A 57,671-nucleotide genomic window follows, 5' to 3' on the forward strand; every position below is an offset into this window, starting at 1 on the left:
TCATGTTCCCAATGATTGCGACACTTGCCGAATTCCGCGAAGCTAAAGCCGTCTTGGCTGAAGTTAGACAGGAATTGCTTGATAATGGTGTTCAAGTTGCTGAAAAAATTGAAGTCGGAATTATGGTTGAAATTCCATCAACTGCAGTGATGGCTGATATATTTGCTAAGGAAGTCGATTTCTTCAGCATAGGCACTAATGACTTGATTCAGTATACGATGGCTGCTGACCGAATGAATGAGAGAGTATCTTATTTATACCAACCATATAATCCAGCTATTCTTCGCCTGGTTAAAATGGTTATAGATGCAGCTCATAAAGAAGGGAAATGGGCCGGAATGTGCGGTGAGATGGCTGGAGACGAAGTAGCTATTCCAATTTTAATCGGCATGGGTCTCGATGAATTTTCCATGAGTGCTACTTCCATTCTAAAATCACGTTCCTTGATTAGCCAACTTTCCCTTGAAGAGATGAAAAAACTGTCTCAGGATGTTTTGGTAATGGATACAAATGATAAAGTGAAAGAAACGGTACTTAAAGCAGTAAATATATAATCATAAAAGTCAGCACTTCATTCACAGAGAAATCCTCGGATGAAGTGCTGTAAAGTTTTACATTACTTTTTTTGAAAAAATGTTTATTGAAACAATTTGTGGGTATATAAAAGCAAGCACAGTTGTTTAGCTCGATTAGAGCAACTGACATTCTCATTTCCCCCTTTGATGCCGGTTGGGCTTTCCAACCGGCCATTTTTTTTGTGTTAAGAGAATTTCAAAAAAACCATTAAAAAATGATTATTCGGATTTTTCACTTTTCAAATGAAACGATATAATGAAATTATATTTAAATTTTTTATGAAAATGGGGGATTTAAGATGGACTTACATTTGCAAAAGAAAAATGCTTTGATTTTGGCATCAAGCCAAGGATTGGGGAAGGCGATAGCGGCAGAACTTGTTAAAGAAGGAGCCAATGTCATGCTTGCCAGCCGTGATGAAAAAAAACTTGCGGTTGTGCAAAGAGAATTATCGCAGCTTGGGGCAGGCAAAGTGGCTTATATGGTAACGGATATAACAAAACCTGAAGATATTAAATCCTTAGTTGAGCAAACTGCAGTAGAGTTTGGTGGTATCGATATCCTTATTAATAACGCTGGAGGTCCTCCAGGGGGTGCATTTTCTGATTTCAATGATGATGAATGGCAACAATCTTTCGAACTGAATTTACTGAGTTTTATTCGGACGATTCGAGAAAGCCTGCCACATCTAAAAAAACAAGGTGGTAAAATTGTTAATATTGCTTCTTCGTCTATTAAGGAGCCGATTCCAGGACTTGTATTATCGAATACATTCCGGACTGCAATTGTTGGATTATCAAAAACGTTAGCTACTGAGTTAGCTCCAGACCAGATATTAATCAATACGGTTGGTCCAGGTAGAATCGCAACAGACCGCATTCAGCATCTTGATCAATTTAATGCAGAGAAACAGGGGGTCACTACTGAAGAAATTACTGAAAAATCGATAAATAAAATCCCTCTTGGCCGTTATGGGGAACCTGAGGAATTTGCGAGATTCGTTACTTTCCTTGTCTCAGGGGCTAATACATACTTAACCGGCCAGTCCTATTTAGTTGATGGAGGCATGGTAAAGTCTATTTAAGTAAATAAAAAAAATAGAATTGAGGAGATTGGTCTTGACGAAAATGAACACAGTAATCGGATTTATTGGTATAGGAGTAATGGGCAAAAGCATGGCCGGAAATTTACTTAAGGCAGGATATGAGGTATATGTCTATACAAGGACGAAAGAAAAGGCAAGCGATCTAATCTCTCAGGGGGCAAAATGGGCAACAACACCTAAGGAAATCGCACAGCAAACTAACTTAATTATCTCCATGGTTGGATACCCAAGCGATGTCGAAGAAATATATCTTGGTGAACATGGGCTTATCGAGAATGGAAAAATGGGTACCTATTTAATAGATATGACAACCTCCACGCCTTCTTTGGCTGTAAGAATAGCTGAAGAAGCGAAGAAAAAAGGCATGGAGGCACTTGATGCCCCTGTTTCTGGAGGGGATATTGGTGCACGGGATGCGAAACTTACAATTATGGTCGGCGGAGACTTTAAGGCCTTCGAAGCTATTCAGCCAATTTTTGATATCATTGGCAGTAATGTTGTCTATCAAGGTCCAGCGGGATCGGGACAGCACACGAAAATGTGCAATCAAATCGCGATTGCATCTAATATGATCGGGGTTACTGAAGCAATCTCTTATGCCAAAAAGGCCGGTTTGGATCCAGATAGCGTTCTGCTGAGCATATCATCGGGGGCTGCCGGAAGCTGGTCACTGTCCAATCTTGTACCACGAATGGTCAGAGGTGATTTTGAACCTGGTTTTTATATCAAGCATTTTATTAAAGATATGAAAATTGCACTTGATGAAGCGGAAAGAATGGGAATGGATGCTCCTGGATTAACCTTGAGCAAATCCTTATATGAGGACCTTGCAGAAGCGGGCGAGGAAAATAGCGGTACTCAGGCTTTATATAAACACTATAATAAATAAAGTGCTACCTTCTCTTTCTTTTGAATAAGCTGTAAGCGAGAGCCTTTACAAAAAGGAGCGATCGTTTATGGGCGAATTCGATGACATTAATATGAAATTTCAAGAATTAGAAGATGGCCGATACATTGTCCGGATTGAAGGTTTTAAACGCGAAAAAACAATTAATCAAACAAAGCCCATTCGATGGGAGTTAAAATTAATGAATGAAAGTCCACTAATTCTGCCGGTGAAATTTAGCCATATTGAAACAAATGCCGGTTTCCAGATTCTGATGCGTGAGTTAAAAAGTTTAGGTCACTCGAAGCCGCGATCCGCAAAAGAATTTGAAGAAGTGATGGCAGATTTACTTGGATCGATTGTTGAGGTGAGCCTTACGACAACGAATAAAGAAGAAGGTTATCGAGAAATTCGGTTTTTACGGAGATTATATTAACCAATAAAAAGTTTTGTGGAGAATCATTGGTAGCATGAAAATCTTTAAGAATAGGAAAGTGGCCTTCAATAGTTTAATCAATTGAAGGCCACTTTTTTGTTCAATTATTCTTAAGTAAAAAAGCTTCGATACGGTCTAAAGCCATTTTCAAAGTTTCCATGGAATACGCATATGAAATCCTAAAGTACCCTTCACCTAGTGAAGAAAAAGCATCACCGGGGACTACAGCCACTTTTTCCTGTTTGACAAGTTTGAGGCAGAATTCAAGTGAAGAAGTGAAACCTTCAGGCAACTTCACAAAGAAGTAAAAGGCACCATTGGGTTTGACTATTTCTAAATTCATTGCTTGTAAGCGGTCGTATACGTATTCTCTTCTCAGGGCATACTCGGACTTCATGGGGAGGGCATCATCCTTGCCTGCTGTTAAAGCAGCCAAAGCAGCTCTTTGAGAAATGGAAGAGGCACAGGTCACATTATATTGATGGACCTTTAGAATATGCTGAGAGATAGCTACAGACGCAAACAGAAGGCCAATTCTCCAACCTGTCATCGAATGAGACTTGGATAAACCGTTTAAGACGATGGTTTGGTCCTTTAAGTAAGTGGCAATCGATACATGTTTTTGATCAAATACAAGCTCGCTGTATATTTCATCCGCCAAAATGAAGATATCTTTGCCCCGTACCAGCTCGGCGATGTCCTGTAATTCGTTAGCAGACAATGTGACTCCAGTTGGATTTGAAGGGTACGGCAGAACGATGCAACGTGTATTTTCAGTTATGTATTGTTCAAGGATATCTGCAGTCAAACGAAAGCCATTCTTGGTTGTATCCGCATAAATAGGGGCGGCTCCACACATTTTGATAATCGGTTCGTAGCCTGGATATACAGGACCAGGGAGTATCACTTCATTCCCAGGTGTGAGAATAGTTCGGAATGTAATGTCGATACCCTCGCTTGCACCTGAAGTTACTATGACTTCATTCGCTGGATCATAGGTAAGCTGGTATTTATCTTTTACATATTCAGATGCGGCTTCCCTTAATTCCAAATATCCGGCATTATGAGTATAAACAGTATAATCACTATCGATAGCTTGTTTGGCCGCTTCTTTAATATGCAGCGGGGTTGGAAAATCTGGCTGTCCTATCGTTAAGGAAATGGTTCCTTCGATATCAGCGACCATATTGTAAAATTTACGGATTCCTGATATTTGAACTTCTTTTACTAGAGGGTTTACTAAATGCTCCATCTATGAATATCCTCCCTTTTATACTTTATGAGATAATGTACTATGTTTGACGGATTCACTCTATTTTATCATTTAGTTTGGATGGGGGAGAAATACTTTTTGAGATTAATGAAATAAAGGTATAATGAGAATTAAGAAAATTTTGAGGGTTGATACATATGATAAGGACTTGCGCTATAACTTCAGATCAAGAAGTCAATTTTGATTTGCAGCTAGTAGAAATGAATAATCCGGATATTGAGTGGTATTGGGTAGATTTTTCAAATCCTACAGAAAAGGAAATTGAACTTTTATCGAGTCATTTTCACTTTCATCCGCTAGCTATCGAGGACTGTCTGGATGACTTTAACCAGCGTCCTAAAATGGATTTTTATGAGGAGTACCAATTTATTGTTATAGATGCTCTGAGGCAGCAGGACTTTAGGGCTGTCGAACTTGATATGTTTGTGGGCGAAAAATGGTTAATCACATTTCATAAGGAGGAACTGCTGGAACTTGAGACGGTATGGCAGGAAATCCATCAAAATAACATGATAAAGCAGGGTCCATTTTTCCTGATGCATAGACTGATTGATCGGATCGTCGATGAATTTTTTCTGCCTGTTTATAAAATGGAAAGCGAATTAGGTAGTATCGAGGATAATACGGAAAATGAAACCATTACAGACTTGATGGATCAGCTATTTGATTTACGTACGGATATGTCGAAACTTCGCCGAACTATTCTACCCATGCGTGATTTACTGTACAGGATGATTTCGTCCGAGCGGCTTAATTATTTAAAAGATCAGCATCTGTATTTTAATGATGTTTACGATCACCTACTTAAATTAACCGAGATGTTGGAATCATACCGGGATTTTTCATCTGATATTCGGGATAGCTATTTGTCTGTCAACTCTAATAATATGAATTCGACGATGATGACTTTGACTGTCATTACTACCATTTTCATGCCGTTGACTTTCATAGTAGGTGTGTATGGGATGAACTTTCAATATATGCCCGAATTAAATTGGCACTATGGCTATTTCCTGATCCTCGGAATGATGGGAGGGATTGCGCTGATGATGTTTTTATACTTTGTTAAAAAAGGTTGGTTGAATCCTAGGAAAAGATCTAGAAAGAGCTAATAACATTCAACTATTCAGCTTTTCTGAAATCTGTATTAATTTGATATTTTATTTTGATATAATTAAAAAGAATGAAATACCAAATTTATGAATATGAGGTGTTTGAATGGAAGTTGGGGTTGTTGAAAGCCAAGTGGAAAGAGGAGAGTATGCTGGATTCTGGTTGCGCTTTGGCGCGAATATTATTGATGGTATTATAATCGGGATCCCTACCGGAATCATATCGGTTTTTGTAAGTATTTTTTGGAGTGGAGCGATGATGGATTTACAGGAATCGACAATCGATCCTAACTACGAGGCATCATTGAGTGATATATTCGTTTTCATGGCCGGGGCCATTATCATTCTATTTTTATCTCTATTTATAAGCTTTCTTTACTATACTTTATTACATTCCTCGAAATGGCAAGGCAGTGTCGGAAAAATACTCCTGAATATTAAAGTGACGGATTTAAATGGAGAAAGAATTGGGTTTGGAAGAGCTACAGGGCGTTATTTTGCGACGATCATATCAGGGATGATCTTTTATATCGGTTATATCATGGCAGGGTTTACATCGAAAAAACAGGCACTTCACGATATGATTGCAGGAACAGTAGTAGTCAAAAAATGATCATGTGAAAAAGGGGACTCTGATATGAGTCCCCTCAGTTTGTAGACAAAAGGGGTTCGGAATTAAAACATTCCGAACCCCTTTTGAAATTTCCTTTGAATTTTGCTCAATATTAAGGAATTGGGTCTCTACGAGCCCACTATGTTAGGCCATTTTTGGACCTTGCCATGTCCAATTGGCCATCTTCTTTACATTCATGGCACCGAAAGTGAGCATCGCCTGCATCGACAATTTTTTAAGTCCCCTTAAAGTAGTCCAACGCATGCCATGCTTTTCTTTTGCATCTGCGAAAACACGCTCAATCATTTCTTTACGTTTCGCATAGATAGGTTTTACATCTGGATGATGACGCAGATGATCTGCTTCTTCCATATAATCTTGCCAAATATGATGTGTCACTACTTTTTGATGGTCTTTACTTTCGGTACACTTTGATAAAAATGGACATGTCACACAAATGTGTTTTGGTGATTTGTACTCGCGATAGCCCTCTTTATTCGTTGTTGAGTACTTTAAAATCTCGCCCGATGGGCAAAGGTAACAATCAAAATGTTCATCGTAAACATAGTCATGTTTGCGGAAGAATCCTTCTTTTGTTCGAGGACGTGTATACGGTAAAGCGTGTTATTTTATTACCAAATAAATAGCTTGTAATCGCCGGTGTTTTATAAGCTGCATCTGCGGCAACAGCTTCTGGTTTCCTGAATTTTTCAATTACTTGCCCAACAAGTGACTCTAAGATGTGACTATCATGCGTATTCCCAGGTGTTACAATTGTCCCCAGTACAAAACCGTTGCGGTCGGCAGCCGTATGAAATGAATAGTCAAACTGTTTTGTTCGTTCATCTTTGACATAGTAGCCACTCTCACGGTCAGTTGTACTTTGTTTAATTTCTTTGGTTTCTTCCTTATTATTAAGTTTATCTGGTGGAAAAGGTTTTTTATTATGGTTTTCACGGTCTTGATTTATTTCTTCTTGAAGTCGTCCTTGATACGCACGTGTTTCCTTCCGAACGATTTTCTTTTCAAATTTCCGCTTATTCGCACTGGCTTTCACATGTGTGGAATCGACAAATACGTGTTCTGCACTTATTAACTTTCTATCAGCAGCTGTCATTAAGATGCGATAGAAAATCTGTTCAAATAAGTCTGTATCTTTAAAGCGTCGCTCATAATTTTTCCCGAACGTTGAAAAATGAGGCACTTTATCATGAAAACCATAGCCTAAGAACCAACGGTAAGCCATATTTGTTTCAACTTCTTCAATCGTTTTACGCATTGAACGAATACCTAATGTATATTGAATGAATGTCAGTTTAACTAAAATAGCTGGATCAATACTTGGGCGTCCTACCTCTGAATACATATCTTTCACCAAGTCATATATGAATGAGAAGTCAATGGCGGCCTCCATATTACGAACCAAATGGTTCGCTGGACCAGTTGATCCAAAGTAATCATTTCAAGCTGATCTCGCTGAATAGAATCATGTTTAGAAAGCATCCTCATCACCTCAAGTTTTAATAGTTCCATTTTAAAACAAAAAATACTGTAGGCAAAAGAGGTTCTATCTAAATTTTATAACAAAGTTGATTGGAGCGGAAGGTGCGAGACTCCTGCGGGAAAAGCGCGTCTAGGGGAGACCCCGCAGGCGCAAGCCGAGGAGGCTCCCGGACCGCCCGCGGAAAGCGAGTGCCCTACGTTCCAATCAACGTTCAAATTGTACAAGCCATAAAAAAACTGTAGGCAAACTTGATTTTCATCGAGTTTGTCTACAGTCTGAGGGGACTCTGATATGAGTCCCCTTTTTTTGTTTAATCTCTTCTAGATTTTATTTTTCTTCCCATTGCACTAAACAAAAGAAGGATGTAGCCGAATTATTAGGTATGAGTGAATTCATTAATAATATCATCTTAGGCCTATTTGACCGAAATTTTTTTTCTTTTAGGTAACGGTATATTAGACATATATGAAGCGTAAGGGAAGGGCGAGATAAAGCAATGGAAGCAAATAAAGGGATTTTACTAGAAAGTGGAACGAATGAGCTAGAGATTGTTGAATTCGGCATCGGAAAGAATAAATTTGGCATTAATGTAATTAAGGTAAAGGAAATCATTAATCCTGTACATATCACACTTGTTCCTCATTCGCATCCAAATGTTGAAGGAATCATTGAGCTTCGAGGGGAGGTACTGCCGGTTGTAAATGTAGCGGATGCCCTAGGATTTCCCGCATCGGAAACACCAGAGCAAGATAAATTCATAGTCACTGAATTCAATCAGCAAAAAGTGGTGTTCCATGTCCATACGGTGACACAGATACACCGTATCTCTTGGACTCAAATCGAAAAGCCTTCGGATATGTATCAGGGATTGGAAAGTCAGATTATCGGGGTAATAAAATTAAACAGCGAAATGATTTTGTTACTTGATTTTGAAAAAGTAGTGGTTGAAATTAATCCGGATTCAGGAATCAGCGTCCAGCAGGTTAAAAAGCTAGGTAACCGGCAAAATTCAGAAAAGAGAATACTTATTGCAGAGGATTCTCCGTTACTGAGAAAACTACTGTTTGATACATTGACAGAAGCGGGGTTTAAACACCTAGTGTTTTATGAAAATGGGCTAGATGCTTTAAATTATTTAGAGAGTTTGATCGAATCGGGAAAGCAGGTTGTTGAAGAAGTGCAATTGGTGATTACCGATATTGAGATGCCTCAAATGGACGGTCATCATCTAACTAAAAGAATCAAGGAAAATAGCGAACTTACTGTATTACCAGTCATTATTTTCTCCTCATTGATTACGGAAAGCCTGCGCCATAAAGGGCAAGTCGTCAGGGCTGACGCACAAATCAGCAAACCTGAAATCGCTGCTCTAATAGATTTGATAGACAAATTTGCTTTATAGCATTGGGAAACGGGCCGAGGATGTATAACTCTCGGCCCGTTTTATTATCCAATTATTAACCCTTAATACTTGGAACCTTTTCCTAAAAAAGAGGAGGGGAATGGATTATGAAATGGCTGCTTGACCGGGGCCCGTCCGTAATGCCTTTTCTCAGTATTGGTTGAGTTCGGCTGCTTTTCACTTGCTTGTCCAACGTAAGATTGTAAGATTTGCTTTGCCTTGGATAATGACAAGGCGGCTTTAGGGTTCCGTATGGATGCTGCCCGGCTACCGAGGTGGGGTAGATTTTTCAAATCGTCCTTAGTAGGAGGTAGGTGAAAAACATATGATCCGCATTCGACAATTACGTCGGATTGTTGTGCGGCAAAGCGAGGGTTATCAGAGAAATGAAGTCCAATCTTCTTCGCTTTTCCTTCTTGCATTAGCTTGTTTAATGCAAGCCGTTTTAAATTATATAAATTTTTAGGCTCCAATGCAGCCTTCGCATGCTTATTTACAATAAACACGGCCTGGGCAAGGGAGTTAATCGAAAACTCATCCATTTCAGAATGTCCTTTCGTTTGGTTCATTATAGAAACTCCTTTTCTTCATAAGGTGAGAAGGAAAGAAACATGTTTCCTTCAATAATTTCCTGTTTTTATAGTAATAATAAATAGAGACGGCGTGCCTAAGAGCCTGATTATAATATGAAATAAATGCATTTACATCCTAGAGTATGACAATCCATTCCCAACACTTTACCATCTATGCATTTCATATTATACCACTTCAAAATATATAAGGAAGTAAAATTCGATTCACACTAATCATTCACTAAGAATGATGACTAGAGAAACATGTGTACAACTAGATGGAAAAGAAAAAAGAAGGCGTTTCATGACGCCTTCTGTGCAATCGTTAATGAGTATATATATTAATATTTTCAGACACTCCAGCCTGTGCTTGTGCCTGTGCGCCAAATTGTTGCGGATAGCCCTGAAAACCTTGATAAGCAGGATAAACAGGATAAGGAGGATAAGCGGGCGGATAGGGAGGGGGATATGGCGGGTAATATGGACGGTTGTTGAATAGCAAGGGACCTATTGCTAATCCTGCAACAAAAGCAACAGGAGCTAATAAAGGAAAGAAAGGAAAGAAACGTTCGTCATTCCAATGTTCAGGTCCGTATTCATTTCCGTATTCATTCGCGTATGCATTTCGGTATTCATTCTGTAGCATTATAGTTTGTGGATACGGGTAGTAAGGAAAATACTGTGTTTGCATAAATAGCCTCCTTTTCTCAAATTCTTTACATAGTATGGTTTTTTTTCAGAAAAGAGCCTGTATCATCTTAATCTGTTATAATGAATCTACTTGTGAGGAAAAATTTGAGGTGATTACAATGTTACGGTTTAAAAGTGTTTTGGCCGTAGGTTTTGGAGGAGCAGTTGGAGCGTTGCTACGTTATTTAATTATCGTAACAACTGCCCATTCCTTTTTCCCATTTGGGACCCTCTTAATTAATATAGTAGGAAGCTTTATACTTGGATTGATAAACGGCCATTGTGCCACAAAGAAAAATTCGCTTGTTTTTTTAGCCTTGGGCAGTGGGCTTTGTGGTGGATTCACCACGATGTCCACATTTTCACAGGAAATAGTGAATCTTTTGCAGATATCCTTGATTTATACAGGAATGTATCTGGGAGCCACGGTTTTATTTGGTTTAATTGCCGGTTTTCTCGGACTGAGCTTTTTTGAAAGACGAAGAGGTGAGACCGTTTGATTCAGGTTCTTTCAGTTTTTATCGGAGGTTTTTTTGGTGCTGCCTCGAGGTATGTATTACAGATTATTTTTAATAAGCTATTGCCAATAGGCTCGATCCCTATTAGTATTTTACTGATAAATCTTATAGGCTCTTTTGGTTTAGGAATCATCTTTCCAAATAAAGATGGCTGGACTTTATCGTTGCAAGCTTTTCTTACAATTGGTTTTTTAGGAGCATTTACGACATTTTCCACATTCAGTATGGAAACGCTCGAACTTATGAGAAAACACCGTTACATAGAAAGTCTGATCTATGTAACAGTGTCGGTTTTAGGGTGTATTGGTACTTTCCTTTGTGGCTATTTAATTATGATATAACCTTTTATTTTGTTTATATCATGTCTTTAGGTAAAAAAATCCTAGTTTTTCAATTATTCTTCTAATGCTATAATTCAAAAGGATACATTAAAAATAATTAAGAGTAACCAGTTGTTTTCTTCGCACAGGTTTAGTTAATAAGTCTGGCGACTTTCCCCTGTGTTCTTTTCATCTCACTATTCTGCCTGAAATTCATAAATTGTTAACTCAGGACGTGAAAGAAAACGATACGGAAGTCGAGTTGTGCCAAGCCCTCTATTAACATGCAACGTTAACGAATCAATTTCATACGTGCCTTCACGATACTTTTCTGCATATGGGGGAGTGACAAGGGCTCCTGCAAAAGGAATTTGTACTTGACCGCCATGACTGTGACCGCTTATTTGATATTTGATATTGTACTTACTTGACGTGTCAGCAAGGTCAGGAGCGTGCGAAAGCATAATGATGAACACTTCTTCTGGAATTCCTGAAAGGGCTTTTTCAAAATCTGGTTGTCCAAGCATCGCATCATCTACCCCGGCTATGTAAATTTCTTCAGCCGTTAGTAATGAAATCTTAGTAGAGGTATTTTGCAACATGGTAAAATGGGATTTTTTCATGATATCTCTGTATATCTCAGAGCCATACCCCCCATGATCATGGTTACCGTAGATGCAGAACTTTCCAAGAGGCGCTTTGAGCTGATTTAAAACAGGCGGGATTTTCTGTTGAGCACTGTATTTATTAGGCTCGTCCATTAAATCTCCGGTAAATAAAATAACATCCGGATCTAATTGGTTTATCTTATTGACAATTGCTTGTAAATCATTAAGCTGAAATTGGAAGCCTAAATGAGTGTCACTGAATTGAATCATTTTCATACCATGAAAACCTTTTGGGATAAGAGGGTGGCTGATAATGTTATGCTTGATTTCTAACCATTTTGGTTCCACATTGTGGGCATAGTACCCTCCGCCAATACTTAATCCGGTTACGGTAGCCAAAGTGCGAAGGCCTTTTTTTAAGAATGTTCTTCTGGAAATGGATTCACTCAAATTAATCAACCTATCTAATTTTAAAATGTTACTTCCTCATATTAACAAACAATATACATAAAATGAAGAAAATATCTTCTATACGCATATGAAAAACATGTAAACTGGAGTTTAAGAATATCCGGTTTTAAATTGAACATCTATACGGAGGTAACATGATGATCGAACCAATGTTTATTACACTGATTATACTTCTATGCGCAATTGCGCTTTTTATACAAGGGAAATTTCGCGCGGATTTAATTGCACTTGGTGCACTTGCAATATTGGGATTACTGGGAATACTTACTTTGGACGAACTTATAGCTGGCTTTGCAAATCAAGTCGTAATAATGCTTGCGGGATTATTTATCGTAGGGGCTGGTCTGTTAAATACAGGAATTGTAGAGAAAGCGGGAAATAAGCTATTAGGCTTCTGTGGAGGAAGCGAATGGAAATCGCTGTTAATTGTCATGGTGACGGCAGGAATTTTAAGTGCGTTTTTAAGTGGCGCAGGTATTGTTTCCATTTTTCTCCCACTCGTAATGAGTATGGCTTTACAACAAAAAACAAGCCCAACAAGGTATTTATTGCCACTTGCCTATGCATGCAGTATCGGTGGGCTGTTAACACTGACTGGAACACCTTCCAATATGATTGTAGCTGATGTATTAAAGCAAAATGGTATAGAAATTTTATCATTCTTTGATTTTACACCAATAGGCTTAATCGCTTTTGCATCGGGTCTATTCTTTATGTTAACACTTGGCCGTCTGTTACTGCCGGAAAAAACAATTGCAGCCAACAATAGTGTAAAGGGGTTGTCTGCAGGGGAACTTGCTGGTATGTACAAAGTGTATGACCGTTTGCATTATCTGCACATACCTGCTACTTCCGATATTGTTGGAGAAAGGTTGTCCGACCTACAGCTTCCTATTCAGTATGAATTGACTTTGATTGAGATTCAGCGGAAACCAAAAGAAAAGCAATTGCCGCTGTTGCAAAAACAACTAACGATATCGGCCAGAGCGGATGAAGTACTTCATCCTGATGATATTATTTTGGTGTTTGGAGAAGAAGAAAGTGTTGAGAGATTGGCGCTTAATTATGAACTAGAGTTTAAACACTTTAATACTGAACAAATAAAAAAACATTTTCTGAGCAGTAGATTTGGATTGACTGAAATTTTGATTGTTCCGAATTCGGATTATGAGAATCAGACACTAATTGACGTTCATTTTCGTGAAAAATATCAATGTAATGTATTGGCAATTAATCGGAATGGTGAATATATTCAAGCGGATGTTGGTACTGAACGGCTAAAACCAGGTGATGCAATTCTGATACACGGAGAATGGGAAAACATTGAGAGGATCTCCTCGGATTTACAGGATGTTATTGTTATAGGCAGCACCTCAGAAGATGGATTAACTGTCGAATCTAAGGCAAAAACATGGATTGCTTTATTCATTACTGCACTAATGGTTATTCTTTTGTCAATAGAGTCTATTCCTGCTGTTCTATCGGTATTGACTGCTGCTTTGTTGATGGTTGTCACCGGCTGTGTCCGTTCCATGGAAGATGCCTATCAAAAGATAAATTGGGAGCCTGTTCTATTAATTGCAGCTATGTTCGGAATAACAGCTGCATTGGACAATACTGGTGGCGTGAGAATGATAAGTGATTGGCTGGCAGTGCTATTCAGTAATATCGGTGCACATGGTGTATTAGCTGTTTTTTATCTCCTGACTCTGATTTTGAGCCAGTTTATCCCGTATGGAGCAGCGACAGTGATCATGGCACCTATTGCTTTAACGTCCGCAGTGAATCAAGGAATTGATCCTGTTCCTGTGTTTCTATGCCTTGCTGTTGCAGGCAGTCTGTCGTTATCCACTCCAAGGGTTGCTACGACGAATGCCCTTGTTATGACAGCAGGCGATTATAAGTATAAGGACTTTATTCTGATTGGGATTTCAATACAAGTCTTTATTGGTGTTATTATGGTCATCACGATTCCATGGTTTTTCCCGTTTTAATGCAAAAGGCATTGTTCTGTTAATGGACAATGCCTTTTTTCATTGGAAACATTTTTTATATGAAAAATGTTTGGATGAGGAAAATATTACTAAAATAAAATGGAGTTATTGGGTAGGAACTAAAAATTATTTATTATCAATACTAGAAACTAATGGTATAATTTTTGCATATTGGTGTTTCGTAATTAGGGGGAATACATCATGGATGCAGAAAAAATATTAAAGAATTTAGACAGGGTGACACCATTCTTTCAACCGATTTTCAGCGCAGATCAACATCAGGTTATCGGATATGAAATTTTAGGACGCTATGAGGAACAGTCAGAATATAACAGTCTTGGCACATTTTTTCACGATTCTTCTGTGCCGGAAGAGTATCGAGTAGAAGTGGATAATTACGTTCTAGAAATAGCCCTTGAAAGAATAAAAGACTATGGAGAAGACTTTCTAATCTTTATTAACAGAGATCCGAATTTGCTTATGCTGGATCATGGAGAAGAGTTCATGGAGATTTTGCATCGTCATTTTCAACCTGAAGAAATGCATCGGATTGTTCTGGAATTATCAGACACTATCAGTGCGGAAAACTTTGATCCTTTACAGCATGTACTCGCTTACTTTAAAACATATGGCATCAAAATAGCTTTCGATCATTTAGGGCAAGATACCAAGCTTGACCAAATTGCACAGATTTCTCCGAATATTTTAAAAGTTAACTTAAACCAGCTCCGTATTTCAGGTGGAGATGCATATCAGGTCATCCTTTTTTCTCTGAGCATGCTTGCTCGTAAAATCGGCGCCAATTTATTGTTTGAAAACATTGAGTCTGAATACCAACTCCGCTTTGCCTGGAAGAACGGAGGCCGTTATTATCAAGGTTATTTTTTGGCGAAACCGGACGGCGAGTTCATTAATAAAGATTTACTTCGTGAAAAATTCCATCAAGAATGCCAGTCCTTTATTTCATTGGAAACAAAAAAGCTGGAAGCTGTTTATCAAAAGACTTTGCAATTTAATGAAAATATGCAAACCTTTTTAAAACAGCAAAAACGGGTTGGCTCGCATGAAGAATTTCTCGGAATTTTGGCAAAAAAATTAGATTCCGTAGGTTTCCGTCTTTATATTTGTGATGAAGAGGGCTATCAAAAATCGCCTAATATCCTTAATAAGGACGGGCAATGGATAGTCCAGCCTAATTATATGAATAAAAATTGGAGCTGGCGACCTTATTTTCTAGAAAATATCGTCAAGATGCGCAATGAAAAAAAAGGAATTCTATCTGATTTATACAGTGATATTGAAACGGGGGAAACCATAAGAACCTTTTCTTATCCCTTGAATAATAAGGAATACATATTCTTTGATCTATCATATAGCTATCTTTACGAAAATGAAGCTTTGTTATAAAAACAACTAGTGTATATAATTGCTCAAAATGTGTAACGATAAGCAAAAGTAATGCGCTTGGAGGAGACATATTTTGAGCACGTATATCTGGATTCTACTCATAGTCGTAATAGTCATGGCTTTATATCTTCTCTTTTATACATATTCTGTAGCAAAGACACAGAAAGTAAAAGGGAGATATGATTCAAGTATCGATGAATCTGTTAAAGAACATCCTTATTTAAGGAACCCGGTTTTTGTTTCTCTCTTCATTGGAACAATTTTAATTGCCGGTATTATTTTTTACTATGCATTTCAATAAAAGAGAGAGAAGAAGATTTCAGTACAATGGAATCTTCTTTTTTAATACAAAAAAGTAAAACGCGTTTAATTAGATTTCAGAATAATCTGTTTTCTATAATTTTTGTGGTTTAGCTTTGTTCTGTACGGGTATTGAAAAGCATAGACAATAAACGTAACCATTCGAAGACAATCTATAACTAGGAGATGATAGTATGCGGACATATTTAATTGCGTGCTTGGCCGGTGTTTTTCTTTTTATAGGAGGAGGGTTCACAGTTTCTGCGGAGGGTTTACATAGAGAGGAAGTGTTCTCTTTAGTACAGGAGGCACTGGTGAATCAAGGATCAATCAGTGAGGAAGTACGCACGAAAAAAGCAATTAAAGAGAAATTGTATACCCATTTTACCGAGAATTTCACCGAGAAGTTTGTGGAAGCGAATGTGGTGAAAGTTGATGGAGGGTTTGCTGCATATGGTTCTGATTTTGCTCCCTATTATATCCCATTTTTTAGTTACAATGAGAATACAGAAGTCGTATATGGGAAAAGTGGTGAATTCATTTATGTTCAGGAAGAATTTCCTGTATCAGAGGATGGACCTGTATCATCGGGAAAACATATTGAATCGGTTACTTTGAAAAAAGAGAATAACGAATGGAAGGTAGCGGACGTGATGTATGAAAGTGAAAATCTAAAATAAAGAGCACACCAAAGAAAAGGCTCTTTTGTAGTCGTCCAAATATTTGCAGAAAATGGGGGAAGTTAAAAGTTAAAAAAGTCTAAAGGAGGTTCAAACCTTCTTTAGACTTTGTGTTGTTAAATATTCAGTTCTTTTTTGATTTCTTCGAGTTCAAAGCCGATGATGGCTTTTCCATCAATAACGACAGTTGGCGTTGAATAAGCGCCATATTTATTTGTTAGTTCCTTACGTGCATTCCCATCTGCTTTAATATCTTTTTCTTTATATATGATATTGTTATCATCAAAGAACATTTTCATGATCTTGCAGGGAGGGCAATCCGGTTGTGTATAAAGTGTAACGTCTTTCATTTCATTCCTCCAAGTATGTGCTTTAAGTGAGTACTTTCTCATTATAGAGAATGTCATTCCTTTTGAATAGAGATATACATTATATGTCTGGTCTATTTATTCTTTTCGCGTTTTACCAAGTAGTCAATCAAACCCATTGAAGAGACGTTAATGTCCAGGCGAATTATTTCAAAAACAGAATGATCCTTAGTGATGCCTATTTCTCCTAAATGAGAAGCGACTGTATTGAAAATATTTTTGCTGGTTGCGGCGACCTGTTCCTTAAAACTTGCGTATTCCTTGAAGGCTGCTTCTGCTGTCTCAACAAAGATAGGTAACCAGTAATGAAGTTGCTTATAAACCTCGTTTGGATCTTCTGATACGCCATAATGGCCAAAATATATACGTTCAACGCCAATGCTTGCATACAGGTCTGTTGCAGCAAGCATCGCTTCAGGATTAAATTGATTTGGTGATGTGGAAGGTAAGTAAAACTCAATGCCATCTTCATGGAGTTCACGATAATAAATACCTACCGTGTCACCGGAAAACATACCTTTTGAAACCGAATCGAATATACTCAAATGGTGATTTGCATGCCCTGGGGTATCATAAAAGGTCAATGTAGACGAATCGCTCGTTTGAAGAGATTCCCTATCTTGTTTAATAATCATCTTATCATGTGGTATAGGCAAAATCGGATTAAAAAGCTTGTTGAATTCTTCAGCATAGACAGCTTTAGCTCCAGCGATCAATCTTGTCGGGTCTTCCAGATGTCGTGCTCCTTTTGGATGAACAATCACCTTGGCATTCGGGCAATGTTGTAAAAAAAGTCCAGCTCCTCCTGCATGGTCCAAGTGAATATGGGTAAGAATGATATATGTAATATCCTCGGGGGCGATTCCCAGGTCATCAAGTCCCTTTAACAAATGGGGGATAGATGGGCTGGCGGATGTTTCAACTAAAGTTATATCCTTATCTGCAATTACATATATACCTGTCCGATTCTTTCTATTCAAATCAAAACCATCTATTAAATAAATGCGATTACCAAGTTCACTAAAGTTTTGCATTAGAATCTACCTCCAGAAAATTTTTTATGTACAAAATCCAATCCTTATTTTATTCTGTTAATAGTGCCATGTAAAGAATGAAGTTTTAAATTATTCTGAATTTATTTCAGCGTGGCTACTGGATAGAAAAGTATGGTATAGTGAAACCTACCGAAAAGGTTTTATTCAGAAAGGAGAGTGAGTATGTCTCAATTACAGGGCATTCTTACCAGATTAAAAAGTCTTCAAGAGCAAGCAAAGGAATCTGAATCTGCTCAGCGTTTTTTTGAAATAGATGGCGTGAAAAAATGCCAGGTTACATATTTCAGCAAAACAGAAATGTTCGAGCTTGAAGTATACAGTGATAAAGGGAAATCATCAAAATATCAATTCGATAATATTGATATGATTACCATTGAAATCTTTGATCTTCTTCAATCTTAAAAAAATTACGAAAAAAGCCGCATTCCTTTTGGGAATACGGCTTTTTATTATTTAAAAAGCAACTCACTTTTTCCTTCGTGTATGAAGAAGGGATTTTTACGACACCTTAATAATTGGAGGGATGTAAATGAAAAATCCTATGGTAATATGCCCTGCTTGCGGTGAGGAAAGGGAAATGGCGGATGTATTGACGGCACAGTCCAACCAAAATGTAATATATCAATGCCCGGAATGCGGTTTTAAACAGGTTAACATTAAAACTAGTAAAGGCTAAGTATTTCTTTCGAGAATCCTCAGTTTAGGATTTTATAGGTATTGGAATGAGTCTTTTCTGCTTACATATGTTAAACTAGAACAGAGCTGTATATAAAAACATATGGTAAGGGGTTTTAACATGATCGGTACTCATGATGGGGATTTATTGGCATCCAGCGTGAAAGACTTAATGATTTCTTCTGAACGCGTGGCCCACGTGCAGGTAACCAATAATTTAGAACATGCACTATTGGTATTAACAAAGAGCGGTTATACGGCCATTCCTGTGTTAGATCCGATGTATAAACTGCATGGCTTAATTAGCACACCAGTCATTCTTGACTCGATTTTGGGACTGGAACGAATTGAATTTGATAATCTAGAGAGTAAAAAAGTTTCGGAAATTATGAATATAGACATACCTCGCCTGCATATTGAAGATACCCTGACTAAAGGTGTAGAATTGTTAATTGACCATCCGTTTGTCTGTGTGGAGAATGATGAACATCTTTTTGAAGGAATCCTAACGAGAAGAGCTATCTTAAAAAAAGTATTTAAACAAATTACATTACCTGAATAAATATGTCAAGGCTAAACAGTACGGTTTACCTAAAACTCGCCAATTGGCGAGTTTTCTTGTTTTTTACATATTCCATGCAGAGTGTGGTAAACCCTAGAAAGAGCTATTACATATTTAAGAAAGGATGCGGAAATTGGTACAAGCAGTAAATACTTCGGAAGTACAGAATAAAAAATTGAAACGTCCATTCATCCTCGCTGCCATCATGATGGCTATGTTTATGAATGCGATTGAAGGAACTATCGTTTCGACGGCAATGCCGGCTATTGTCAGTGATTTGGGTGGTTTTTCTCTTTATAGTTGGGTGTTTTCTGGATATTTGCTAATGAACGCCGTGACTGTTTTAATTTATGGAAAGCTCTCCGATATCCTTGGGAGAAAACCTGTTTTATTATTTGGAATTATTGTCTTCTTAATTGGTTCCATCCTCTGCGGTTTCGCCAATTCGATGACGGAGCTCATTATTTATCGCTTTGTACAGGGTTTTGGGGCGGGGGCAGTAGCACCTGTAGCTTCAACAATAGTGGGGGATATTTATAAAAATGAAGAGAGGGCCCGTGTTCAAGGGTATTTATCAAGTGTATGGGGCATTTCAGCAGTAATAGGGCCGGCCTTAGGGGGCTTGATCGTTGAATCACTTACATGGAAGCTTGTATTTTGGGTCAACATTCCTCTTGGCTTACTATCTTTTGTAGGGATTTGGTTCTTCCTTCATGAAAATATCGAAAAGAAAAAACGTGATATTGATTACTTGGGTGCAACGCTATTGACGTTATCGATATCCACCCTTATGGTGGTATTCGTACAAGGAGGCGTAAAGTGGTCTTGGGCTTCTACACCGGTCGTCTCTCTTGTAATAGTGGCTGTTATAGCCTTTGTCTTGTTTATTGTCCAAGAAAAGAGGGCATCCGAACCGATGATGCCATTTGAAATCTGGCAGGAGCGCTCCATCTTAATCGCAAATCTTGTTTCCTTGACAACAGGGGTGATGATGATTGGATTATCGAGTTTTCTTCCGACATTTGTTCAGGGAGTGATGGAACGTTCTCCAACAGTAGCCGGTTTTACACTAACCGCCATGTCAATTGGCTGGCCGATTGCATCCATGTTTTCAGGCAAACTGTTGTTGAAAATAGGTTTTAAGACAACTTCGCTTCTTGGAGGATGTTCGTTAATCCTCGGAAGTTCGATTTTAGTATTGATGAAGCCCGAGGCAGGGCCGCTTATCGCTGCGATGGGATCCTTCTTTGTCGGTGTGGGGATGGGCTTGACCTCAACTTCCTTCATTGTTGTTATTCAGAAAACGGTCAGTTGGGAACGTAGAGGGATTGCGACTGCTTCGAATATGTTCATGCGTAATTTAGGAAATACGGTTGGAGCGGCCTTGCTAGGGGGAATTATGAATACAAGGCTGCAGGCATATTTAAACGAGCATGCACCAGCCAATTCGGGAGTGACAATTGACACCGCAAATAAGCTATTGAACAGTAAAGAAAGGGCTTTGCTTCCTGAAAATGTTGTGAAGGTTTTGCAAGAAGGACTCACATTGTCGCTACAAACGATTTATCTCATTGTCCTAGTCTTTTCTGTAATTAGCTTCGTCTTACTGACAAGACTACGTAAGAAACAGTAGACCTATGGTAAGAGGCAGTCTCACTAAAAGAGGTTGCTTTTTTTGTGTGTTAAGAAATGACAACGCGAATAATTAGTTGGATCAATAAAGCAATAGTTACCGTATGTAAAATGAATTTAAGCTGACGGGTAGAGATTTTTTTGGCAACACGTAAGGCGAGCTGTGGTCCGGTAAGGGACGCAATTGTGTAATAAATGGCAATTTCCCATACAATATTACCGGAAATAAAGTAGGTAATGAAAGCTGCTGTACAGCTCATAAAAGTTTGAAATCTGGTAAAGACAAGAGATTGAAGGTAAGTTGCACCATTACGTAAAAAGGTATACATAAGCATCGTTGCCTGGTCCGGTCCGAACATTCAGTCATATACACTGATTCCAAAAAGAGAAGGGTAAACTTTTTTCGGGAGATGCCATTCAACATTACTCGATGGCTTTGGTTTCTTAATGAAATTCATAATTAAAGCAAATGTCAAAAGAAAAATCGCTAACAAATTTATCGTCTTTTCTGTGAAAGAAATTGGCCAGCAAGCCGCCACAAAGGCCTCCAATAAGGCAAACGGAATTAATTTAAGGGCATCCTTCAGTTTAAGTTTTTTTCTTTAAATAAAAACCTGAAAAAGAAGAGAATATACTTGAAAAATTGACAGAGCCAATGACCTGATGGATTGGGATGCCAATCAAAAGAAGTGAAGGCATACCAATTAATCCGCCGCTTCCGGCCAATGTGCCTATACAAAGGATGCTGAAAAACTGATTATCAACAATAAAATGATCGTCATGGGTATCACTCCATTTCTTTTCACTTGTATTATAAGCGGACTTTGTTGATAATTAAATTTAAATAAATTAAATCATTAAGATAAGAATTAATTATCAAGAGGCTGGTGTGTATGTCATTTTCAGAATTTCATTTATTATCCGTACTTGCTCAGGAAATGAATATGAGAAAAGCAGCTGAGCGGTTATTTGTTTCCCAACCAGCGTTATCTCAGCGTTTACAAACGATTGAAAAGGAATGGGGATCAAAGCTTTTTCTCCGATCTCAAAAAGGGCTTTCGTTGACACCTGCTGGAGAAGCAGTTATTCGTTTGGCCAATGAAGTTTTAGAAAAAGAAGAAAAGGTTAGGGAAAGTATCCAGGCTATGGATCATGAAGTATATGGTACTTTGAAAATTGCCTGTGCCTCGATAGTCGGACAGAATTGGCTGCCTCAAGTTTTGAAAAAGTTTGTCCAAAAATATCCGTATGCCAAAATCTCTTTAATCACGGGCTGGAGCAGTGAGATTTTAAAGTCCTTGTATGAAGGCCAAGTACATGTCGGCATCATTAGAGGAGCACCAGATTGGAAAGGGGTAAAACAGCATTTATTTACCGATATGCTGTATTTGGTCGACACTGAAATGAAGGAACTGAACCAAGTATTCGAAACAGACCGGCCATTCATTCAGTTTAAAAGCGATTCAAACTATTATCAGGAAATTCAGGATTGGTGGCATCGGCAATTTAAAACGACCCCCAAAAACACCATCGTGGTCGATCAAATCGAAACATGCAAACAAATGGTATTTAATGGGATAGGATATGCTATCCTCCCAGCAATTACTTTACATGATAAAGATACAAATATTTTCAAAATCCCCCTTTTAGATGGGCAAAATCATTCAATTGAACGAGATACTTGGCTTTGTGGCTATGATTCTGCTTTTCAGCTTAAGCAGGTCCAAGCATTCACAGAAGTAGTAAAAGAACATATTCGGGACCAAGGAATGTTATAGCTCATTTGACGAAAATGTCAATAGGGTAGAATAATATATAACAATGAATTCAACTTGTCTTGCCGGCAGTTGTCTGGTAAATTTAAGACGAGTAATGATACATATTTAGGAGGTTTTTCCGAGAATGAATAAAATGGATGCAAATGAAATTATTTCTTTTATCTCAAATAGTAAAAAGTCAACACCTGTAAAGGTATATATCAAGGGTGAATTAGAAGGCATAGATTTTGGTCAGGCTTCTAAAACTTTCATTACAGGTAATACCGGAGTTGTATTCGGTGAGTGGTCTGAAGTTGAAGTGGCTATTGAGACAGCTGGAACAAAAATTGAGGATTATGTAGTTGAAAACGACCGTCGTAATTCTGCTATTCCTTTATTGGACTTAAAAGGCATCAAAGCTCGTATCGAGCCTGGCGCAATAATCCGTGATCAAGTGTCAATCGGAGATAACGCAGTAATCATGATGGGTGCATCGATTAATATTGGATCTGTTATTGGTGAAGGTACAATGATTGACATGAACGCAATACTTGGCGGACGTGCAACAGTGGGTAAAAACTGTCACGTAGGTGCAGGTGCTGTTTTAGCGGGTGTTATTGAGCCTCCTTCCGCGCAACCAGTTATATTAGAAGACGATGTATTAATCGGAGCTAATGCGGTTGTTCTTGAAGGTGTAAAAATCGGTCAAGGTTCAGTTGTAGCGGCCGGCGCAATTGTAACGAAAGATGTTCCTCCATACTCGGTGGCTGCGGGTATCCCAGCTAAAGTGATTAAACAAATTGACGAAAAAACTAAATCTAAAACTGAAATCATGCAAGAACTTCGTCAACTTTAATTTCTAAAGTAAATAGGTATCAAGAGCGTGGATAACTATATCCACGCTTTCTGTATAGGGAGGGAATAAGATGGAAACAAGTCCGTTTACCGCAATCCGGCGTGATTTGCATAAAATACCGGAAATAGGTTTTCAAGAATTTAAAACGCAGCAATATCTACTGAATTACATAACGAATTTGGCGTCAGAGCGAATGGAAATAGAAACTTGGAGAACAGGAATATTTGTAAAAATAAATGGACGGAACCCAAGAAAAATAATCGGCTATCGTGCTGATATTGACGGTCTACTGATTAAAGAGGAAACTGGATTACCTTTTACTTCTCATCATGAAGAATATATGCACGCTTGCGGCCATGATTTTCATATGAGCATAGGTCTAGGTGTTTTAACATATTTTGTAGAAAACCCTATTGATGATGACTTACTATTTATTTTTCAGCCGGCGGAAGAGGGGCCTGGTGGAGCTGAACCGATGCTGAAATCCGATACGATGAAAAAATGGAAACCGGATATGATCCTTGCCCTGCATATAGCTCCAGAGTATCCGGTTGGAACGATTGCGGTTAAAGAAGGACTTTTATTTGCTAACACTTCTGAATTATTTATTGACTTGAAAGGGAAAGGTGGGCATGCTGCGTATCCTCATCATACAAATGATATGGTCATCGCTGCCTGCTCACTTGTCGGGCAACTGCAAACTATCGTTTCCCGCAATGTGAATCCGCTTGATTCTGCTGTCATAACTGTTGGAAAGATTACTGGAGGCACAGTCCAAAATATCATTGCTGAGACAGCGCGCTTAGAAGGGACAATACGCACGTTGAATCCTGAATCAATGGTAAAGGTTAAGTCGCGAATTAAAGCACTTGTAGATGGTATTCAAGCTGGTTTTGAATGCGTGGCAGAGATTGACTATGGTGCGATGTACCATCAGGTGTATAATGAGGAGCAGTTAACGCAGGAATTTATGGAATATACTGAGCAGTCATCTGAGGTCCATTTATATCGCTGTACTGAAGCGATGACTGGTGAAGATTTTGGGTATATGCTAAAAGAAATTCCAGGTTTCATGTTCTGGCTAGGGGTTTCATCCGAATACGGATTGCATCACGCTAAGTTAGATCCGGATGAAAAAGCGATTGAACTTGCCATCAATCATTTAACAAAATATTTAACGTATAAAGGGAATAAGGCTTAATTGCTTTTCTGTACTAGAATAGGGAGTATGCTTTAAGGAGCGGGACCCTGTATATCCTAATAGAACGAAAGATGTTGGAGGGGTTACTGTGAAAAAGGAATTTGCAGTCATTGGACTTGGCCGTTTTGGCGGCAGTATAGTCAGGACACTAGCTGAAGAAGGTTTAGGAGTTCTGGCTATTGATGCAAATGAAGATCGTGTCAATGAATTCGCCAGAATTGCTTCACATAGCGTAGTAGGGGATACGACTGATGAAAGTGTGCTCAGAAACATTGGAATTCGTAATTTTGATCACGTCATTGTAGCGATCGGTGAAAATATTCAGGCGAGCATTTTGACGACTCTTATGCTTAAAGAACTGGGTGTCAGCAATGTGACGGTAAAGGCGCAGAACGATTATCATGAGAAGGTACTACGTAAAATTGGTGCTGACTTTGTTGTGCATCCGGAAAGAGATATGGGGAGAAGGATTGCCCATAATATCGGGTCTAATAATATTCTCGACTATTTGGAGCTTTCTGATGAACACTCCATTGTTGAAATTGTAGCAAGCCAAAAGATGAATGGAAATTCAATATTTGATCTTGATATCCGCGCTCACTATGGGCTGAATATTGTCGCTATTAAAAGGGGAAATGAAATCAATGTCTCTCCACAAGCAAACGATTTAATTCATAAAGGCGATATATTAATAGTTATTGGAGCAGATTCCGACATCAATCGTTTTGAAAAAAAGATTGTAGAATAAAATAAAATTGAGTCCTGTTCCATACAAACAGGCTCACTTCTTTAGAAAGGTTTTAACCTAGAGTGTATGTAGAATGTAAGGAAATAGATGTAAACAAAAAAAGCCTCAGCCAGGGTAATGGCTGAAGGCTTTTTTTGTTTATTGAACCTCCATGATGATCGGTAGGATCATAGGGCGGCGTTTTGTTTTTTCATATAAGAATGGAGACAAGGTATCTGTAATTTCATTTTTAATTTCAGACCATTGAGTAGTTTTGCGATCCATTACTTTATTCAGATGCTTAGTGATTAATGACTGAGCATCGCTGATAAGGTCTCCAGATTCTCTCATATAGACAAATCCACGTGAGATGATGTCCGGACCGGATGTAATTTTGAATTCCTTCATATTAATGCTGACAACGACCACGACAAGACCTTCTTCAGAAAGAATCCGACGGTCGCGTAAAACGATGTTGCCGATATCGCCGATGCCGCTTCCATCAATATAAACCGAACCTGAAGGGATTTTCCCAGCGATTTGTGCTGTGTTCTCACTTAACGAAAGCACTTCACCATTATCCATAATAAAGCAGTTTTCTTCAGGAACACCGCAATCAATTGCATGGCGGGCATGAAGTTTCTGCATCCGATATTCACCATGAATTGGCATGAAGAATTTTGGCTTAATTAAACGAAGCATTAGTTTTTGTTCTTGCTGGCCGCCATGCCCGGATGTATGAATATCATTTAATGGACCTGAAATGACGTCTGCTCCAGCACGATATAGTTGATTAATTGTTCTAGAAACACTGATTGTGTTACCTGGAATAGGTGAAGAAGAAAACACAACTGTATCACCAGGAATAATTTGGATTTGACGGTGAGTGCCGTTTGCAATCCGAGAAAGGGCTGCCATTGGTTCACCTTGGCTACCTGTACAAAGAATAGTTACTTTGTTAGCAGGCATCCGATTTAATTGCTGTACATCAATAAATGTATCTTTAGGAGCTACGATATAACCAAGATCTTGACCAATAGCAATAGCTGAATCCATGCTACGGCCGAAAACAGCAATTTTACGGCCATTTGCTACAGCTGCTTCTACTACTTGTTGAAGACGATGGATGTTTGATGCGAATGTTGCAAAAATAATCCGGCCGTCCACTTTACGGAAAATGTCTTGAATGGTATCGCCAACGCGGCTTTCAGACATCGTGAAGTTCTGTACTTCACTATTCGTGCTGTCTGATAGTAAGCACAATACGCCTTCTTTACCGATTTCCGCCATCTTTGTCAAGTTGGCAGGTTCTCCTACAGGTGTAAAGTCGAATTTAAAATCACCAGTATGAACAATTTGTCCAGGCGGTGTTTTGACAACGATTCCATAAGAATCCGGGATACTATGAGTTGTGCGGAAGAAAGAGACCGAAGTTTTCCGGAACTTAATTACCTCATCTTCACTGATTTCGATCATGGTTGTCTGACGTAAAAGACCGTGTTCTTCCAATTTATTACGAAGTAATCCAAGTGCTAGCTTACCGCCATATACAGGGACATTCACTTTTCTTAATAAATAAGGAATCCCGCCAATGTGGTCTTCATGGCCATGAGTGATGAAGACACCTTTAATTTTATCTACATTTTTCTCTAAATAGCTGTAGTCAGGAATCACATAGTCAATTCCGAGAAGTTCGTCTTCCGGAAATTTAATTCCAGCATCAATAACGATGATTTCGTCTTGAAATTGAACAGCATATGTGTTCTTACCGATTTCGCCTAAACCGCCCAAGGCGAATACAGCTGTTTGATCATTTTTTACAAATTTCATAAATTATAGCTCCAATACTTTATAATCTTCATTTTGTTTTTCATATTCTAAATATGCTCCAGTTACTGCTGTTACGAATTCAACGTTATAAGGTTCTTTTTTTAATTTTAAACGAACGTCACGAACCGATTCACCTTCAACAAACATTGTTTTAGTATTCTCCCTGATGGGAACCTCTGCTATGGTTACTTGATAGTATACCTTAAAAACCATTTTAATCTCTCCTCACTTGTTTGCATTGCTTTTTTCATTATATATAAAAACAACAATTTTTTCATGTTTTTCAACATCATGTAAAAATAAACCCAGCTCCGCCATAAAAACGGAAGGGGTTTTAGTTAACTGATTATACCAATGTCTAAAAAGTATATAAAAAATAGTCAGCCGAATCAGGTATTCAATTCATTACGGCCTTCTCTATTCTTTTATCCTATCCGTTTTTACTATGTGTAAAACTTAAATCGATAAAGAAAAGTTTTTGGTCAACTTTTTTAAGGTGGAAATCAGTTTGACTGCGTTTATTCTTTTGTGTTACGAAGTCTTTTTCGCACCGATTTCTTGCTTAAAGTGTCCAACCCTTAGTACAGCGTTCCATTAAGAGACAACGCTTCATATTCCGAATGCAATATGTACTTACTTGAAATTTTCAAAGCCAAGATAGTTAGAGGGCTTAACAAGAACTTTACAACAAGGAAGAAGCCCTCCGCAAGTTTTTGAAGGGCTGTACGAAAAAAAACGCGCATTTGGATGACGGCCAAGGCAGAATAGGTACGGCAGTTCATGCGATTGATTTTTTTCTTAAAAGATCATTCCACTGTTTTACAAGCTTTTTACGAAGCTTTTTTAACATGGCGATCACACTCCCTTAATTATTATTGTATAGGATTATTTAATAAAGTAAATATGTCTTTACAAGTACTTGGCCCATTTTTGTAAAAAAAGGCGTATTACATAGGAGGTAACTAGGCTTTTAGAGGTAATATAGTAAAGGTACAGGGAAGAGAGAGTGGGAAGAATAAATTGAGTTTTATTGAATTTTATTTACAGTAGTATATGCCCATTTGTAAATAAAAAACGTAGCAATAAATGTTAATTGACAGGTGAGTTACTTGACTTATCTTTATGACAATTATTAAATGGGTACATATTAAAAAAGGAAAACTGAATGAATTGGAAGTGAAGGGTTAGTGAAAATCGTATTCTTTGATATTGATGGAACATTGCTAGATCATGAAAAAAAGTTACCTGCCTCAACGAAAAAAGCTATTAAGCAATTACAGGACAACGGGGTTTTTGTTGCGATTGCTACAGGTAGGGCTCCGTTCATGTTTGAATCTTTAAGGGAAGAGCTTGGCATCGATACATTCGTAAGTTTTAATGGACAATATGTTGTTTTTGAAGGTGAAGTCATTTACAAAAATCCTTTAAGTTTGTCTGAAATAAAACGGCTTCACGAACATTCTGAAAAAAATGATATACCGATTGTATTTATGAATGAAGAGACAATGAAATCTAATGTACCGCATCATAGCAGAATTGAAGAGGCATTAAGCAGTCTGAAGTTTCCACATCCAGAACTTCATGCCGATTTTTACGAAGATCATGACATATACCAAGCCTTATTATTTTGCTCTGAGGATGAAGAAGGGAAATTCGTTGGTCAGTATGATAAATTTCATTTTATTAGATGGCATACGTATTCAACGGATGTTCTTCCATTCGGTGGGTCAAAGGCAGAAGGTATAAAGATATTAATGGAAAAAGTCGGATTTGGCCTAGAGGATGTTTATGCATTCGGGGATGGGTTAAATGATATAGAGATGTTAAAAGTAGCGGGGTATGGCGTGGCAATGGGGAATGCCAGTCAGCTTTTGAAGCAGGAGGCCGACTTTGTAACGAAGGATGTCGATAATGATGGTATCCTTTACGGTTTAAAAGAACTTGATCTGATCTAGAACTTAAAAACTCCCATTAATTGATGGGAGTTTTAATCACTTATTTTAAGCTCATCTTTCTATTGTGGTGGAATTTTCTGGTATGTTAAAAGGGTCTTTTTGATTAATATGATCATAAAATAAGATTCCGTTCAGATGGTCGATTTCATGTTGAAAGCAAATGGCTGCGGTGCCTTTTAAGCGGAGCTGAACCAGTGTTCCATCCAGGGTCGTACCTGATACCATTATTCGAGCATAACGCGGTACATAACCAGAGATTGGACGATTAACGGAAAGACAACCTTCACCTGTCGTTAAGTAGGCTTTCTCCACTGAATGGCTAATGAGTTTAGGATTGAAAAGAGCGTAGCTATACAGTTCGCCATTTTTATCTTTCAAATGGACGGCAATCATCCGTTTTGAAACATTTACCTGTGGTGCGGCCAAGCCTATCCCGGCTCTTAAACCATATTGAGCAGCAATATCAGGATTCTGGCTATTTTGGACATATTCCATCAAGCTGGTTAAAAGTTGCTTATCTTCATCAGAAGCCGGCAGTGGTACTTCTAACGCGACTTTCCTTAATATTGGATCGTCTTCATTAACAAAATCATCCATAGTAAGCATAATCTTTCACCCCATTAAAAATTTATTAAATATGTATAGGATTATTTTAACAAAAAAAATACTAAAAGTTAATGGACTCAATACATTGGCTTTAGGATTGATAAAAAAGAACATTATAGGGATAGAATCAATACTCAAATCCCTATCCCTATAATGATTGTATTTACTGATTTGATTTTTTTTTGAAAATCCTTCATTTTTTTGTGAAATCAGGGTAAATAGATAACATATTCGGGTAAAGGTGGTAGTAATTATCTTTTTAGCATAAGACTGCGCCGACAATGATAAGCAGGATGAAAAGGACGATGATTAGAGCAAAGCCGCCTCCAAAGCCGCCTCCGCCTCCACAATAACCACCATAACCATAGCTGGGTGCAGCGGAAACCGGATAACAACAATCCTGGGTGTAACCTCCATACATAATTTTATACCTCCGTTTTTATATTGTTAACGTATTGACCATTCTGAGTTAAAACGGTCCCTACAGCCTATGCAGTATGGTTTAAAGGGTGTAGGCTAAAGCCTAGTAATGAAAAATTCCTGCTTAGAATATGATTAGTACGAGTGTCTGCGATCATCTAAAACAGATGATTAGAAAAATATCCAACTTCAAAGAACTATCAGGAGGAGCTGTAGATGTTGAAACGATTTCGTCTATATTTTGTTTTACTTCTTTCTTTTGCAATTATGGCCGGTTGTTTTAGTAGTTCACCGGAAGAAAAAATCCATAAAATTCTTGAAAAAACTACGGAGAAGGAGAGTGATTTTACCGAGCATCAAGTGCCACTTAATAAATTGGAGAATAAAGAGAAAGAGCAATATGATAAAATTATTAAACTTGGAATGAATGAATATGAACAAATTGTTGAACTTTCAGATGAAGCAACTAAGAATATTGATGAACGAGAGGCTATTATTGAAAAAGAACATAACAGTATGGAGGCCTCAAAAAAACAATTTAATAAGATAGAAGAACAAATTGGGAAAATAGAAGATAAGAAGGTAAAAAAAGAAGCCACTGAAATGAAAAAGATAATGAGTGAACGATATAGCACGTACGATAATCTGTATGAAGCTTATCAGCAAAGCTTAGTGTATGATCGTGAATTATATGAACTATTTAAAAAAGAAGATTTGAAAATGGATGAATTACAAGACCAAATAAAGAAAATTAATACCTCATATACAAAAGTGTTGAAAACAAATAACCAATTTAATGAATTAACTGAAAAATCCAATCTGAAAAAAGAAAGTTTTTACAACAGTTCAGGCATAGAAATGGCAGATTCAACCAAAAAATAATTATTGATAATGGGCTGAGGGTAATACCTAAAGCCTATTTTTTATGCATTCAATTAGTTTATTAACTAAAAAATTCTAGAATAATTTTTTTATTCAATATAAAAAGAACTGTCAAATATAAAAAATGAAGAAACTGTACTAAAAAAATTCTAAACTAGAAAATCTAACAGCAGAATTGAATGAAAGCGGTTAAAAATTTTCTTGGAATATTATTTCAAAGGCTCAAATGCCTTTAGTTAAAGCAATTTGGGAATCGATAGGATAGTCAATGGAAGTGAAATATTATACTTCAGTATCTATAAATTAAAAAAAGGGTGAAAATTTATAGTACAGTTACAAAATGAAAACTAGCACAGTGATGAAGATTTGGTGTTGGAAATTCTATTAAATCTAAAAAATAAGGAAATACAAGTGATTGACTTGACGTGAATGCATCTTGTAAACTAAATTTATAAAAGTTCTTGTATCATTTTTCTTGATTTTTTTTATGGTACAGAATAAGATTGAGACATATTAACCATATCCACGTTTGAGGGATTAGGCTTAAGGGAAAAATAAAAGAATGAATTGTTGAAGAAACTATAAAGCAAAATATTTTTGCTTATAGAATAATAATAGCAAACCTTTTTAATGAAAGGATGAGGTGCCAAATGGCTCAAAAAACTAAACAAGCTAAATTTAATGTTCAGAATCAGCTTAAGAAAGTAGAAGAACAATTTGAAACTTTTCAAATTATAAATGAAGAAGGAGAAGTCGTTAATGAAGCGGCAATGCCTGATTTAAGTGATGAACAACTACAGGAATTAATGCGCCGCATGGTTTATACGCGCATCTTGGATCAACGTTCAATTTCATTGAACCGTCAAGGGAGATTAGGTTTCTATGCACCGACTGCCGGTCAAGAAGCATCTCAAATCGCTTCCCAGTATGCATTGGAGAAAGAAGATTTCATTCTTCCAGGGTATCGTGATGTGCCGCAAATTGTTTGGCATGGTCTGCCGCTTTGGCAAGCATTCTTATTCTCAAGAGGACATTTTAAAGGGAATCAAATCCCGGAAGATGTTAATGTGATTTCACCGCAAATTATTATCGGTGCTCAGTATATTCAGGCTGCAGGTGTAGCTCTAGGTCTGAAAAAACGCGGTAAAAAAGCAGTAGCAATCACATATACGGGTGACGGTGGTACATCACAAGGGGATTTCTACGAAGGAATCAACTTTGCAGGTGCATTTAAAGCACCAGCTATTTTCATCGTTCAAAATAACCGTTTTGCAATCTCAACACCTGTTGAATTGCAATCAGCATCGAAAACATTAGCCCAAAAGGGTGTGGCTGCAGGTATTCCTGGCATCCAAGTTGATGGTATGGATGCGTTGGCCGTTTATACAGCAGTTAAAGAAGCTCGTGAACGTGCAATTAATGGTGAGGGCCCAACATTGATTGAAACATTAACTTACCGTTATGGACCACATACGATGGCTGGAGATGACCCGACACGTTACCGTACTTCTGATATGGATAATGAGTGGGAATTGAAAGATCCATTGGTTCGTTTCCGCAAGTTCTTGGAAAACAAAAAACTTTGGAATGAAGAATTAGAGAACGAAACAATAGAAAAAGCAAAAGACGATATTAAAGAAGCAATCAAAAAGGCAGATGCAGAACCTAAGCAAAAGGTGACAGACCTTATTGAAAACATGTATGAAGAAATGCCTTATAATTTAAAAGAACAATATGAAATTTATAAAGAGAAGGAGTCGAAGTAAGCCATGGCTCAATTGACGATGATTCAAGCAATTACAGAAGCATTACGTACAGAACTTAAAAATGACGAGAATGTACTCGTTTTTGGTGAAGATGTTGGTCTTAATGGCGGAGTTTTCCGTGCAACGGAAAATCTTCAAAAAGAATTCGGCGAAGATCGTGTATTCGATACACCTCTTGCTGAATCCGGAATCGGTGGATTAGCGGTCGGTCTTTCTTTACAAGGTTTCCGTCCTGTTCCTGAAATTCAATTCTTCGGTTTTATATATGAAGTAATGGATTCCGTAAGCGGTCAGCTTGCTCGTATGCGCTACCGTTCAGGCGGACGTTACAGTGCGCCGGTTACAATTCGCTCACCTTTTGGAGGTGGAGTGCATACTCCGGAAATGCATGCTGATAGCTTAGAAGGTTTAATGGCTCAGCAACCAGGGTTAAAGGTAGTTATCCCTTCCACTCCTTACGACGCTAAAGGCTTATTGATTTCAGCGATTCGTGATAATGACCCTGTCATTTTCCTTGAGCACATGAAATTGTACCGCTCTTTCCGTCAGGAAGTTCCTGAGGAAGAATATACAATTCCATTAGGAAAAGCGGATGTGAAAAGAGAAGGAACGGATTTATCCATTATTACGTATGGTGCGATGGTACAGGAATCAATCAAGGCAGCTGAAGAATTGGCTAAGGAAGGTCATTCCGTTGAAGTTGTTGACTTACGAACTGTATCTCCATTGGATATTGATACAATCATTGCTTCAGTAGAAAAAACTGGACGGGCTATCGTTGTTCAAGAAGCACAAAAGCAAGCTGGCATAGCAGCGAATGTTGTCGCGGAAATTAACGAACGTGCTATTTTGAGCTTGGATGCACCAGTACTACGAGTGGCTGCTGCTGATACAGTATTCCCGTTTTCTCAAGCTGAAACAGTATGGCTCCCTAATTATAAAGACATTATTGAAACGGCGACTAAAGTCTTGAAGTTTTAACTATCCTGAGTAATCGGAATGGAAGTAACTGCTTGAGGAAGTAATTCGCATTAGAAGAATTACAAGATAAAGGACTTTATTCAAAGCACTAAGTATGATTTAATATAGGAGGTTGAACTCAGTGGCATTCCAATTTAGACTCCCTGATATCGGAGAAGGTATACACGAAGGTGAAATAGTGAAATGGTTTGTAAAACCAGGAGATAAGATCCAAGAAGATGACGTGCTTTGCGAGGTTCAAAACGATAAAGCCGTTGTTGAAATTCCATCACCAGTGGAAGGTACCGTGGAAGAAATCCTTGTTCAAGAAGGAACGGTTGCCGTTGTTGGTGATGTACTTGTAACATTCGATGCTCCAGGTTATGAAGATCTTCAGTTTAAAGGGGATCATGGAGAAGAAGCGAAGGCAGAAGGTGAGAAGAATACGGAGGCCCAGGTTCAAGCTACTGCTGAAGCTGGACAGGAAGTCAAGAAAGAGGCTGCTCCGGTTCAAGAAAATAGTGCAGAAACGGGCGCGGGATCACAACCACAGGTTGAGGCGGATCCTTCACGACGTATTATCGCCATGCCTTCTGTTAGAAAATATGCACGCGAACAAGGGGTTAATATTCGTGAGATTTCTGGTTCTGGGGATAACGGCCGCATCATGAAAGAAGACATCGATGCTTTCAAAAACGGCAAAACGGCTCCACAGCAACCAGCAGCTCAAAGTGAAGCTTCACAACAAAACGATACGGAAACAACCGAAAAACAAAAAGTGTCAATTCCAGAAGGGCAATATCCTGAAACTCGCGAGAAAATGAGCGGTATGAGAAAAGCGATTGCAAAAGCAATGGTTAAATCTAAACAGACAGCTCCACATGTAACATTAATGGATGAAGTCGATGTGACGCTTCTTGTTGCTCATCGTAAGAAATTCAAGGAAATTGCTGCAGAAAAAGGAATTAAGCTTACATTCCTACCTTATGTTGTTAAAGCGTTAACAAGTGCATTGCGTGAATTCCCTATGCTTAACACATCATTTGATGATGAGGCTAGTGAGATTATCCATAAACACTATTACAATATCGGAATTGCGGCAGACACAGACAAAGGACTGCTCGTTCCAGTTGTAAAAGATGCAGATCGTAAATCAACTTTTGCTATTTCACAAGAAATTAATGAATTAGCGACGAAAGCTCGTGACGGAAAATTAGCTCCTAATGAAATGAAAGGTGCTTCATGTTCGATCACGAATATCGGTTCCGCAGGCGGTCAATGGTTCACTCCTGTAATCAATCATCCAGAAGTTGCCATTCTAGGGATTGGACGCATTGCCGAAAAAGCAATTGTACGCGACGGGGAAATTATCGCCGCTCCAGTTCTGGCATTATCACTGAGCTTTGATCACCGCATGATTGATGGAGCAACTGCTCAGCATGCATTGAATCATATCAAAAAGTTATTGAACGACCCAGAATTATTGTTAATGGAGGCGTAAACAATGGTAGTAGGAGATTTTCCAATCGAAACAGATACTTTAGTAATCGGTTCAGGCCCAGGGGGGTATGTTGCCGCAATTCGCGCAGCACAGCTTGGTCAGAAAGTAACGGTCGTTGAAAAAGGAACAATCGGCGGAGTTTGTTTGAATGTAGGCTGTATCCCATCGAAAGCGTTAATATCGGCGGGACACCGTTTCCATGAAGCTCAGCATTCAGAAGACATGGGTATCTTTGCAGAAAAAGTTACTGTTGATTTTTCTAAAGTACAAGCTTGGAAAGGTACTGTTGTAAAGAAATTAACTGGTGGCGTAAGCAGCCTGTTAAAAGGTAATAATGTTGAGGTAGTGACGGGTGAAGCTTATTTCGTTGATGAAAACAGCATCCGTGTTATGAATGAAGACTCAGCACAAACATATACATTTAAAAACGCAATCATCGCTACTGGTTCATCACCAATCGAGATTCCGTCATTTAAATATACGAAACGTGTACTTAATTCTACTGGTGCTCTTGCTTTGGAAGAAGTTCCAAGTTCGATCGTGGTAATCGGTGGAGGTTACATTGGTACAGAGCTTGGTGGCGCATTCGCCAGCTTTGGAACTAAAGTGACTATTCTTGAAGGTACGGAAGAAATTCTTTCTGCAGGCTTTGAAAAACAAATGGCAGCACTTGTTAAACGTAATCTTAAAAACAAAGGTGCTGAAATTGTTACAAAAGCAAATGCTAAAGGCGTGGAAGAAACAGAAACAGGCGTTACCGTTACTTATGAAGTAAAAGGCGAAGAGAAAAAAGTCGAAGCCGATTACGTTTTAGTAACAGTAGGTCGTCGTCCGAACACTGCAGAAATCGGTCTTGAACAAGTCGGAATCAAAATGACTGATCGTGGTTTAATCGAAACGGATAAACAATGCCGTACAAGCGTGAAAAACATTTACGCAATCGGTGATATCGTTTCAGGACCTCAATTGGCTCATAAAGCTTCATATGAAGGTAAAATTGCAGCTGAAGCTATTGCAGGACATTCATCAGAAATCGACTATCTTGCTATCCCGGCTGTTGTATTCTCTGAACCGGAACTTGCTTCTGTCGGATATAATGAAAAAGAAGCGAAGGAAGCTGGAATCGAAGCCCTTGCTTCAAAATTCCCATTCGCTGCAAATGGACGTGCTCTTTCATTGAACAATACGGACGGATTTGTGAAGCTAATCACTCGCAAAGAAGACGGATTGGTTATTGGAGCCCAAATCGCAGGACCAAATGCTTCTGATATGATTGCAGAACTTGGTTTAGCTATCGAAGCAGGAATGACTGCTGAAGATATCGCGATGACAATCCATGCACATCCAACTTTAGGAGAAATCACTATGGAAGCTGCTGAAGTAGCTCTAGGAACTCCGATTCATATTATTAAATAATTGATACCAAAAAAAGCGTGCTGCCATTTGCAGTACGCTTTTTTAGTTTTTATAAATAAATAACGCATTAAAACTGGTACAAATTGAATGTCTTCTTCCAAATCAGGATATTTTCTTCATTCAATTTAAATGAAAAGTGCAAAATGGGCATAAGCTATACAAAGGACTTCATACTTTTTTTCTATTAAAGGTTTGAATTAAGTAAAAGAGGATAAAAAATAGGAAGAGCGATGTACTTAAGAATAAGGCTGCCGATTAAACTGAATTGGCTAATTATTCATTTTAAAATGGGGTGGATCACTTGAAAAATTATCTGGTAATCCTCTTTCAACTAATCGTTTGGAGCGGATATACATTGGTTGAATGGCTTTCTGTAAATGATCGTCTTGTTTTTAAGGTATTTATGTTTCTGGTTTTTTCTTATTTGGCCATTTACATTGGTAAAATGATTTTAAAATCCAACAAGCGGACAATGCTTGTTACCGTAATCAGTTTATTATGTTACGGTGTAATGCAAATCCTTTTGGAAACGCTAGTACCCATTTATTGAATTTTGAAAGTTTAAAATGACATAAGAAACCGGAGAAAATATGATCCCCAAAGAAGTAGTTACGTTTGTATTTACTTCACTTTTTTTAATTGGTTGTAATGATTCAGGTTCCGACCAAACTGAAAAAAAAAGAACCGAAAAGTGTGGAAACAACTACCACTATCCAAGATAAAACTAAACATGAACAAGATATGAAAGAAGAAGCATCAACAATTAGGAATTTGGAGAAAGAAAATGTCCAGGCCGAGTACCGGTTGAATAAAGATAATTGGTCATTTGAAACAATTCAGGATGCAGAACCTAAGGTTGTCTTATTAACGTTCGATGCTGCCCTTGATAAGTACTCGTTAGAAATTGCAAAAACACTTCAGAAACTTAAATTGCCGGCGATATTTTTTGTGAATGGACATTTTCTTGAAAGTGATGAAAAGAAAACGATGTTAAAAGATATTCATGATATGGGCTTTTCCATCGGTAATCATACGTATTCTCATGTTAATTTGAAAGAGCTGACAGAAGAAGAGCAAAAGCGGGAGATCGTAAAATTGAATAATTTGGTGGAAGGAATTATTGGGGAACGCCCTAATTATTTTAGGGCGCCTTTCGGATCTAATACCGATTATTCCCAAAAAGTTGCTGCAGATGAAAAAATGCTGGCCATGAAATGGACATATGGATATGATTGGGAAGAGGAATATCAAGATAAAAAAGCATTGACAGAGATCATGTTGAACAGCCCTTATTTATCCAATGGTGCCAGTTTACTGATGCACGACCGAAAATGGACGAGAGAAGTGATAGAGGATATTGTGAAAGATTTTCAAAAGAAAGGGTATAAGATTCTTGACCCAAAATTAATTGAAACGCCTGCATGATTTGAAGTTACGCCACTATTTATTTTCTTGGATAGTAATACATCACTCGCTTGTTAAAGAGATGGAGTTGGGCTTTTAACTTTTTTGCCAGGAATTTGCATAATTCATTAGCTTTCCCTTTATCACCGAATGTTGCCGTTTCTGGGAGGGTTAATTGGATATATGATTGGATTCGCTCTAGTCCATCTTCGTCCTGAACGATTTCTTGGTCGACCCCGATTAGTATCATGTGATAGCGATCCACATTGGATTGAAGATAAATTATTTTATCTTTCATCTTTTCAGGCTCTTTCATTTCATAAGGAAAGGCCTTCTTTTCATAATCCCAATTGAGTTGTTTTCCAGTTTTTGCGGTGATCATTTGGTAATAGGTGAGCAATTCCTTCACGTCTTCAATGGTTACGGCTTCTTTCACGGACTCAGGAACGAGCTTGATATAGGCATTTTCAATCATTTTAATCCCCCTTAGCTCTATAGATATTAATTATATTTTAGCATTTTATGGTTGTTTTATATACTTATCTATATGTAAAATTAAAGGTAAAATTCCTTTTTCACTCTGCTAGGTTAGTATGCTAATGTGTTAAAATTTGTTAATAGATGTTGACTTCCAGTTTTTTTGTGATGTAAAATTTATACAGATGCTAGTTAATAAGGGGTGGGAAGCATGATTATACAATATAATGAACATATTCATGTTTTACAAAAAAAGGGGCTGTATCACTTTATTTAAAGCGATACAGCTCCTTTACTTTGTTAAAGGGGTGTAGGGGATGATGCTTACCGGTAAAGATTTAACATTAAATCAATCAAAAAAAATCATATTTAATAAAGAAGAGGTCACCCTTTCTCCCGATGCTTTGGAAAGGGTATTAAAAAGCAGAAAAGCGGTCGAAAACATTGTTTCGAAAAAAAGGATTGTTTATGGAATTACGACTGGTTTTGGGAAATTCAGTGATGTCTATATCAATACTGAAGATGTAAAAGAACTACAGCATAATCTCATTCAATCACATGCCTGTGGAGTAGGTCCCCCGTTTTTCGAAAGTGTTTCCAGGGCGATGCTTTTGCTTCGTGCCAATGCTCTAGCAAAGGGTTTTTCCGGTGTTAGACAGGAAGTCATCTCTAGTTTATTAGCTTTATTGAACGCGGAAATTCATCCCGTCATTCCGCAGCAGGGGTCACTCGGAGCAAGCGGAGATTTAGCGCCTCTCTCGCATTTAGCATTGGTGTTAACCGGGGAGGGGGAGGTATTTTACAAGGGGGGGCGAATTAAATCCTCTATTGCCTTGAAAAAGGAAGGCATTGCGCCAATCGAGCTTGAGGCAAAGGAAGGCCTAGCACTTATTAATGGAACACAAGCAATAACAGCGATGGGGGTTGTGGCCTATTTAGAAGCGGAAAAAATCGGGCGGCTGTCAGAAGCGATATCAGCTATGACTATGGAAGCGTTAAACGGAATCATTGATACTTTTGACGAAAGGGTTCACTTAGCAAGAGGCTATCCAGAACAGATTGCTGTTGCCAAACGAATGAGGATTTGGCTAGAAGGAAGTCATCTAACAACCAGACAAGGGGATATTCGGGTTCAAGATGCCTACTCACTTCGATGTATACCTCAGGTTCTAGGTGCTTCCTGGCAGGTTATTGGGTATGTGAAAGAAAAACTTGAAATTGAAATGAATGCAGCGACCGATAATCCGCTAATTTTTGATGAAGGAGAAACTGTGATATCAGGGGGGAACTTTCATGGTCAGCCAGTTGCTTTTGCAATGGATTTTTTAAAGATGGGTGTTTCAGAAATTGCTAGTATTTCAGAACGGAGAATTGAACGACTTGTTAATCCACAGCTGAATGATCTGCCGCCTTTTTTGAGTGCAAGACCTGGGCTAGAGTCCGGTGCAATGATTATGCAATATTGTGCAGCTTCGCTCGTATCGGAAAATAAAACGCTGGCCCATCCAGCAAGTGTAGACTCCATCCCATCTTCAGCTAATCAAGAGGACCATGTGAGCATGGGTACGATTGCAGCAAGACACGCTTACCAGATCATTCAAAATACATGGAATGTGTTGGCAATTGAATGTATTACAGCGATGCAGGGAGTCGAATACCGGGGTATCGAAAAAATGGCTCCGAGAACCCTTCGTTTCCTTGAAAAGGCCAGGGAGATTGTACCGAGTATTACAAAGGACCGTATGTTTTCCTCTGATATTGAGGCATGTGCGTCCTGGTTGAAGACTTATGACTTTGCTGAACTAATGGAAGTGTAAACATGAATTTATATATAGGGTGAAAAAGGTCACAAATGGACAAAAAAGAATTACAAAGGGTCCACGCTGCACACAAAGGGCTGGGCGGGGTCCAAGAAGCTGCAATTAGAACGCTGATGTAATTTTTTGCCCGGAAGTACTGAAAACACGGAAGAGCTAGTAGTTTACGGGGGAATAGGTAAGGCAGCCTGTGCATGAACTGGAGTCAAGTGAAACATGGATGAGCCAATCTGGCAAACTGGTAGCGGTATTCAGGACTTACTAGAATGGGGGCAGCAACTCGCGATTACAAGATGTATCTGCCTACCGTCTAGCTTGGAGTCTCTGTCCTTCTAAGTATTGAATTAAATGAATTTATGGGAAATTTATATATGTTATACTTTATAGCTTGAAATTATAAATGTGTTATATTATAATGCATATAAAGCGGTTACATTTAACGATTAATGCATACAATATAGAGGAAGGGGTTGTAAAAATGGGAACTATCGTATGTCAAACTTGCAATAGCACGATTGAACATTTTGAAGATGAAAAAGTAAGTGTACTTTATACACACAATCACAACTGCCACAGCTGTGATACAGCTGCCTCTGAGAAGTAATAAAAAAGATAATCTCTGATATTAATAGAAATTCGAGGGTGCTTCAGGAGTTTTGACCTGGGGCATCCTTTTTTTATGGAATCAAAAGGTGAAATAAAATACTAAAAATAAATTGAATCTCAAAGTTCTATATAGAAGAACATTGGTGTTGTATAGCAGTTCCCAAAAAGATTAGTATGAGATGAGTCAATTTTCAGTGTTTAACAAAAGCTGATTTTGCTTATTTTCAACGGAAGATTAGATGCGAAATGGGGGACTAGTATGCGTAGTGTCAATGCTTCTGAAGTGGTCGCTGTAAGTAAATTTAACCGCTTTCATTTATTTGTTTTCATTTGGTGTTTTTATGCCATAGCTTTTGATGGGTACGACATCGCGATGTATGGGGTCGGCTTGCCGTGGATGATGGAAGAGTGGGATCTGAGCTCGATTCAAGCAGGAGCTATTGCCAGTTATGCTTTGGTAGGCATGATGCTAGGGGCCCTGGTTTTCGGGCCGGTTGCCGATAAACATGGCCGGAAAAATGTTTTAGCTGTCTGTATGCTATTATTTAGCTTGTTTACATTAGGTGCTGGAGTTGCTCCTAATCCAACCTTTTTCACGGTTATGAGATTCATTGCTGCATTAGGAATGGGCGGACTGATGCCAAATGTGGTGTCCTTAATGACTGAGTATTCACCGAAGAAAAACAGGGCCATTATTGTTGCGACCATGTACTGTGGATACTCCCTTGGTGGCATTTTTGCCTCATTGATTGGTATGTATATCATCCCATCAACTGACTGGAGAATTTTGTACTGGATCGGAGTAATTCCCTTATTGACATTGCCATTTTTCATGATGAAATTTCCTGAATCTCTATCCTATTACCTGACAAGAAAACAGGTTGGAAAAGTGGTGGAGGTGCTTAATAAGGTTAATCCAACCGGGAACTATCAAGAAAATGAAGATTATCAGCTAGCGGATGCTCTGTCTTCATCCAAAGGTTCCCCTGTTAAAAAGCTGTTTACGAACAAGAGGGCAGTCAGTACCTTGTTTATATGGTTAGCCGTTTTTAGCTGTTTACTGATGGTATACGGATTAAATACATGGCTTCCAAAAATCATGCAACAGTCAGGCTATGGTTTGACTTCAAGCCTTTCTTTTAACTTGACTTTATGCATCGGACAAATTTTAGGTTCTGATTGGGGGCTATTACGCTGAAAAAGTAGGTCATCGTAGAATTCTAGTTACATTGTTTGGATTAGGGGCATTGTGTTTTGTTGCATTGAGTATAACCTCGAATGTCGCTGGTCTGTACGTATTAATTGCAATTGGCGGTGCTTGTACAGTAGGAACGCAGAATTTGGCAAATCCCTATATTTCTGAATTTTATCCACGTGAAGCACGGGCAACTGGAATGGGCTGGGCCTTTGGAGTCGGTCGAATTGGTGCGATTATAGCACCGATGCTCATAGCCCTGATCCTGTCATCAGGATTAGATCCGAAGTCAGCCTTCATCTGGTTCGCCATCCCGAGCATTTTGGGAGCTTGCGCTTTGTTATTCGTTCAAGAGAAATATGGAAGCTTTGATAAAGTCGGAAAGGAAGGCAAAGTGGAGAAACGCTCTTTTACGATTAAAACTTCATAAATAAGCAAAAAAAACCAGAGCAGTTTGTTTGTGCTCTGGTTTTTGATATTCAATTAACTTTTAATAATTCGTAAATATTTAATTTCTGGATCCTCTGGACCTTGAACTGGTAGACCAGCTTCGATATTTTTCTGAATGTAAGTGATATTATCTTCTGTAATCAGTTCACCAGGTATAAAAATCGGAATTCCTGGCGGATAGACCATGATGAATTCAGCGCTGATTTTGCCAACAGATTCCTCGATAGGAACCACTTCAGTTTCTGCGTAAAATGCATCTCTCGGTGATAAAGCAAGAGGTGGTGTATCGGGAAGCAGGACTTCGATCTTTTCATGATCAGCAGCCATTTCTTTAAACTCATCCGATAAGTCTTTAAGGGCAGCGATTAACAAATCTGCTTCTGTTTTAGAGTCCCCTGGAGTGATTAGGCAAAGGATGTTATACAAATCAGAAAGTTCCACTTCAATATTGTGCTTTTCTCGAAGCCATTTCTCAACGTCATATCCGGTAATATTCAATTCTTTAATGGAGATGATTAGCTTTGTCGGATCATAACTATAGGTTGCCTTACTACCTAAAATTTCGCTTCCAACACAGTATAAATAAGGGATCTCATTAATAGCTGTCCGAATATAATCTGCAAGCTTGATCGTACCATCTATCATTTCTCTGCCAACGGTCGCAAGTTGTCTTCTTGCGGTATCGAGAGAAGCAAGAAGAATATAGGAAGTTGATGTGGTAGTGAGCATACTCAAAATTGCCTGGACCCGATTGGCAGAAATTAAACCATTCTTAACATTTAAAATGGAACTTCCTGTTAGCGATCCACCGAGTTTATGAACACTCGTAGCGGCCATATCTGCTCCAGCCTGCATAGCGGACATAGGCAAGTCTTCGTGGAAGTGAATATGAACACCATGGGCTTCATCAACGAGTACAGGTATTTGATAGGAATGAGCAACTTCCACAATTTTCTGCAAATCAGCAGAAACGCCGAAATAGGTCGGATTGATTACGAGTAACCCTTTTGCATCGCTGTGTTCCTTTAATGTTTTTTCAACAGCATCAATGGTAATCCCATGTGAGATTCCCAAGTCTTTGTCAATTTCAGGATTGATGAAAATAGGAACCGCTCCTGAAAATACAATGGCAGACATTACAGATTTATGTACGTTCCTCGGGACGATGATTTTATCCCCAGGACCGCAGACTGCCATGACCATTGTCATGATTGCACCGCTTGTTCCCTGAACGGAAAAGAATGTATGGTCTGCCCCAAATGCTTCTGCAGCAAGGTCCTGGGCTCTTTTAATGATTCCCTTTGGCTGATGGAGATCATCGAGTGGTGCGATATTGATTAAATCTATAGATAGTGCATTTTCCCCAATAAAATCACGAAAATCAGCGTCCATTCCTTTTCCTTTTTTATGACCTGGAATATGAAATTGAACGGGATTTTTTTTGGCATGCTGTAATAAGGCAGTATATAATGGTGTTTCATTCTGTGACAATTCTTTGTGGCCCCTTTTCAATAAAATAGGTACGAAATATCCAGGGAAATATACTCCCTTTCTATTTACAGTCGTATGTTTCTCCTATTTGGAGTAACCTTTAAAAACGGTTAGTAAGCTCTTGTGGATAGACATAAAACAAATGAATTATAGCACGTCTTACATATAAATGCCTAGCGTGAGTTTAATGTAAAAAATAACAGCTAGAGTTCTATTGTACATACCTCGTAATAACAGGAAGGAACATTTACCAGTTCAAGAGTTTTTCTTTTAAATCAAAAACAATTTGAACTATGAGTTTTAAAATTGAATGGAAAAACAATATTTGCCATAATAAAGGTGTAATAGAGAGTGTTCATTAAAAAACTCATTAAGAAGTAAAAAGGGGGATGAAGATTTTGAAGTGGAAAACTCGTGTGACTGATTTGTTAGGGATTCAATACCCGATTGTGCAAGGAGGATTGGCGCATTTAGCTTATGCAGAATTGGCTGCGGCTGTTTCGAATGCAGGAGGCCTAGGGCAGGTAACAGCGATGTCGTTGGATAACCCTGATCAATTGGTAGAGGAAATACGAAAAACAAAATCATTGACGGACAAACCGTTTGGCGTCAATTTTGCAATTGGTCAGCACGGAAGACCATATGAACATATGCTTGAGGCAGCACTAAAAGAGGATATTGCCGTTGTTTCTGTAACTGGTGGCAATCCAGCACCATTTATCGATTATGTTAAAGATACTCCGGTGAAAAAACTTGTGCTAGTTGCGGCAAGAAGGCAGGCAATCAAGGCTGAGCAGCTGGGTGCAGACGCAGTGATGGTAGTTGGTCAGGAGGGCGGGGGACATTTAGGACGCGATGATATCGGAACCTCTGTATTAATTCCTCAAGTGGTAGATTCCGTTAAAATTCCAGTCATCGCCTCGGGTGGTTTCGGTGATGGGCGCGGTTTGATGGCGGCGTTGGCACTTGGAGCAGAAGGGATTGAAATGGGTACCAGGTTCATTGCAGTAAAGGAATGTGTTCATGCCCATGAATTATACAAAAATGCCTTGGTTTCCGGTACAGAAAATGATACCGTTGTCATTAAGCGGTCTATTGGTGCACCAGCCCGTGTTATTGCAAATGGCTGGACTGATAAAATTCTTGAAATAGAAAAGGAAGACGGCGGATATGAGCAGCTGCAGAATTACATAAGTGGAAAAGCAAACCAGCGTTATATCCATGATGGAGTTGAAGGTGAAGGATATGCTTGGGCTGGACAAGTAATGGGTCTGATTCATGATGTACCAACGACTGCTGAGCTATTTAGTCGGATTATCAGCCAGGCGGAGGCAATTCGTTCAAAATGGGCAGACTGATAATAGTCTCCAAAGCAACAGGAATAACTATCTAGAAGGAGCGTGTAAGCATGGATTATCAATATCCGATGGATCTTGATTGGTCAACGGAAGAAATCGTCGATGTTATTAAATTTTTTGAAGCAGTCGAAAAGGCTTATGAAAGTAAAATACAAAAAGAAGCTTTTATGAAAGCATATCGAAGGTTTAAGGAAATAGTCCCCGGTAAGGCGGATGAAAAAAAGTATACGGATGAGTTTGAGTCTGTCAGTGACTATTCTGCCTATCTTGTTATAAAGAAATCAAAAGAAATCGGAGACGATGACTGGATACGGATGAAATAATAAAAATATAATTTTTAGAAAACTCCATTGACTTCATGAAAAGATTGTTTTAACATAATAATCAAGAAATGATAAAGGCAATGACGAAGAGGAGTACCTTAATGCTGTTCTGTAGAGAGCCAGTGGTTGCTGAAAACTGGTGAACAAATTTAAGTGAATGGACTTCCGAGCCCCAAACCGAAACGGATTGACGGAGTAGGCCTTGGCGATTATCTCATCGTTAATGGAGATAGGCATATTATATTTAAAATGCCGTAAAGTGAGCTTATTAAGCTAATTAAGGTGGTACCACGGGTTCCTCGTCCTTTGGATGAGGGCCCTTTTTGCGTTTTTTAAATGGATAATTAAATCTATGATTAAGAGTAGTAATCTTATTAGAGTCGTCACAGAGAGCCGGAACAGGTGAAAACCGGTACGATATAATAAGATGAATGGACTTATGAGTGGTTTCTTGAAATAAGTAGGGAAACTCGGCTTCCACCGTTAAAGGGTTTGGTAAGAAATTTCTAATTTCTTACTTGAGAGGGAAAAATAATAAATTTTTCCAACTTGAGGTGGCACCGCGGTATACCGTCCTCTGCAGACACATTTGTGTTTGCAGGGGACTTTTTTTATTTTTTATGTATTTACATTTTTCGGGAATGCGAACTGGAGAAAGCTTTTAGTGGAAAAATATAAATACAACTCCGAATATGTTGACTAAAGGTATAGCAATCGGAAGCTTTCTTTATTGGATTGAAAATTAGGAGGTAATTTTAGATGAATCATTTGGATGAAAAAAAGATACTCCGTTTCAAAATGGAAACAATTGAAGGGGATATTCATACACCGATTGCCATTTTTCAAAAATTGGGCGATGAAAAGAAGTTTTTATTGGAAAGTTCGAATTCACATCATGATAATGGTCGCTACTCCTATCTAGGATCGAATCCATATTTGGAGGTGACGTCATTAGGTAATCAAGTATATGTGAAGGATACTAATACAGGTGACAAGTTCGTAAAGAACATGAATATCATTGAATTTCTGAAAAATGAATTGTTGGTAGAAATTGAAGATTCCCCAGTTCATCTTCCGCCATTTAATGGTGGGGCAATCGGGTATATGGGCTATGATATCATTCGTCTTTATGAAAACATCGGTCCAGTGCCACCTGATTCTCTTCAAATGCCGGATGCCCATTTTCTTTTCTTTAAGGAACTGTATATATTTGATCATGTTCTTCAAAAGATTCATCTTTTGACTGCGGAAGAGGATAGCGAAAAAAGCCTAATGGAAATGAAGGCGAAAATCAATCGGCCTAATAAACCGTCAAAGGGAATATCGTCAGAATCTTTAGAATTTAATTCTAATTTTAGCCAGGATGAATTCGAGAAAATGGTACTTGAAGTAAAAGAAGCGATTGTAGCAGGTGAAGTTTTTCAAGTCGTATTGTCACAAAGGTTTCAGGCCGACTTTGATGGAGAGCCTTTCGATGCGTACCGCCGTCTTCGCTTAGCAAACCCATCTCCCTATATGTTTTATATCGAATTTGGTGACTATACTATTATAGGTTCCTCTCCTGAAAGTTTGATCAGTGTTTCAACAGGAATGGTTCATGTTAACCCCATTGCTGGTACTCGCCCAAGAGGGAAGACGGATGAAGAAGATAAAGGCATGGAAAAAAGCCTGCTGATGGATGAAAAAGAACTCGCTGAACATAGAATGCTTGTTGATCTCGGAAGAAATGATCTTGGGAGGGTTTGTGAAATAGGCTCAATTTGCCTTACCGAGGAAATGGAAATTCAAAGATATCAACATGTCATGCATATTGCCTCAAAAATTAGCGGAGAACTTAAGGAAGGATTCACAAGTTTAGATGCATTAACGGTATGCCTTCCTGCAGGTACTGTGTCAGGCGCCCCTAAAATTAGGGCAATGGAGTTGATTAACGAACTTGAAAATTGTAAACGAGGGATCTATTCAGGGGCGATAGGATTTATTGGTTTTGGTGGAGATCTGGATATGGCTCTTGCAATCCGAACGATGATCATAAAAGATGGCAATGCGTATGTACAGGCCGGAGCAGGTATTGTATATGATTCAGATCCAAAAACAGAATATGAGGAAACACAAAATAAAGCACGAGCGCTAATGGAGGTTAACACCAAATGATTTTATTAATTGATAACTATGACTCGTTTACTTATAACCTTTATCAATATTTAGGGGAAGTAGAAAAAGAAATCATCGTGAAAAGAAATGACGAAATCACCATTGCTGAAATTGAGGAAATGAATCCGAAGGCAATCGTTATTTCACCAGGGCCAGGCCGTCCAGAAGATGCTGGAATTAGCATGGAAATCATCCGTTCTTTTTATAGGAAGCTTCCACTTTTAGGTATTTGCCTTGGTCATCAGGCTATTGGAGCAACCTTTGGGGCAAATGTGATTGGGGCCAAATATATCATGCACGGCAAAACATCGGTTATCGAACATGACGGAACAGGGGTATTTGTCAATCAGAATCCACAATTTCCAGTGATGCGTTACCATTCCTTAGTAGTTGAAAGGGAAAGCTTACCTAATGAATTAACTGTGACGGCGAGCGCAGTGGATGATGGAGAAATCATGGCTTTAAAACATCAAGATTATCCGCTTTACGGTTTGCAATTCCACCCTGAATCTATTGGAACGAAAATCGGTAAGGAACTATTACATGAATTTTATAAGATTGCCGAGACATATCAATTAGAGAAGAAAGAATCCATTTTATAATCACAAAAAACAATTGGGGGAGTTAGTAGTGAAGGAGTATTTAGAAAAGTTAGCAGAGCGTCAAACATTGACGGAAGATGAGATGAGTATAGCAGCCCAAGCGTTATTTTCTACAGATATTACGGAAAGCGAGATGGCGGCTTTCATTATTGCTCTAAAAACAAAAGGTGAAACGGCAGGTGAAATTGCAAGCCTTGTCCGAGTCATGAGAAAAGAAGCAAGAAGTGTGAAAACAAACTGCCTTAATGTGATGGATAATTGCGGAACTGGTGGAGATGGCTCACAAAGCTTCAATATTAGTACCGCTTCAGCCTTTGTGCTGGCTGGTGCAGGTGTTAGGGTTGCCAAACATGGAAACCGTAGCATTTCAAGTAAAACAGGAAGTGCAGATGTTTTGGAAGAGCTCGGGGTTAATTTGTTCTTAGAACCAGAAATGATGAAAGAACTGTTAGAGGAAAATGGAATCACTTTCTTATTTGCCCCTTCTGTTCACCCTAATATTGCCCGAATCATGAAAGTGAGAAAAGAATTGAAAATCCCGACAATATTTAATCTGATAGGACCATTAACGAATCCCGTACAGCTCGATACACAATTATTAGGTATTAACCGCCGTGATATGCTCGAGTTATTTGCAGAAGTACTTCATAAATTAGGCAGAACACGTGCGGTTGTCATCAATGGTGCAGGTTTTATGGATGAAGCCAGCCTACAGGGAGAAAATTCACTCGTGCTTCTGGAGCAAGGGGATATTATCCCTTTTACACTCCATCCTGAGGAAGTGGACTTACCGATTTACGGAAATGAGGCAATCCGTGGCGGTGATGCAAAAGAAAATGCTGATATTATGCTCCGTCTCTTAAAAGGAGAAAAAGGTGCATATCGTGACACCGTGTTATTGAATGCAGGGTTGGGTTTATACGCCCATGGAACGGCAGCAACGATCAAAAAAGGAATTACCTTGGCGGAAGAAAGTCTGGACAGCGGATCGGCTCTTAAAAAATTAGAAAATCTAATTGCCTATGGCAACAGAAATAAGGTGGTAATGTAAATGGATAATATTTTAACGAAAATTATTGAACAGAAAAAAGTAGAAGTAGCACAGTTAAAAGAAACGGGTTTAGATGATGGGGAAATGATTAATATAGTCAGACCTTCTCTTGTAGAAAAATTGAAAACGGCGAAATCAATTGCTGTTATCGCGGAAATTAAACGCGCATCCCCATCAAAAGGAGACATTAAAATGAATGTCGATCCAATCGAGCAGGCTCTTTCTTACGAAAAAGGCGGAGCCGCAGCCATATCGGTATTGACAGATGAGGTTTTCTTTAAAGGGTCAATTGCCGATTTAAAAAATGTGAGCCAGGCTATACAAATTCCAAGGTTATGTAAAGATTTCATCATTGATGAAATCCAAATCGACCGTGCCTATCAAGCTGGTGCGACTATCATTCTATTAATTGTGGCAGCTCTTTCAAAAGAACGCCTTTATGATTTATATCAATATGCAAAACATAAAGGGCTTGATGTATTAACAGAAGTACATGATGAAGCCGAGTTAAAACAGGCACTTGAGCTTAATGCAGAGCTTATAGGTATAAACAATCGGAATTTAAAAACATTCGAAGTGGATTTGGCGGTAACAGAAAGACTTGCGAAGCTCCTTGATCCAAAACGTCACATTATTATCAGTGAAAGTGGAATCAAGACAAAAGAAGATGTACAGCGTGTGAAGGAAGCAGGGGCGAGGGGCATTTTAGTCGGGGAAACATTAATGATTTCACCCAACCTTCCAAATACGATGGCAGATCTGCAAATGAGTTTTTAAGGAGATTAATATGTTTGTGAAAATTTGTGGGATAAAGACATTAGCCGCTGCTCAGACAGCTGTTACATTCGGTGCAGACTTTATTGGGTTCATTTTTGCGGAAAGTAGCCGGAAAGTTCAACCCGAAATGGTATGTGAAATAGCTAGGAATCTCCCTGCTCACGTAAAAAAGGTCGGAGTGTTTGCTAATCAAACCGAACAAGAAGTGATAGGAAATGCTGAAATTGCCGGATTGGATTATATTCAGCTGCATGGTAACGAGTCTACTAGCTTTGCTGAGAGAATGCCTCTTCCGGTTATTAAGGCCTTTGCCATCCAGTCAGAGAAAGATCTTGAAAGCCTTCATGATTATCCGGCTGATTTTCTACTAGTAGATCTTCCTAAAGGCACTTCTGGTAAGGGAATGACTTTGGATTGGGATATGCTTCGAAAAGCGGGCTTACCAATGGAGAAAATTTTTCTAGCAGGAGGATTGACTTCAGAAAATGTAGAAAAAGCGATTACTGCCGTGTCACCTTTCGCAGTTGACGTAGCGAGTGGTGTCGAAACAAATGGATTAAAGGATGCTGCGAAGATAAGAGCTTTTATTACTAATGCAAAAAATACAGCCGGAAAAGAGGAATAAATAGATGAGAACTTATACACAACCCGACCAAACTGGTCATTTTGGAGCATATGGAGGCCGTTTCGTTCCGGAAACCTTAATGGCGGCAATCACAGAGCTTGAAGAGGTATATGATCAATCAAAAAAAGATCCAGAATTCCAAAAGCAACTGAATTACTACCTCACTCAATATATTGGTCGTGAGACACCCCTTTATTTTGCGGGAAATTTAACGAAACTTGCTGGTGGTGCCGATATTTATCTGAAGCGTGAGGACCTGAACCATACCGGTGCCCATAAAATCAATAATACGATTGGTCAGGCTTTGTTGACACAGAAAATGGGCAAGAAAAAAGTCATTGCTGAAACGGGTGCAGGCCAGCATGGAGTGGCAACGGCGACAGTTTGTGCTTTGCTGAAGTTAGAGTGCATCATTTTTATGGGAGAGGAAGATATCAGGAGACAGAAATTAAATGTTTTCCGGATGGAACTTCTGGGTGCCAAGGTCATATCTGTATCACAAGGAAGCGGGACACTAAAAGATGCAGTCAATGAGGCGTTACGGTACTGGGTAGCTAATGTGGAAGACACTCATTATATTATGGGGTCAGTCCTTGGGCCGCATCCATTCCCTGTAATTGTACGGGATTTTCAAAGCGTGATTGGCCAGGAAACGAAGCGTCAGTATTCCGAGGTAGAACATGCCCTTCCTGATGCAATAGTCGCTTGCATTGGCGGTGGCAGCAATGCAATGGGTATGTTTTATCCATTCATTGAGGATGAAACGGTTAAGTTATATGGAGTAGAAGCAGCAGGTCATGGTCTTGATACACCGTTACATGCTTCAAGCTTGACAAAAGGAAAGCCTGGGGTGCTTCATGGGGCATTCATGTATGTATTGCAAAACGAAGACGGCCAGATTCAGGAGGCACATTCGATTTCAGCAGGGTTAGATTATCCGGGGGTTGGACCGGAACACAGTTATCTAAAAGATACAAATCGGGTGACATATACTTCAGTTACCGATCAAGAAGCCCTAGAAGCACTCGTATTGCTTTCAAAAGAAGAAGGAATCATACCTGCATTAGAAAGTTCACATGCCATCTCCTACGGTTTAAAACTTGCCAAAGAAATGGAGAAAGGGACAGGATTGGTGATTTGCTTATCTGGCCGTGGCGATAAGGATGTTGAAACGGTCCAATCTTTATTAGGGGGTAGCGAACATGAATAAATTAACAAAAGCTCTGCAGGAATGTGACTCTAGGCGAGAAAAAGCATTTATTCCTTACATTATGGCAGGAGATGGCGGTCTTGAACGGTTAAAGAGCCAACTTATTTTCCTTGAAAAAAGCGGGGCAACAGCTGTCGAATTAGGTATCCCATTCTCTGACCCTGTCGCTGATGGACCGGTTATCCAACAGGCAGGAATCCGTTCTTTGGAGAATGGTACAACTTTAAAAGATATCTTAAAAAAAGTGACGGAAATTAAAGGCGATGTAAACATTCCAATCATTTTAATGGGGTATGCAAATTCAATTATGGCATATGGCCTTACAGCATTCACAGAAGATTGTCTTCAAGCCGGAATCGCCGGATGTATCATCCCTGATTTGCCAATTGAAGAAGAAGCTATCTTTTCATCTATAAAAACTGCAGGGATTGTACTGATCCGTCTCGTGACACTCACGTCTTCTAGAGAACGGATTACTGAGATTACGGCAGGGGCAGAGGGTTTTATCTATGCTGTGACTGTAAAAGGAATTACGGGGACCCGTGATGCCTTTGGAGGAGAACTCGGAGGCTATTTAAAACAGGTAAAAGAACTAAGTCCTGTTCCGGTGCTTGCTGGGTTTGGCATCTCTACTCCAGATCATGTCCGCAATGCGATACAATCCTGCGATGGTGTCATCGTCGGCAGCAAGATAATCGAATGCTTTGAAGTAGGTAAAGAAAATCAGATTAGTGAATTAATACAAGCGAGTAAAGAATTGGTGCAAAAATAAGAAAAGGAGAGCCTTTGATGGCTCTCCTTTTCTTTATCTATATTAAAGTATGAATGCTTTATTCATCTGCTAATTCCAATTCAATAAGTAGAATAATTGTTTATTTTAATTTATATAAGGGTAAAAGATTTTCAAACGCATCATTAATGGTTTTAATGAAATCATCATCATTTAATTGAAGGGCTTCATCGCGAGATATTCTTATCCCGCAAAGGATTTCAGCTTTCTTTACCGTCTGTAAACGATTAAACATTGAATTCAAATCATCAACCGAAAGGCCATCATGAGGGATTACTTCAGGTTTTGTATGATCCATCGACCAAACATAATGAGAGGGAATATTTTTTATTAATTGTTTCGCATTTTTCTCTAGATGCCTCCCGATTTCAACTTTATTAGGAGCTTCATAAATGACTGCGAACCAAATGAACATATGCGTTTCCCACAAACCAATTTGGAAGTGTGGCATCATTTTATAACCTCGGCTGTTGGCAGCGAAGGCAACCCAAGTATCCTTAGGAGGGTTTACTTTCCTTCTAGCATGCTTAGCAACATGAGGGAACATCTCATCACCGGTCATCACAGATAATTGTTGTGAAAAGTACTCACCGAGTGCTTGTAGCTTAGGTTGGATCCGCTCTTTTAAAGCATCCATCCGCGGTTCCAATCCATCAATTTTAAAAACGTTAAAATCATCAGCTGAAAAACTTGCTATATTCATTATTATCATCTCTCCTACCGTAATATCTGCACATATTGTAGCATAAGTAAAAGTAATATTTAAAAAATAACGATTTAGTTCATTATCGAAAAATTCCTTTAAGTTAATAGAACAAATTAGTTGCTATTTGTTGTAGGAAGACATATGATAAAATAAAAATAAATTCAGAAAATTAAGTTAATTGACGAAGGGAGAATGTTAATTATGAAACAAGTCATGAACCAAGCATTAAAAGCTAAAGAAGTTGAAAGACATAGAGCTGCAGTGTTAAGAATGGAAATGGACTATGAATTAGCAACCCTTTTTGAAGCAATTGGTGAAGAGAATGATCAAAAGAGGTCACAATGCAAGCAAAGACTTGAGCGTATCCGTTTAGAATTGCTAAAACTTAAAGCCTTGTAAAAAGATAAAGCTGCAGAGATTGTGAAGGAGAATAAATGAAAGAAATGAATCAAATTCAATACAAGAAATTCTATTATAGATGTTGAACGGACACTTATTTTATTAAAAATAATGTGTCCGTTTTTCGTTAAATGAACAAGATAGTAGTAAACATTTTTAAAATGGACTAATTTCCTATTAATTAGGAAAAAAATATCAAAGGTATAGTAAATATGTACAGAAATTTTTTATGTATGTGAATAATTAGTTTATAAGTTCAAATGGAGGGAAGAATCGTAAATTAATGGAAAATAAACCTTATTAAAGGTTTAGAAAAATTGGTAAATTTAAGATGTTAAAAGCTTGAAGAAGTGTTATATATGCTTTAATCTTTAGTAGAGCATTTTAATGTAGTTTCTGATTACAAAGGACGGGGATATTATAATGGCATCGGTTAAGGAAATGGATACATATGCGAAATTATGGATGAAAGAAGCAGGGTCGAAGCTGAGAGCGTCCTTTGAAACCAAGCTGAATATTGAAATTAAAACGAATCCTAATGATTTGGTTACCAATATGGATAAGGCAATAGAAAAGTTTTTTTGCGAAAAAATTATCGAAACTTTTCCCGAACATCGTATATTTGGGGAAGAGGGAATGGGTAATGAGATAAAAGATTTAAAAGGAACGGTGTGGATTCTTGATCCAATTGATGGAACATTGAATTTTATTCATCAACAACGGAATTTTGCGATTTCTCTTGGGATTTATGAGGATGGTATTGGGAAAATTGGTATGGTTTATGATGTCGTAACTGATGAACTGTACCATGTAATTAAAGGGGAGGGGGCATATATGAACGATCAAAGACTCTCTCCTTTGAAAGAGGTATCGGTTAGCAAAGCCATACTTTCCATGAATGCAAGCTGGGTAACGGAAAATCGGCGGATTGATCCGAGTCTTCTAGCACCGCTTGTGCGGGATGCGCGTGGGACCCGTTCATATGGCTCAGCAGCTTTGGAGCTAGCATACGTGGCTGCAGGCAGGCTAGATGCTTATATTACTATGCGGCTTATGCCTTGGGACTTTGCCGGTGGAGTTTTACTTATTGAGGAAGTGGGCGGAGAAGTAAGCAATATAGCTGATGAAAAATTGGATTATTTAGAAGGAGATTCATTATTTGTCTCTAAGCCAGGATTGCACAAAGAGGTTTTTGAGAAATATTTAACAGGCAATACTAGCCTTTAATACCCCTGACCTAAGTCATTGATAATGTTCAAAAGGAATATAAAAACGGGTTTAGAAAGACCAAAGACATAGAAAAAGCGAGAATATAGTGCACTTGAAAAAATTAGCAAAAAAAAAACTCGCTGTTTACAGCGAGTTTTTATATTATAACTTTCCTGCTTCGCGTAATTTTTTCTTTTGAGTGAAGCCAAACCCCATAATCCCGCAAAGTACAACGATTGCAGCTAATATTCCAAGCAAGCTTTTTTCAGCAATAAAGATGCCTATAGAGCCAATACTTGATGCTGCTAGTATCGCTAATATTAAGAAATTCCATTTAATATTCATTAATATCACCCCTAATATATCTATTGTACATAATTTCTGTATTTGTTTCTACTATGTTTGTGATATAATATGTAAGTTAATACTAGTGATACGTTAAACACAAACTTTTTTAGGAGTGAATTTTTTGAAATTAAGAGAAAATATTCGTAATATAGCCATCATTGCCCACGTTGACCATGGTAAAACAACTTTAGTGGATCAGTTGCTTAAGCAATCTGGTACTTTTCGTGAAAATGAACATGTGGAAGAACGTGCGATGGATTCTAATGCTATTGAAAAAGAACGCGGAATTACGATTCTTGCGAAAAATACAGCAGTTCAATATCAAGATACAAGAATTAATATTTTGGATACACCTGGTCATGCCGACTTTGGTGGTGAAGTAGAACGAATCATGAAAATGGTTGATGGTGTTTTACTTGTTGTTGATGCATATGAAGGATGTATGCCTCAAACTCGTTTCGTGTTGAAAAAAGCGTTGGAACAAAAAATCACGCCAATCGTTGTCGTGAATAAAATTGATAAAGACTCTGCCCGTCCAAACGAAGTTGTGGACGAAGTAATTGATTTATTCATCGAACTTGGAGCTGAAGAAGAACAATTAGAATTCCCTGTTGTCTTTACTTCAGGTATTGCTGGTACAGCAAGCTTGGATTCAGATCCTACCAAACAAGAAAAAGACATGACCCCATTATTCGAAACAATCGTCGAAACGATCCCTGCACCAATTGATAACACTGATGAACCACTTCAATTCCAAGTGGCTTTACTTGATTACAATGATTATGTAGGACGTATTGGTGTTGGCCGTGTATTCCGTGGGAAAATGCATGTAGGTCAACAAGTTTCATTAATGAAACTTGATGGATCGGTTAAGCAATTCCGTGTAACGAAAATCTTTGGTTATATTGGCTTGAAAAAAGTTGAAATCCAAGAAGCTGTTGCCGGTGATTTAATTGCTGTTTCTGGTATGGAAGATATTAACGTTGGGGAAACAGTTTGTCCTATGGAACATCCTGATGCCCTTCCAATTCTACGTATCGATGAGCCAACATTACAAATGACTTTCCTTGTAAACAACAGCCCATTCGCAGGCCGTGAAGGTAAATTTGTAACAGCTCGTAAAATTGAAGAGCGTTTGAAAAGCCAATTGCAAACTGATGTTAGCTTAAGAGTTGAAAATACAGATTCTCCAGATGTCTGGATTGTTTCAGGTCGTGGAGAGCTTCACCTTTCTATCTTAATTGAAAACATGAGACGTGAAGGTTATGAACTGCAAGTTTCTAAACCTGAAGTTATCGTTCGTTTGATTGATGGAGTGCGTTGTGAGCCAGTTGAACGTGTTCAAATCGATGTTCCTGAAGAGCACACTGGTTCTATCATGGAATCCATGGGAGCACGTAAAGGTGAATTGTTAGATATGATTAATAGCGGAAGTGGTCAAGTTCGTTTACTATTCACGATCCCAGCTCGCGGACTTATTGGTTATTCTACTGAGTTCTTAACAATCACACGTGGTTATGGTATCATGAACCACTCATTTGACAGCTACCAACCAATGGCCCAAGGTCAAGTCGGTGGAAGACGTCAAGGTGTACTTGTTTCAATGGAATCTGGAAAAACTACACAATATGGTACGATGCAAGTAGAAGACCGTGGCGTCATTTTCATTGAGCCAGGTACTGATATTTATGAAGGTATGATTGTTGGTGAACATAACCGTGATAGCGATTTGACTGTTAATATCGTAAAAGCGAAACAAATGACAAATATGCGTTCAGCTAATAAAGACCAAACTTCTTCAATGAAGAAACCAAGAATCTTGTCTCTTGAAGAAGCTCTAGAGTATTTGAACGACGATGAGTACTGTGAAGTAACTCCGGAGTCAATCCGTCTTCGTAAAAAAATTCTTGATAAAAACGAACGTGAAAGAGCAGCTAAAAGAAAAAAAGTTGCTGTTGAAGAAAAATAAATAGCAAGAGGAGGAGAAAAGATTGGATATCCAAGAGCGATTATCATTTTTTGCAGCTTTGTACAGAGTGGATG

Annotated in this window: 60 protein-coding genes, 3 pseudogenes and 2 other annotated features (2 of these 65 cut by a window edge); of the genes and pseudogenes, 47 read left to right on the forward strand and 16 right to left on the reverse strand. The window is 38.5% G+C overall.

Annotated features, from left to right (window positions below; translation table 11 throughout):
• From ptsP to ACQKMR_RS03455, 4 genes are all read left to right on the forward strand, one after another.
• Positions 1–554, forward strand: the end of a protein-coding gene (gene ptsP / locus ACQKMR_RS03440) for a phosphoenolpyruvate--protein phosphotransferase (protein ID WP_427696026.1). The gene continues 1,165 nt to the left of window position 1, outside the view; 554 of the gene's 1,719 nt are visible here — the last part of the coding sequence; its start codon lies beyond the left edge, outside the window; its stop codon occupies positions 552–554.
• Positions 555–874: 320 nt separating this feature from the next.
• Complete coding sequence (locus tag ACQKMR_RS03445) at positions 875–1,660, forward strand: SDR family oxidoreductase (RefSeq protein ID WP_427696027.1); 786 nt, start codon at positions 875–877, stop codon at positions 1,658–1,660.
• Between the two features lie 43 nt (positions 1,661–1,703).
• Entirely contained in the window at positions 1,704–2,570 is an 867-nt protein-coding gene (locus tag ACQKMR_RS03450; RefSeq protein ID WP_427696091.1) for an NAD(P)-dependent oxidoreductase, read from the forward strand.
• 67 nt (positions 2,571–2,637) lie between these two features.
• The gene (locus ACQKMR_RS03455; protein ID WP_053345139.1) at positions 2,638–3,003 is read left to right on the forward strand and encodes a hypothetical protein; all 366 of its coding nucleotides are present in this window, start codon (positions 2,638–2,640) and stop codon (positions 3,001–3,003) included.
• A 100-nt stretch (positions 3,004–3,103) separates the two neighbouring features.
• Here the strand turns inward: ACQKMR_RS03455 and ACQKMR_RS03460 are convergent, their stop codons facing one another.
• On the reverse strand, positions 3,104–4,255 hold the full coding sequence (locus ACQKMR_RS03460) for an aminotransferase A (protein ID WP_427696028.1): 1,152 nt from the start codon (positions 4,253–4,255) through the stop codon (positions 3,104–3,106).
• Positions 4,256–4,413: 158 nt separating this feature from the next.
• Between ACQKMR_RS03460 and corA the strand changes: the two genes are divergently transcribed.
• Both corA and ACQKMR_RS03470 read left to right on the forward strand, forming a co-directional pair.
• Positions 4,414–5,388, forward strand: a complete 975-nt coding sequence (gene corA / locus ACQKMR_RS03465) for a magnesium/cobalt transporter CorA (RefSeq protein WP_427696029.1) — start codon at positions 4,414–4,416, stop codon at positions 5,386–5,388.
• A 106-nt stretch (positions 5,389–5,494) separates the two neighbouring features.
• Positions 5,495–6,001, forward strand: a complete 507-nt coding sequence (locus ACQKMR_RS03470; protein ID WP_427696030.1) for an RDD family protein — start codon at positions 5,495–5,497, stop codon at positions 5,999–6,001.
• Positions 6,002–6,145: 144 nt separating this feature from the next.
• On the opposite strand, the pseudogene ACQKMR_RS03475 reads toward ACQKMR_RS03470, so the two are convergent.
• Positions 6,146–7,504, reverse strand: a pseudogene (locus ACQKMR_RS03475) (IS1182 family transposase).
• A 497-nt stretch (positions 7,505–8,001) separates the two neighbouring features.
• On the opposite strand from ACQKMR_RS03475, the gene ACQKMR_RS03480 reads away from it, so the two are divergent.
• Complete coding sequence (locus ACQKMR_RS03480; protein WP_427696031.1) at positions 8,002–8,907, forward strand: chemotaxis protein; 906 nt, start codon at positions 8,002–8,004, stop codon at positions 8,905–8,907.
• Positions 8,908–8,969: 62 nt separating this feature from the next.
• Here ACQKMR_RS03480 and ACQKMR_RS03485 read toward each other — a convergent pair whose 3' ends face one another.
• Both ACQKMR_RS03485 and ACQKMR_RS03490 read right to left on the reverse strand, forming a co-directional pair.
• The gene (locus tag ACQKMR_RS03485; protein ID WP_427696032.1) at positions 8,970–9,476 is read right to left on the reverse strand and encodes a YkyB family protein; all 507 of its coding nucleotides are present in this window, start codon (positions 9,474–9,476) and stop codon (positions 8,970–8,972) included.
• A gap of 412 nt (positions 9,477–9,888) precedes the next feature.
• Positions 9,889–10,125: pseudogene (locus ACQKMR_RS03490) on the reverse strand (hypothetical protein); the annotation flags it as partial.
• Positions 10,126–10,288: 163 nt separating this feature from the next.
• Between ACQKMR_RS03490 and ACQKMR_RS03495 the strand changes: the two are divergent.
• The gene (locus tag ACQKMR_RS03495) at positions 10,289–10,669 is read left to right on the forward strand and encodes a fluoride efflux transporter FluC (RefSeq protein WP_427696033.1); all 381 of its coding nucleotides are present in this window, start codon (positions 10,289–10,291) and stop codon (positions 10,667–10,669) included.
• Positions 10,666–11,028, forward strand: coding sequence for a fluoride efflux transporter CrcB (gene crcB / locus ACQKMR_RS03500; protein WP_427696034.1), 363 nt, complete (start codon positions 10,666–10,668; stop codon positions 11,026–11,028). The genes ACQKMR_RS03495 and crcB overlap by 4 nt, the downstream gene beginning before the upstream one ends.
• Positions 11,029–11,204: 176 nt before the next feature.
• Here the strand turns inward: crcB and ACQKMR_RS03505 are convergent, their stop codons facing one another.
• A complete protein-coding gene (locus ACQKMR_RS03505; protein WP_427696035.1) occupies positions 11,205–12,065 on the reverse strand; it encodes a metallophosphoesterase in 861 nt (286 codons plus the stop codon).
• A gap of 158 nt (positions 12,066–12,223) precedes the next feature.
• Between ACQKMR_RS03505 and ACQKMR_RS03510 the strand changes: the two genes are divergently transcribed.
• From ACQKMR_RS03510 to ACQKMR_RS03525, 4 genes are all read left to right on the forward strand, one after another.
• Positions 12,224–14,080: an SLC13 family permease gene (locus tag ACQKMR_RS03510; protein ID WP_427696036.1), complete on the forward strand. Its 1,857-nt coding sequence runs from the start codon at positions 12,224–12,226 to the stop codon at positions 14,078–14,080.
• Between the two features lie 201 nt (positions 14,081–14,281).
• Positions 14,282–15,487, forward strand: coding sequence for an EAL-associated domain-containing protein (locus tag ACQKMR_RS03515; protein ID WP_427696037.1), 1,206 nt, complete (start codon positions 14,282–14,284; stop codon positions 15,485–15,487).
• Positions 15,488–15,560: 73 nt separating this feature from the next.
• Positions 15,561–15,788 carry a hypothetical protein gene (locus ACQKMR_RS03520; RefSeq protein ID WP_427696038.1) on the forward strand — a complete coding sequence of 76 codons (228 nt, stop codon included), beginning with the start codon at positions 15,561–15,563 and terminating at the stop codon, positions 15,786–15,788.
• Positions 15,789–15,981: 193 nt separating this feature from the next.
• The gene (locus tag ACQKMR_RS03525) at positions 15,982–16,467 is read left to right on the forward strand and encodes a DUF3993 domain-containing protein (protein ID WP_427696039.1); all 486 of its coding nucleotides are present in this window, start codon (positions 15,982–15,984) and stop codon (positions 16,465–16,467) included.
• A gap of 116 nt (positions 16,468–16,583) precedes the next feature.
• On the opposite strand, the gene ACQKMR_RS03530 is transcribed toward ACQKMR_RS03525, so the two are convergent.
• Together ACQKMR_RS03530 and ACQKMR_RS03535 are read right to left on the reverse strand one after the other, a co-directional pair.
• Positions 16,584–16,817, reverse strand: a complete 234-nt coding sequence (locus ACQKMR_RS03530; RefSeq protein ID WP_427696040.1) for a glutaredoxin family protein — start codon at positions 16,815–16,817, stop codon at positions 16,584–16,586.
• Positions 16,818–16,909: 92 nt separating this feature from the next.
• Positions 16,910–17,869, reverse strand: coding sequence for an MBL fold metallo-hydrolase (locus tag ACQKMR_RS03535; protein WP_427696041.1), 960 nt, complete (start codon positions 17,867–17,869; stop codon positions 16,910–16,912).
• Positions 17,870–18,052: 183 nt separating this feature from the next.
• Between ACQKMR_RS03535 and ACQKMR_RS03540 the strand changes: the two genes are divergently transcribed.
• The 4 genes from ACQKMR_RS03540 (at position 18,053) to ACQKMR_RS03555 (ending at position 20,760) form a co-directional block, all read left to right on the forward strand.
• Positions 18,053–18,292 (forward strand): YkuJ family protein, encoded by a 240-nt coding sequence (locus ACQKMR_RS03540; RefSeq protein ID WP_034314086.1) that lies wholly within the window; start codon positions 18,053–18,055, stop codon positions 18,290–18,292.
• 127 nt (positions 18,293–18,419) lie between these two features.
• Positions 18,420–18,566 carry a hypothetical protein gene (locus ACQKMR_RS03545; RefSeq protein ID WP_169787513.1) on the forward strand — a complete coding sequence of 49 codons (147 nt, stop codon included), beginning with the start codon at positions 18,420–18,422 and terminating at the stop codon, positions 18,564–18,566.
• Positions 18,567–18,686: 120 nt separating this feature from the next.
• Positions 18,687–19,127 (forward strand): cyclic-di-AMP-binding protein CbpB, encoded by a 441-nt coding sequence (cbpB, locus tag ACQKMR_RS03550; protein WP_427696042.1) that lies wholly within the window; start codon positions 18,687–18,689, stop codon positions 19,125–19,127.
• A gap of 124 nt (positions 19,128–19,251) precedes the next feature.
• Entirely contained in the window at positions 19,252–20,760 is a 1,509-nt protein-coding gene (locus ACQKMR_RS03555; RefSeq protein WP_427696043.1) for an MDR family MFS transporter, read from the forward strand.
• A 49-nt stretch (positions 20,761–20,809) separates the two neighbouring features.
• On the opposite strand, the gene ACQKMR_RS03560 is transcribed toward ACQKMR_RS03555, so the two are convergent.
• Positions 20,810–21,118 carry a TSUP family transporter gene (locus ACQKMR_RS03560; protein WP_427696044.1) on the reverse strand — a complete coding sequence of 103 codons (309 nt, stop codon included), beginning with the start codon at positions 21,116–21,118 and terminating at the stop codon, positions 20,810–20,812.
• A 534-nt stretch (positions 21,119–21,652) separates the two neighbouring features.
• Between ACQKMR_RS03560 and ACQKMR_RS03565 the strand changes: the two genes are divergently transcribed.
• The 4 genes from ACQKMR_RS03565 (at position 21,653) to ACQKMR_RS03580 (ending at position 25,321) form a co-directional block, all read left to right on the forward strand.
• On the forward strand, positions 21,653–22,537 hold the full coding sequence (locus tag ACQKMR_RS03565) for a LysR family transcriptional regulator (RefSeq protein ID WP_427696045.1): 885 nt from the start codon (positions 21,653–21,655) through the stop codon (positions 22,535–22,537).
• Positions 22,538–22,661: 124 nt separating this feature from the next.
• Complete coding sequence (gene dapD / locus ACQKMR_RS03570) at positions 22,662–23,372, forward strand: 2,3,4,5-tetrahydropyridine-2,6-dicarboxylate N-acetyltransferase (RefSeq protein ID WP_053345156.1); 711 nt, start codon at positions 22,662–22,664, stop codon at positions 23,370–23,372.
• 70 nt (positions 23,373–23,442) lie between these two features.
• Positions 23,443–24,573, forward strand: a complete 1,131-nt coding sequence (locus tag ACQKMR_RS03575) for an N-acetyldiaminopimelate deacetylase (protein WP_427696046.1) — start codon at positions 23,443–23,445, stop codon at positions 24,571–24,573.
• 88 nt (positions 24,574–24,661) lie between these two features.
• Complete coding sequence (locus ACQKMR_RS03580) at positions 24,662–25,321, forward strand: potassium channel family protein (protein ID WP_157444071.1); 660 nt, start codon at positions 24,662–24,664, stop codon at positions 25,319–25,321.
• Positions 25,322–25,459: 138 nt separating this feature from the next.
• Here the strand turns inward: ACQKMR_RS03580 and rnjA are convergent, their stop codons facing one another.
• Both rnjA and ACQKMR_RS03590 read right to left on the reverse strand, forming a co-directional pair.
• A complete protein-coding gene (rnjA, locus tag ACQKMR_RS03585) occupies positions 25,460–27,130 on the reverse strand; it encodes a ribonuclease J1 (RefSeq protein ID WP_427696047.1) in 1,671 nt (556 codons plus the stop codon).
• Positions 27,131–27,133: 3 nt separating this feature from the next.
• Positions 27,134–27,343 (reverse strand): DNA-dependent RNA polymerase subunit epsilon, encoded by a 210-nt coding sequence (locus ACQKMR_RS03590; protein ID WP_053345160.1) that lies wholly within the window; start codon positions 27,341–27,343, stop codon positions 27,134–27,136.
• A 974-nt stretch (positions 27,344–28,317) separates the two neighbouring features.
• Between ACQKMR_RS03590 and ACQKMR_RS03595 the strand changes: the two genes are divergently transcribed.
• Positions 28,318–29,085 carry a Cof-type HAD-IIB family hydrolase gene (locus tag ACQKMR_RS03595; protein WP_427696048.1) on the forward strand — a complete coding sequence of 256 codons (768 nt, stop codon included), beginning with the start codon at positions 28,318–28,320 and terminating at the stop codon, positions 29,083–29,085.
• A 51-nt stretch (positions 29,086–29,136) separates the two neighbouring features.
• On the opposite strand, the gene def is transcribed toward ACQKMR_RS03595, so the two are convergent.
• Both def and ACQKMR_RS03605 read right to left on the reverse strand, forming a co-directional pair.
• Positions 29,137–29,691, reverse strand: a complete 555-nt coding sequence (def, locus tag ACQKMR_RS03600) for a peptide deformylase (RefSeq protein WP_427696049.1) — start codon at positions 29,689–29,691, stop codon at positions 29,137–29,139.
• A 259-nt stretch (positions 29,692–29,950) separates the two neighbouring features.
• Complete coding sequence (locus ACQKMR_RS03605) at positions 29,951–30,112, reverse strand: YjcZ family sporulation protein (protein WP_427696050.1); 162 nt, start codon at positions 30,110–30,112, stop codon at positions 29,951–29,953.
• Between the two features lie 215 nt (positions 30,113–30,327).
• Between ACQKMR_RS03605 and ACQKMR_RS03610 the strand changes: the two genes are divergently transcribed.
• The 7 genes from ACQKMR_RS03610 (at position 30,328) to ACQKMR_RS03640 (ending at position 38,061) form a co-directional block, all read left to right on the forward strand.
• On the forward strand, positions 30,328–30,993 hold the full coding sequence (locus ACQKMR_RS03610) for a YkyA family protein (protein ID WP_427696051.1): 666 nt from the start codon (positions 30,328–30,330) through the stop codon (positions 30,991–30,993).
• Between the two features lie 650 nt (positions 30,994–31,643).
• Positions 31,644–32,759, forward strand: a complete 1,116-nt coding sequence (gene pdhA / locus ACQKMR_RS03615; protein ID WP_427696052.1) for a pyruvate dehydrogenase (acetyl-transferring) E1 component subunit alpha — start codon at positions 31,644–31,646, stop codon at positions 32,757–32,759.
• Between the two features lie 3 nt (positions 32,760–32,762).
• A complete protein-coding gene (locus ACQKMR_RS03620; RefSeq protein WP_053345166.1) occupies positions 32,763–33,740 on the forward strand; it encodes an alpha-ketoacid dehydrogenase subunit beta in 978 nt (325 codons plus the stop codon).
• A gap of 121 nt (positions 33,741–33,861) precedes the next feature.
• Complete coding sequence (locus ACQKMR_RS03625; RefSeq protein WP_056530562.1) at positions 33,862–35,220, forward strand: dihydrolipoamide acetyltransferase family protein; 1,359 nt, start codon at positions 33,862–33,864, stop codon at positions 35,218–35,220.
• 3 nt (positions 35,221–35,223) lie between these two features.
• A complete protein-coding gene (gene lpdA / locus ACQKMR_RS03630) occupies positions 35,224–36,636 on the forward strand; it encodes a dihydrolipoyl dehydrogenase (protein WP_427696053.1) in 1,413 nt (470 codons plus the stop codon).
• 292 nt (positions 36,637–36,928) lie between these two features.
• A complete protein-coding gene (locus ACQKMR_RS03635) occupies positions 36,929–37,186 on the forward strand; it encodes a hypothetical protein (RefSeq protein WP_427696054.1) in 258 nt (85 codons plus the stop codon).
• Between the two features lie 98 nt (positions 37,187–37,284).
• Positions 37,285–38,061: a polysaccharide deacetylase family protein gene (locus tag ACQKMR_RS03640; protein WP_427696055.1), complete on the forward strand. Its 777-nt coding sequence runs from the start codon at positions 37,285–37,287 to the stop codon at positions 38,059–38,061.
• A gap of 19 nt (positions 38,062–38,080) precedes the next feature.
• Here the strand turns inward: ACQKMR_RS03640 and ACQKMR_RS03645 are convergent, their stop codons facing one another.
• Positions 38,081–38,515, reverse strand: a complete 435-nt coding sequence (locus ACQKMR_RS03645) for a DUF1885 family protein (RefSeq protein ID WP_427696056.1) — start codon at positions 38,513–38,515, stop codon at positions 38,081–38,083.
• Between the two features lie 319 nt (positions 38,516–38,834).
• Between ACQKMR_RS03645 and hutH the strand changes: the two genes are divergently transcribed.
• The 5 genes and pseudogenes from hutH to ACQKMR_RS03670 all read left to right on the forward strand — a co-directional run bounded on the left by hutH (position 38,835) and on the right by ACQKMR_RS03670 (position 42,565).
• On the forward strand, positions 38,835–40,334 hold the full coding sequence (gene hutH, locus ACQKMR_RS03650) for a histidine ammonia-lyase (RefSeq protein ID WP_427696057.1): 1,500 nt from the start codon (positions 38,835–38,837) through the stop codon (positions 40,332–40,334).
• Positions 40,335–40,369: 35 nt separating this feature from the next.
• Positions 40,370–40,596: pseudogene (locus ACQKMR_RS03655) on the forward strand (hypothetical protein); the annotation flags it as partial.
• A gap of 216 nt (positions 40,597–40,812) precedes the next feature.
• Positions 40,813–40,938: a GapA-binding peptide SR1P gene (locus ACQKMR_RS03660; RefSeq protein ID WP_098175446.1), complete on the forward strand. Its 126-nt coding sequence runs from the start codon at positions 40,813–40,815 to the stop codon at positions 40,936–40,938.
• 261 nt (positions 40,939–41,199) lie between these two features.
• A complete protein-coding gene (locus ACQKMR_RS03665) occupies positions 41,200–42,138 on the forward strand; it encodes an MFS transporter (RefSeq protein ID WP_427696058.1) in 939 nt (312 codons plus the stop codon).
• A 31-nt stretch (positions 42,139–42,169) separates the two neighbouring features.
• Entirely contained in the window at positions 42,170–42,565 is a 396-nt protein-coding gene (locus ACQKMR_RS03670; protein WP_427696059.1) for an MFS transporter, read from the forward strand.
• Positions 42,566–42,618: 53 nt separating this feature from the next.
• On the opposite strand, the gene ACQKMR_RS03675 is transcribed toward ACQKMR_RS03670, so the two are convergent.
• The gene (locus tag ACQKMR_RS03675; protein WP_427696060.1) at positions 42,619–44,076 is read right to left on the reverse strand and encodes an aminotransferase class I/II-fold pyridoxal phosphate-dependent enzyme; all 1,458 of its coding nucleotides are present in this window, start codon (positions 44,074–44,076) and stop codon (positions 42,619–42,621) included.
• A 398-nt stretch (positions 44,077–44,474) separates the two neighbouring features.
• On the opposite strand from ACQKMR_RS03675, the gene ACQKMR_RS03680 reads away from it, so the two are divergent.
• The 9 genes from ACQKMR_RS03680 (at position 44,475) to trpA (ending at position 52,948) form a co-directional block, all read left to right on the forward strand.
• Positions 44,475–45,434: an NAD(P)H-dependent flavin oxidoreductase gene (locus ACQKMR_RS03680; RefSeq protein ID WP_427696061.1), complete on the forward strand. Its 960-nt coding sequence runs from the start codon at positions 44,475–44,477 to the stop codon at positions 45,432–45,434.
• A 50-nt stretch (positions 45,435–45,484) separates the two neighbouring features.
• Entirely contained in the window at positions 45,485–45,757 is a 273-nt protein-coding gene (locus ACQKMR_RS03685) for a UPF0223 family protein (RefSeq protein WP_427696062.1), read from the forward strand.
• A gap of 71 nt (positions 45,758–45,828) precedes the next feature.
• Positions 45,829–46,067, forward strand: a binding site (T-box leader).
• A 33-nt stretch (positions 46,068–46,100) separates the two neighbouring features.
• Positions 46,101–46,338 (forward strand) — a binding site (T-box leader).
• 178 nt (positions 46,339–46,516) lie between these two features.
• A complete protein-coding gene (trpE, locus tag ACQKMR_RS03690) occupies positions 46,517–47,911 on the forward strand; it encodes an anthranilate synthase component I (protein ID WP_427696063.1) in 1,395 nt (464 codons plus the stop codon).
• Positions 47,908–48,513, forward strand: a complete 606-nt coding sequence (locus ACQKMR_RS03695) for an anthranilate synthase component II (protein ID WP_427696064.1) — start codon at positions 47,908–47,910, stop codon at positions 48,511–48,513. The genes trpE and ACQKMR_RS03695 overlap by 4 nt, the downstream gene beginning before the upstream one ends.
• 28 nt (positions 48,514–48,541) lie before the next feature.
• Positions 48,542–49,564 carry an anthranilate phosphoribosyltransferase gene (gene trpD, locus ACQKMR_RS03700; RefSeq protein WP_427696065.1) on the forward strand — a complete coding sequence of 341 codons (1,023 nt, stop codon included), beginning with the start codon at positions 48,542–48,544 and terminating at the stop codon, positions 49,562–49,564.
• Positions 49,565–50,341 carry an indole-3-glycerol phosphate synthase TrpC gene (trpC, locus tag ACQKMR_RS03705; protein WP_427696066.1) on the forward strand — a complete coding sequence of 259 codons (777 nt, stop codon included), beginning with the start codon at positions 49,565–49,567 and terminating at the stop codon, positions 50,339–50,341. It begins immediately after the preceding gene.
• A 10-nt stretch (positions 50,342–50,351) separates the two neighbouring features.
• On the forward strand, positions 50,352–50,966 hold the full coding sequence (locus ACQKMR_RS03710; protein WP_427696067.1) for a phosphoribosylanthranilate isomerase: 615 nt from the start codon (positions 50,352–50,354) through the stop codon (positions 50,964–50,966).
• Between the two features lie 4 nt (positions 50,967–50,970).
• Complete coding sequence (trpB, locus tag ACQKMR_RS03715) at positions 50,971–52,176, forward strand: tryptophan synthase subunit beta (RefSeq protein WP_427696068.1); 1,206 nt, start codon at positions 50,971–50,973, stop codon at positions 52,174–52,176.
• Complete coding sequence (gene trpA, locus ACQKMR_RS03720; RefSeq protein WP_427696069.1) at positions 52,169–52,948, forward strand: tryptophan synthase subunit alpha; 780 nt, start codon at positions 52,169–52,171, stop codon at positions 52,946–52,948. Before trpB ends, trpA begins: the two co-directional genes overlap by 8 nt.
• Positions 52,949–53,048: 100 nt before the next feature.
• Here trpA and ACQKMR_RS03725 read toward each other — a convergent pair whose 3' ends face one another.
• A complete protein-coding gene (locus ACQKMR_RS03725; RefSeq protein ID WP_427696070.1) occupies positions 53,049–53,669 on the reverse strand; it encodes a DUF1054 domain-containing protein in 621 nt (206 codons plus the stop codon).
• Positions 53,670–53,873: 204 nt separating this feature from the next.
• On the opposite strand from ACQKMR_RS03725, the gene ACQKMR_RS03730 reads away from it, so the two are divergent.
• Together ACQKMR_RS03730 and ACQKMR_RS03735 are read left to right on the forward strand one after the other, a co-directional pair.
• Positions 53,874–54,071, forward strand: a complete 198-nt coding sequence (locus ACQKMR_RS03730) for a hypothetical protein (RefSeq protein ID WP_034314018.1) — start codon at positions 53,874–53,876, stop codon at positions 54,069–54,071.
• Between the two features lie 423 nt (positions 54,072–54,494).
• A complete protein-coding gene (locus tag ACQKMR_RS03735; protein ID WP_427696071.1) occupies positions 54,495–55,298 on the forward strand; it encodes an inositol monophosphatase family protein in 804 nt (267 codons plus the stop codon).
• A gap of 144 nt (positions 55,299–55,442) precedes the next feature.
• Here the strand turns inward: ACQKMR_RS03735 and ACQKMR_RS03740 are convergent, their stop codons facing one another.
• Entirely contained in the window at positions 55,443–55,625 is a 183-nt protein-coding gene (locus ACQKMR_RS03740; protein WP_053345191.1) for a YlaF family protein, read from the reverse strand.
• 124 nt (positions 55,626–55,749) lie between these two features.
• Between ACQKMR_RS03740 and typA the strand changes: the two genes are divergently transcribed.
• Both typA and ACQKMR_RS03750 read left to right on the forward strand, forming a co-directional pair.
• The gene (typA, locus tag ACQKMR_RS03745) at positions 55,750–57,597 is read left to right on the forward strand and encodes a translational GTPase TypA (protein ID WP_427696072.1); all 1,848 of its coding nucleotides are present in this window, start codon (positions 55,750–55,752) and stop codon (positions 57,595–57,597) included.
• Positions 57,598–57,619: 22 nt separating this feature from the next.
• Positions 57,620–57,671, forward strand: partial view of a YlaH-like family protein gene (locus tag ACQKMR_RS03750; RefSeq protein WP_053345193.1) — the 5' portion only. It continues 257 nt past the right edge of the window; 52 of the gene's 309 nt are visible here — the first part of the coding sequence; the start codon lies at positions 57,620–57,622; its stop codon lies off the right edge, out of view.

The organism is Peribacillus sp. NPDC096540 (assembly GCF_050278525.1).
In the GTDB taxonomy this organism is placed as follows: Bacteria; Bacillota; Bacilli; order Bacillales; family DSM-1321; genus Peribacillus.

Coding starts and splice junctions, on each gene's coding strand:
- lpdA (WP_427696053.1), top strand. CDS start 35,224: ATGGTAGTAGGAGATTTTCCAATCGAAACAGATACTTTAGTAATCGGT.
- ACQKMR_RS03485 (WP_427696032.1), bottom strand. CDS start 9,476: ATGAACCAAACGAAAGGACATTCTGAAATGGATGAGTTTTCGATTAAC.
- ACQKMR_RS03665 (WP_427696058.1), top strand. CDS start 41,200: ATGCGTAGTGTCAATGCTTCTGAAGTGGTCGCTGTAAGTAAATTTAAC.
- ACQKMR_RS03455 (WP_053345139.1), top strand. CDS start 2,638: ATGGGCGAATTCGATGACATTAATATGAAATTTCAAGAATTAGAAGAT.
- ACQKMR_RS03545 (WP_169787513.1), top strand. CDS start 18,420: ATGAAAAATCCTATGGTAATATGCCCTGCTTGCGGTGAGGAAAGGGAA.
- ACQKMR_RS03605 (WP_427696050.1), bottom strand. CDS start 30,112: ATGTATGGAGGTTACACCCAGGATTGTTGTTATCCGGTTTCCGCTGCA.
- ACQKMR_RS03660 (WP_098175446.1), top strand. CDS start 40,813: ATGGGAACTATCGTATGTCAAACTTGCAATAGCACGATTGAACATTTT.
- ACQKMR_RS03535 (WP_427696041.1), bottom strand. CDS start 17,869: ATGCAAAACTTTAGTGAACTTGGTAATCGCATTTATTTAATAGATGGT.
- pdhA (WP_427696052.1), top strand. CDS start 31,644: ATGGCTCAAAAAACTAAACAAGCTAAATTTAATGTTCAGAATCAGCTT.
- ACQKMR_RS03525 (WP_427696039.1), top strand. CDS start 15,982: ATGCGGACATATTTAATTGCGTGCTTGGCCGGTGTTTTTCTTTTTATA.
- ACQKMR_RS03590 (WP_053345160.1), bottom strand. CDS start 27,343: ATGGTTTTTAAGGTATACTATCAAGTAACCATAGCAGAGGTTCCCATC.
- ACQKMR_RS03735 (WP_427696071.1), top strand. CDS start 54,495: ATGGCATCGGTTAAGGAAATGGATACATATGCGAAATTATGGATGAAA.
- ACQKMR_RS03560 (WP_427696044.1), bottom strand. CDS start 21,118: ATGTTCGGACCGGACCAGGCAACGATGCTTATGTATACCTTTTTACGT.
- dapD (WP_053345156.1), top strand. CDS start 22,662: ATGAATAAAATGGATGCAAATGAAATTATTTCTTTTATCTCAAATAGT.
- ACQKMR_RS03610 (WP_427696051.1), top strand. CDS start 30,328: ATGTTGAAACGATTTCGTCTATATTTTGTTTTACTTCTTTCTTTTGCA.
- ACQKMR_RS03530 (WP_427696040.1), bottom strand. CDS start 16,817: ATGAAAGACGTTACACTTTATACACAACCGGATTGCCCTCCCTGCAAG.
- ACQKMR_RS03450 (WP_427696091.1), top strand. CDS start 1,704: ATGAACACAGTAATCGGATTTATTGGTATAGGAGTAATGGGCAAAAGC.
- ACQKMR_RS03555 (WP_427696043.1), top strand. CDS start 19,252: ATGCGGAAATTGGTACAAGCAGTAAATACTTCGGAAGTACAGAATAAA.
- ACQKMR_RS03695 (WP_427696064.1), top strand. CDS start 47,908: ATGATTTTATTAATTGATAACTATGACTCGTTTACTTATAACCTTTAT.
- trpB (WP_427696068.1), top strand. CDS start 50,971: ATGAGAACTTATACACAACCCGACCAAACTGGTCATTTTGGAGCATAT.
- def (WP_427696049.1), bottom strand. CDS start 29,691: ATGCTTACTATGGATGATTTTGTTAATGAAGACGATCCAATATTAAGG.
- ACQKMR_RS03495 (WP_427696033.1), top strand. CDS start 10,289: ATGTTACGGTTTAAAAGTGTTTTGGCCGTAGGTTTTGGAGGAGCAGTT.
- ACQKMR_RS03575 (WP_427696046.1), top strand. CDS start 23,443: ATGGAAACAAGTCCGTTTACCGCAATCCGGCGTGATTTGCATAAAATA.
- hutH (WP_427696057.1), top strand. CDS start 38,835: ATGATGCTTACCGGTAAAGATTTAACATTAAATCAATCAAAAAAAATC.
- ACQKMR_RS03710 (WP_427696067.1), top strand. CDS start 50,352: ATGTTTGTGAAAATTTGTGGGATAAAGACATTAGCCGCTGCTCAGACA.
- rnjA (WP_427696047.1), bottom strand. CDS start 27,130: ATGAAATTTGTAAAAAATGATCAAACAGCTGTATTCGCCTTGGGCGGT.
- ACQKMR_RS03480 (WP_427696031.1), top strand. CDS start 8,002: ATGGAAGCAAATAAAGGGATTTTACTAGAAAGTGGAACGAATGAGCTA.
- ACQKMR_RS03565 (WP_427696045.1), top strand. CDS start 21,653: ATGTCATTTTCAGAATTTCATTTATTATCCGTACTTGCTCAGGAAATG.
- corA (WP_427696029.1), top strand. CDS start 4,414: ATGATAAGGACTTGCGCTATAACTTCAGATCAAGAAGTCAATTTTGAT.
- ACQKMR_RS03725 (WP_427696070.1), bottom strand. CDS start 53,669: ATGAATATAGCAAGTTTTTCAGCTGATGATTTTAACGTTTTTAAAATT.
- ACQKMR_RS03740 (WP_053345191.1), bottom strand. CDS start 55,625: ATGAATATTAAATGGAATTTCTTAATATTAGCGATACTAGCAGCATCA.
- ACQKMR_RS03515 (WP_427696037.1), top strand. CDS start 14,282: ATGGATGCAGAAAAAATATTAAAGAATTTAGACAGGGTGACACCATTC.
- ACQKMR_RS03540 (WP_034314086.1), top strand. CDS start 18,053: ATGTCTCAATTACAGGGCATTCTTACCAGATTAAAAAGTCTTCAAGAG.
- ACQKMR_RS03445 (WP_427696027.1), top strand. CDS start 875: ATGGACTTACATTTGCAAAAGAAAAATGCTTTGATTTTGGCATCAAGC.
- ACQKMR_RS03460 (WP_427696028.1), bottom strand. CDS start 4,255: ATGGAGCATTTAGTAAACCCTCTAGTAAAAGAAGTTCAAATATCAGGA.
- ACQKMR_RS03470 (WP_427696030.1), top strand. CDS start 5,495: ATGGAAGTTGGGGTTGTTGAAAGCCAAGTGGAAAGAGGAGAGTATGCT.
- ACQKMR_RS03730 (WP_034314018.1), top strand. CDS start 53,874: ATGAAACAAGTCATGAACCAAGCATTAAAAGCTAAAGAAGTTGAAAGA.
- ACQKMR_RS03510 (WP_427696036.1), top strand. CDS start 12,224: ATGATCGAACCAATGTTTATTACACTGATTATACTTCTATGCGCAATT.
- ACQKMR_RS03640 (WP_427696055.1), top strand. CDS start 37,285: ATGATTCAGGTTCCGACCAAACTGAAAAAAAAAGAACCGAAAAGTGTG.
- trpC (WP_427696066.1), top strand. CDS start 49,565: ATGGATAATATTTTAACGAAAATTATTGAACAGAAAAAAGTAGAAGTA.
- trpA (WP_427696069.1), top strand. CDS start 52,169: ATGAATAAATTAACAAAAGCTCTGCAGGAATGTGACTCTAGGCGAGAA.
- cbpB (WP_427696042.1), top strand. CDS start 18,687: ATGATCGGTACTCATGATGGGGATTTATTGGCATCCAGCGTGAAAGAC.
- trpE (WP_427696063.1), top strand. CDS start 46,517: ATGAATCATTTGGATGAAAAAAAGATACTCCGTTTCAAAATGGAAACA.
- ACQKMR_RS03620 (WP_053345166.1), top strand. CDS start 32,763: ATGGCTCAATTGACGATGATTCAAGCAATTACAGAAGCATTACGTACA.
- ACQKMR_RS03685 (WP_427696062.1), top strand. CDS start 45,485: ATGGATTATCAATATCCGATGGATCTTGATTGGTCAACGGAAGAAATC.
- ACQKMR_RS03645 (WP_427696056.1), bottom strand. CDS start 38,515: ATGATTGAAAATGCCTATATCAAGCTCGTTCCTGAGTCCGTGAAAGAA.